This window comes from Ureibacillus endophyticus, from assembly GCF_003628435.1.
GTDB classification, from domain to species: domain Bacteria; phylum Bacillota; class Bacilli; order Bacillales_A; family Planococcaceae; genus Ureibacillus; species Ureibacillus endophyticus.
Window position 1 is genome coordinate 1 of record NZ_RBZN01000018.1, and the last position, 57,671, is coordinate 57,671.

A 57,671-nucleotide genomic window follows, 5' to 3' on the forward strand; every position below is an offset into this window, starting at 1 on the left:
GTTGTGTGGTGTGGTAACCTCAACTAACATCAAAATTCAGGGGGTGGCAAGTTTTTTTGCATAAAAGACTGTAAAACCAACGATTATTAGCGATTTATATATATAAGTTTTGACAATACGACATATTGAAAGGGGGGGGAAGAGATGTCATTTGCTTCCGAAACAAAAAAAGAATTAACTCAAATAGAAGCTGATGATTCCAGTTTAAAATCTGAAGTTTCTGCACTCATTCGAATGAATGGTACATTATCATTTACTAATCGACAACTGAGTTTAGACGTTCAAACGGAAAATGCTGCGATTGCAAGACGTTTATATACAATCGTTAAAAAGTTATATCCTTATAATGTCGAGCTATTGGTTCGTAAAAAGATGCGATTAAAGAAAAATAATGTATACATTTGTCGTATCCGTGAAGGTGCTCGTGAAATCCTATCTGATTTAGATATCTTGTCAATAGATTTTCAATTGAATCATACAATATCAAAATCGATATTAGGGAATAAAAACCAGAAACGTGCTTATTTGCGCGGAGCATTTTTGGCAGGTGGCTCTGTTAACAACCCTGAAACATCATCATATCATTTAGAGATATACTCTTTATATAAAGAACATGGTGAAGCATTAGCTGACTTAATGAATCAATTTAATCTTAATGCTAAGACAATCGAGCGGAAAAAAGGATTTGTGACCTATTTAAAGGAAGCAGAAAAGATATCCGATTTCTTAGGGATTGTTGGCGCTACAACAGCAATGTTAAAGTTTGAAGATGTTCGAATTGTCCGTGATATGCGTAACAGCGTAAATCGTATTGTAAACTGTGAAACAGCGAACCTGAACAAAACAATAGGTGCAGCAATACGACAAGTTGAAAATATCCGTTTTATTGACAATGCTATTGGATTAGATCAACTCCCAGAAAAATTGCGTGAAATTGCAAGATTACGAGTGGAATATCAGGACGTAACATTAAAAGAACTTGGTGAGATGGTATCAACTGGTACAGTAAGTAAGTCAGGTGTAAATCATCGCTTACGAAAAATTGATGAAATTGCTGATGCACTAAGACGTGGAGAAATGATAAAATAATATATTTCAAATTTGTAGGAATCTAAGATTGTTCTTTTCATACATTTTAGATAAGATTATATTATACAGATGATCGGTATGAAAGGGAGTATCGTAAATGGTTGAGACCACAGTGGAAGTAAAATTAAAAACTGGTTTACAGGCACGTCAAGCAGCCTTATTCGTGCAAGAGGCAAATCGCTATAAATCAGAAGTGTATTTACAAAAAGAAGAGAAAAAAGTAAATGCAAAATCCATTATGGGTATTATGAGTTTAGCTATCGCTAGAGGCACAGCTGTCACTTTAATTGCTGATGGCAAAGATGAGTCAGAAGCCATTAAAGGCCTAGCAACTCTAATCGAAAAAGAAGAATAATGTATTTTATTTTGAAAACGCTCGCAAAAAAAGTGGTGTCTAATACAGACACCACTTTTTTCTGCGCCGAAAGCATAGCGACAGGCGCAAAAAAGGTAAGAACAACCCTAATGTACGGAGATGTCTTGCAATGATACAGACACCTCCTTTTTCTGCGCCGAAAGCATAGCGACAGGCGCAAAAAGTCGTAAGGGATATGTCTTGCACTGAAAGAGACACCACCTTTTTCTGCGCCGAAACAAAAAATTGGTGAAGAAAAATTCATTTCTTCACCAATTGATAGGATATTATTCTTTTTTATCAGAGCTGCGTTCAATGATATGGTCAATTAAACCATATTCTTTTGCGTTTTGTGCAGTCATGAAGTTATCGCGGTCAGTATCTTGAGCGATTTTTTCTAATGGTTGACCAGTACGTTCAGCTAAAATTCCGTTTAACTTGTCGCGTAAGAATAAAATACGTTTAGCTGCGATTTCGATTTCTGTAGCTTGACCTTGAGCTCCACCAAGAGGTTGGTGAATCATTACTTCAGCGTTTGGTAAAGCAAAACGTTTACCTGGTTCACCAGCAGCAAGTAAGAATGCTCCCATCGATGCTGCCATACCGATACAAATTGTAGAAACTTGTGGCTTAATATATTGCATTGTATCATAGATCGCCATACCTGCAGTGATAGAACCACCTGGTGAGTTAATATATAATGAGATATCCTTCTCTGGATCTTCTGCTGCTAAGAAAAGTAATTGGGCAACAATTGAGTTTGCAACATTGTCATCAATTGCACTACCTAAAAGAATGATGCGGTCCTTTAAAAGTCTAGAGTAAATATCGTATGCACGTTCACCGCGGTTTGTTTGTTCAATAACTGTAGGAATTAAATTCATTGTTATATCCTCCTTAATAAAGGTGTTTTATAAAATTGCTACGTGCTGAAATGTATCAGCTGTAACATAATCATACACAGAATAGTCAATAAAGGTCAAATATAAACTCCTTAATTTACATGTTTTATGATTAAGAGTTCGTAAAGTTGAATAGTCTAATTAAATGTATATTCCATAAACTTTATAGTTGAATTGTCGTGTAGGTGCTTGTATAATAGAAAAGTCGTAATTTTATGGTTTTGACCTTCGTATGGGTACATGTTTTTTCTTAGCGTTACGAGTAAGACTTATTTTATTTTTGTCCTCGTGGTGTAATGGATAACACAGAAGATTCCGGTTCTTCCGCTGGGGGTTCGATTCCCTCCGAGGGCGCCATTTTACTGTTTCAAAATATATATTATAATAGCAAACCTTTTATGAATTTATTAGTTTAGCAGCCTAATAAATTTTAAAAGGGAATGAAGATAAAGGATAAAATGTATTACTGTACCAATTCATTTTATCCTTATTTCATTCATTTAAACATTTTTTTCCTAATTTTTTAAAAAAATAAATACTATTACATAGTACAACCGTATTTTTATACGGTTGTTTTTTTATTTATGCAAAATTTTTTTTATTTGTAGAATATATGAAATTTTTTCGAAATATATATTTTCTTCTCGAATAAGTATAATTTTTATCGTATAAGTAGGAATTATTTTCAATAATAGTACATATATTTCGAAAATTTTTTGTTGTATAATAATTCCGATGTTTATATAATTGTTATATATATTACTAGGTTTGAAACTAAGAATATTGCAAACATTATAACAACTTTAGGGGGACTAACTATGTTAAAGAAAAAAGGAATGTTTAAATTAGGAATGCTTCTAACTGCATCTTCACTTATGTTAGCTGCATGTGGATCTAGTGACTCAGACTCATCAACTGGTAGTGCAGGTGAAGGTGAAAAAATTACTAAACTAGTAGCAGGAACAGAAGCTACTTTTGCACCATTTGAATATATGGATGATAAAGGTAATGTAGTAGGAATTGATGTAGATATACTAGATGCAATGACAGAAGAACTAGGTATTGAATATGAAATTCGTAATGTTGGTTGGGAGCCAGTATTCCAACAAGTAAAAAATGGTGAACTAGATTTAGGAGCTTCAGGTATTACAATTACTGATGAACGTAAAGAAACTTTTGATTTTACTGAACCATATTTTGAAGCAACACAAGTGCTAGTTGTAAAAGAAGATTCTCCAATTACTTCTGCTGAAGATGTAAAAGGTAAAAAAGTATCAGTTCAAATTAACTCTACTGGTCACATCGCAGCCAAAGATTTACTTGGTGAAACTAACCCAGATATTATGGCATATGAAAATTTACCAATCGCTATTCAAGAAGTGATTAACGGAACTTCAGAAGCAGCTATTGGTGACAACGCAGTAGTATTTGAGTACTTAAAAAATAACCCAGATGCAAAACTTAAAGTGATCGAAGACGATGCATTTGCTAAAGAATACTATGGTTTCATGGTGAAAAAAGGAAATACTGAAGTGTTAGATCTATTAAATGAAGGTCTACAAAAAATTAAAGAAAATGGTAAATTAGCAGAAATTACTGGTCAAGAATTAGAATAGAAAATTTGGAGGTGTTTCAGATGGACTTCTTAGAGTTGCGCTGGGACATAATCTGGAACTACCGTGAGCTTTTTTTACGTGGGATATGGATTACAATTTTACTTACAATTAGTGGTTATGTAGGTGGTATTATTCTTGGGGTTTTAATCGGATTAGGTGAAACTTCAAAGAAAAAATGGATTTATTGGCCATCTAAGTTGTACGTAGACCTGTTTCGCGGAACTCCAATGTTGGTACAGATTTTAATTATTCACTTAGCGTTTATCCCAGCAATTTTTGGACAATCGTATGGATTTATGGTTTCAGGTATTACAGCATTGATTTTAAACTGTGCAGCATATAACGCAGAGATTATCCGTGCTGGTATTCAATCAATCGATAAAGGACAAATGGAAGCTGCACGCTCACTTGGTTTAACTCATTCTCAAGCGATGCGAAAAATCATCTTACCACAAGCCTTCCGTCGAATGATTCCACCATTAGGAAACGAATTTATTGCATTATTAAAAGATTCATCATTAGTAACAGTTATTGCGGCAAACGATATTTTATATGCAGCAAAGGTTGTAGCAGGGGCGTATAACCGTTTCTGGGAACCTTATTTAGTCGCTGCACTTTTATACTTAATCTTAACGTACCTAGTAACTAAAGTTGTTGCTTATGTCGAACGAAGATTTAGTAATAGTTACAATCCGCGTAAGAAAAAAGAAGGGCGGGTTGCATCATGATTAAAGTAGAAAATTTACACAAACATTTTGATAAGCTAGAAGTATTAAAAGGCATAGACTACGAAATTAAAGAAAAAGAAGTAGTTTGTGTAATTGGTCCCTCTGGTTCAGGTAAAAGTACTTTTTTAAGATGTATTAATCTTTTAGAAGAAATCACAAATGGTGCTATTTATATTGATGGGGTAAAGGTAAACGATCCGAAAACAAATATTAACGATATTCGTACAGAAGTAGGAATGGTTTTCCAACAGTTTAATTTATTCCCACATATGACCGTATTAGATAATATTACGATGGCACCGATGCTGATTCGTAAATTGTCAAAACCGGAAGCTGAGAAATTAGCTTTGGAATTATTAGATAAAGTTGGACTACGTGCAAAAGCTGATAATTATCCACAGCAATTATCAGGTGGTCAACAACAACGTGTAGCAATTGCACGTGCCTTAGCAATGAAGCCAAAAGTCATGCTGTTTGACGAACCAACTTCAGCACTTGATCCAGAAATGGTAAATGAAGTATTGGACGTTATGAAGCAGTTAGCACTTGAAGGGATGACGATGGTTGTCGTAACACACGAAATGGGCTTCGCACGAGAAGTTGCAGATCGCGTGGTATTCATGGATGGCGGTTTCATCGTTGAACAAGGCGATCCTGAACAACTATTCGGAAACCCACAAAATGAACGAACAAAAGCCTTTTTAGGAAAAGTTTTATAAAAGTAGAATCCATTTGATGGTTGTGAATAACAACCGTTGAATGGATTTTTTATTTTGTAATGGTCTGATTGGGGGTGAATGGACGAAACGATATGTTATCTGGACGAAAATTAAGTGTATGCGGACGAAAATTAGAATTAAGCGGTCGAATTTAGAATGAGTGGACGAAACGGTAAGTTATCCGGACGAAAACTAAGCATATGTGGACGAAACATTAGAATAAGTGGACGAATCTAGAATGAACGGACTAAACGATGGGTTATCCGGACGAAAACTAAGCATATGGACGAAACATTAGATTAAGTGGACGAATCTAGGTTGAATGGACTAAACGATGGATTATCTGGACGAAAACTAAATGTATGTGGACAAAACCGTGAACTCTTGTGCATTTATATTTGCTTCTTGTGCACTTGGCAATATAACTAGTGCATTTATCTATGCTCTTGTGCGCTTAGCATCACATTTTGTGCGGATATAACTGTGACTTGTGCACAAAAAAACCGAGCAAAAATTTGCCCGGTTTTTGTTCTCAACATTGTCTAGCTACGAACGCTAGCTCTTCGACAACTTCAGAAACTCCTCCTCTTGTCGTTTCCTCCAGTTGTCTTCAGAGCTGAACGAGCGTTCTTCGCTTTTCTAAATTAGTTCGGCATATCTTTCGCTTTTTGTGCCATGCCGTACATGTTAAGCATAGTTTGCATATCTTGTGGAGCTAGTTGAGGGATTTGGTATAGGCCTTGTTTGTTTTGCCATAGTGATAGCTCGTATGCCATTTCGATACAGTTTGGAATGGAATCTTGTAAAACACGGCGTACTACCGGGTTTGTTGCTTCAAGGGCAGCTTGCGTTTTACCTGCTGCACCCATTTTGTGGCAGCTTAACAAGAAGCCTGAAATAATGCCGTCGTTAATTTCGTTTGCTGATTGCATCGGTTGTTTTGGTTGACCTGGTGATAAGCCGTATTTTGAATCATTGCCCATTTGCATTTTATAAGAACGAGTTGGGTGGCTTGGATCTTGGCCAGTTTTGAAGCACTCAGCCGTAATATTGTATTCATCTAGCATAAATGCGTATTGTCTATCCAAAATATTTAAAAGCTCTGGATCTTGAACATGGGGACGGAAAAAGATAAATGTGTTCATTGCGCCAATTGCTGCACTTAGTACCTCATGAACGTCTAACACTTCATGTGCACCATGATTCATCGACATTGGCATGTTTCCTTGCATTCCCTGAGATTGATTCATAAATTGGTTTTCCATTATTTATTCCTCCAAATTCAATAGTCGTACAAACGTACACGATATAGTTTGTGTAGATTTTATTTGATTATTCAATGGAAATTTGTCATTCTTAAAAAAGGAGGAATTTAAGATGAAAGTTACATTTTATAGTCGACCGAACTGTCCATTATGTACTGACGGTTTAATGATGTTAAAATTGGTGCAAGAAGATGTAGAATTTGAAATCGAAATGGTTAATATTGAAGATGATGATGAAATCCATGAAAAATACATGCTCATGATTCCTGTTGTCGAAAAAGATGGAGAAATTGTGCAATATGGAAATTTAGATTATGTAACATTACTCGAATCACTTCAATAATATAGATAGAAGTTGTATAATATTGGTATCGGGTATTTTTTTACCCTTTCTGGGACATTTTTATATATGTGGGGCAAAAAAGTCCTGATAAGAAAAGAAGGTAATACATTTGAACAAATATTTTTCCCAAAAGGCGTTCGAAATATTAGTTCCTGAAGTGATTTCAACATTTCAACTTCGATATCGCGTTTTGCAAATGATTTCGATGTCAGGTCCAATAGGAAGAAGGGCGATTGTTGATTCATTAAAGATGACTGAAAGATTTATCAGGAACGAAATAGAAAATCTGAAAAATCAACAATTGATTGAAATCACTTCAAAGGGAATGATTTGTACTTCCCTTGGAAATGAAATGTTAGATCAATTAAAAGACGTATTCCAAGAACTTTCAGGGTTATTACAAAAGGAAAAATTATTAGCAAAAGTTCTAGGGATTCAAAAAGTTATTATTGTACCAGGCAACTTAGATGAGGATGCAAATATTAAACACCTCATTGGAAAAGAAGCAGCCTCATTATTAACAGAACATGCAAAAAAAGATGATTATGTTGCGATAACAGGTGGCAGTACCGTTGCAGCATTAACTCATTTTTTAGAACCAGTAAAATCTTTAGACAGCTTAACATTCATTGCAGCCCGAGGAAGTATTGGGGATGAATTAGATTTTCAAGCAAATACGTTGGTATCACAATTTGCATCAAAATGTCATGCCAACAGTAAAACGCTCTATTTGCCAGAACATTTAAGTCAAACAGCCTATGAAACGATGATGAAAGAACCGATTATTAAGGAAATTATCGACTTATACGATGAAGTTCGAATTGTCATCCATGGTATTGGGAATGCGAAAGAAATGGCTGAAAGAAGACAATCAAATCCTGAAATTATTTCACTATTGCGTGACAAACAAGCGGTAGGAGAGGCATTTGGATACTACTTTGATGAAAACGGTCAAATCATTCATCGAATTAATACAATCGGCATTCAATTGGAGCAAGTAAAGCAAAGTCGTAACATCATTGCTGTTGCAGGTGGGGCGAATAAAGCGAAAGCGATTCAAGCTTACTTTAATATTGCAGCAAAACATACTGTATTAATTACAGATGAAGGTGCTGCAAATGCAATTCTAAATGGTTAATAAAGTTTTCATCAGGCTAAACTGTATTGGGTGGTCTTTTGAAATCTTAAATATATAAATTGGAGGAAATAACTATGGCTATTAAAATCGCAATTAACGGATTTGGACGTATCGGAAGACTTGTATTTCGCGAGGCAATCAATCACAGTGAGTTTGAAGTTGTGGCTGTTAATGATTTAACAGATGCACATCAATTAGCTCATTTATTAAAATACGATTCAATTCACGGTATTTTTGATGGAGAAGTACAATCAGAAGATAATGCATTTATCGTAAATGGCAAACGCGTTCAAGTATTATCCGAAAAAGACCCTGCAAACTTACCATGGGGAGAACTTGATATTGATATAGTGATCGAATCTACTGGTCGTTTTAGATCGATGGAAGATGTATCAAAACATGTTCAAGCAGGTGCGAAAAAAGCGATTTTATCTGCACCAGCTAAAGGTGAGATGCCTACATACGTAATGGGGGTAAACCATACAGAATACAATCCATCTGAAACAGTTATTTCAAATGCATCTTGTACTACAAACTGTTTAGCACCAGTAGCGAAAGTACTTGATGAAAAGTTCGGTATTAAACGTGGATTAATGACAACAATCCATTCCTATACAAATGACCAACGAATCTTAGACTTCCCGCATAGTGACCCAAGACGTGCACGTGCAGGAGCAGTTTCAATGATTCCTACAACAACAGGGGCTGCCGTTGCTGTTGCGAAAGTATTACCACATTTAAAAGGTAAACTGGATGGCTTCTCTATGCGTGTTCCAACACCAAACGTATCATGTGTTGACTTAGTAGCGGAATTAAATACAACAGTAACAGTAGAAGAAGTAAACAATGCTTTAAAAGAAGCGGCAAACGGTTCGCTAGAAGGAATTCTTGGTTATAACGAATTACCATTAGTATCGATCGATTATAATGGTGATAAACATTCATCTACAGTTGATGGTTTATCAACAATGGTATTAGATAATAACATGATCAAAGTATTAGCTTGGTACGATAATGAAATCGGTTATTCTAATCGATTAATGGATCTTGCTCTATATATTACACAACGTTCGAAATAAGAGAATAATGTGACATACTTATTAAGAATATGCCACATTAATCATTAATTTAGCATAAAAAGTATAGCCTTTATATTTATTACCATTTATAATGGTTAAGGGTAAAAGAAGCGTGGGATAAAAATACCCATCGCTTCTTTCTTTTTAATCAGCTAGAATGTGCGAGCGTAATTGAATTCTAAAGTGAACGAACGCGCTTCGCTTTTCGATTGTCCAGCTATGGTGGCTAGGCTCTCGCGTCGCTTCAACTCCTCCTACGAAGGCAAAAAGCGCCTTCTTGTTCGGAGTCTCCAGCGCGTGTCGAGCCTGAACGAGCCACCTTCGCTTTTCGATGGTCTAGCTTCGTGCGTTAGCTCCTCGACAACTTCAGAATCGTCTGCAAGGGCAAAAAGCGCCCTTTTGCCGATTCTTCCAGTTGTTTTCGGAACTAAACGAACGCGCTTCGCTTTTCTAATATTGTAAGAATAAAAGGAGACGCTTTAAGCTTACAATAAACTATTGCATAAATGAGAAAATAATATAAACTCGCAAATTTTGAAGGAGGGTTTTCTTCAATGTTTTTAAAGAAGACGATGAAAGATGTAGATGTAAAAGGTAAACGTGTATTTGTTCGTGTGGACTTCAACGTACCAATGGAAAACGGGGAGATTACAGACGATACGCGTATCCGTGCTGCACTTCCAACAATTAAAGAACTAGTAAATGCAGGAGCGAAAGTTATTTTAGCTTCCCATTTAGGTCGTCCAAAAGGCGAAGTAAAAGAAGAAATGCGTTTAACGGCAGTTGGTGTTCGTTTAAGTGAATTAATTGGACAACCAGTTACAAAGCTAGATGAATCAATTGGTGAAACAGTTGAAGCAACAGTTGCCGAAATGAAAGATGGCGACATCGTATTATTAGAAAATGTCCGTTTCCATAAAGGCGAAGAAAAAAATGACGAAGAACTCGCAAAAGCTTTCGCGAAATTAGCAGATATCTATGTAAACGATGCATTTGGTGCAGCTCACCGTGCTCATGCTACTACAGAAGGTATTGCAAAATATGTTCCAGCCGTTTCTGGTCTTTTAATGGAAAGAGAGCTAGATGTATTAGGGAAAGCTTTATCAAATCCTGAACGTCCATTTACAGCGATTATCGGTGGTGCAAAAGTTAAAGATAAAATCGGTGTTATCGAAAGCTTGCTAGATAAAGTAGATCATCTCATTATCGGCGGCGGCCTTTCCTTCACATTTGTAAAAGCGCAAGGACATTCAATAGGAAAATCTTTATTAGAAGAAGATAAAATTGAATTAGCGCGCGGCTTTATTGAAAGAGCAAAAGAAAAAGGCGTTCAATTACATATGCCAGTGGATGCGGTTGTAGCGAACGAATTTTCAAAAGATGCACAAACAAAAGTTGTAGATATTAATGAAATCCCAGAAGAGTGGATGGGTCTAGACATTGGTCCAAAAACTGCTGAAAAATATGCAGACATCATAAAACAATCCAAATTAATTATTTGGAATGGTCCGATGGGTGTGTTCGAAATGGAACCATTTGCAAATGGTACGAAGACTGTTGCAAATGCCATGGCAGAAACAGAAGGCTACACAGTAATCGGTGGTGGCGACTCAGCGGCAGCAGTAGAAAAATTTGATGTAGCAGATAAAATGGACCACATCTCAACAGGTGGAGGAGCTTCTCTAGAGCTTATGGAAGGTAAAGAACTTCCTGGTATTGTAGCGTTAAACGATAAATAAGGAGGCAAATTCATGCGTAAACCAATTATTGCAGGAAACTGGAAAATGTATAAAAACTTTGATGAGGCAGTGGAGTTTGCAGAAGAAGTACGCGACAAAATTCCTTCTGCTGATAAAGTAGATTCAGTTATTTGTGCTCCAGCTATTTATTTACCAACATTAGTTGATATTGCTACTGAAACAGATTTAGCGATTGGTGCACAAAACATGCACTATGAAAATGAAGGCGCCTTTACTGGAGAAGTGAGCCCATCACAATTAGCCTCCATTTATGTGGATTATGTCATACTAGGTCATTCTGAACGCCGTGAATATTTCAATGAAACGGATGAAGCTATTAACAAAAAAGTAGGAGCAGCCCTTTCTCATGGAATCGTTCCAATTATTTGTTGTGGTGAAACGTTAGAAGAAAAAGAAGCGGGGAAAACAGAAGCAAAAGTTGTATACCAAGTAACAAAAGCTTTAGAAGGTTTCAAATCTGAAGAAGTAAAACATATGGTCATTGCCTATGAACCAATTTGGGCGATTGGCACAGGAAAAACAGCTACAGCAGAAGATGCAAATCACGTTTGTGGATTTATCCGTAAAACAGTCGGTCAATTATTTGGACATGATGCTGCAAACGAAATCCGTATACAATATGGTGGTAGCGTAAAACCTGAAAATATTGAAGAATTGTTATCGAAAGAACATATCGATGGTGCCCTTGTAGGCGGTGCAAGCTTAGAAGTGTCATCGTATTTAAAATTACTGGAGGCGGCAAGTCAAAATGCCTAAACAACCTGTTGCATTAATTATTTTAGACGGCTTTGCATTTCGCGATGAAGTATTCGGAAATGCAGTAGCGCAAAGTAAAAAGCCAAACTTTGATCGTTACTGGGCGCAATACCCTCACTCTACATTAACTGCATGTGGAGAAGCGGTAGGTCTTCCAGATGGTCAAATGGGTAACTCTGAAGTAGGTCACTTAAACATTGGTGCTGGCCGAATTGTGTACCAAAGTTTAACGCGAATTCACAAATCCATTCGTGATGGCGAATTCTTTAAAATCGATAAGTTTTTACAAGCGGTTGAACATGTAAAAGCAAATAATTCTAAATTGCACTTAATGGGGTTACTATCTGACGGTGGTGTTCATAGTCATTACGAGCACCTTTTTGCCCTATTACGATTAGCCAAAGAAAATGGCCTTGACGATGTATTCGTACACGGTTTCTTAGATGGCCGTGATGTTGGACCATCAACAGCAGTTGGCTATATTGAAGAAACAGAAAAGAAAATGAATGAAATCGGCGTAGGGAAATTTGCATCGATTCATGGCCGTTATTATGCAATGGACCGTGACAAACGTTGGGAACGTGTTGAATTAACATATAAAGCGTTAGTGGATGGAATTGGACATACTGCAGCATCAGCGAAAATGGGTGTTGAAACTTCATATGCAAATGAAGTGTATGATGAATTCGTAAAACCATTTGTAATTACAGAAGAAGGAAAACCAGTAGCTACAATTGATACGAATGATGCAGTAATCTTCTTCAACTTCCGTCCAGACCGTGCAATTCAACTTTCAACGGTATTTACAAATGACCAATTTATTGGTTTTAAACTTTCAGAAAAGCATCCTAAAAACTTAAAATTTGTATCATTTACTCACTATAGTGTAGATGTTCATGCAGATGTTGCTTTTGAAAATGTAGATTTAGTAAATACTGTTGGTGAAGTCATTGCAAGAAATGGTTTAACTCAACTGCGAATTGCTGAAACTGAAAAATACCCTCATGTAACGTTCTTTATGAGTGGTGGCCGTGAAGCAAAATTCCCAGGTGAAGAGCGTATTTTAATCGCTTCACCAAAAGTAGCTACATATGATTTAAAACCTGAAATGAGTGCATATGAGGTAACGGATGCACTGCTAAAAGAAATTGAAGCAGATAAGTTTGACGCCATCATCTTAAATTTCGCTAACCCAGATATGGTTGGTCACAGTGGTATGCTTGAACCGACAATTAAAGCGATTGAAACAGTAGATGAATGTTTAGGAAAAGTTGTAGACGCTATACTAGCTAAGGGTGGGGCTGCAATTATTACAGCCGATCACGGAAATTCCGATGAGGTTGTCACAATTGAAGGTGAACCAATGACAGCCCATACAACAAATCCAGTTCCGGTAATTGTGACAAAAAATGATATTGTTGTCAGAGATGGTGGAATTTTGGCAGATTTAGCGCCAACTATGTTAAAATTACTAAATGTAAAACAACCCGAAGAAATGACAGGTAAGCCATTATTTTAAGGTTGAAAAATAGATTAGGGGAGATTATTTATGCCATTTATTACTCAAGTATATGCTCGCGAAGTGTTAGACTCTCGTGGTAACCCAACAGTAGAAGTAGAAGTATTCACAGAATCAGGTGCGTTTGGTCGCGCGATCGTGCCATCTGGTGCATCAACTGGTGAATATGAAGCAGTTGAATTACGTGATGGAGACAAAACTCGTTACGTAGGTAAAGGTGTTTTAAAAGCTGTAGAAAACGTAAACACAATTATCGCTGAAGAATTAGAAGGCAACTACTCAGTTCTTGACCAAGTAGTAATTGATAATGCATTAATCGAACTTGATGGTACAGAAAACAAAGGTAAATTAGGTGCTAACGCAATCCTAGGTGTATCTTTAGCAGTAGCTCATGCAGCAGCTGATTATTTAGATATTCCTTTATACCAATACCTTGGTGGCGTAAACGCAAAACAATTACCAGTACCAATGATGAACATCTTAAACGGTGGTGCTCACGCTGATAACAACGTAGACATCCAAGAATTCATGGTAATGCCAGTTGGCGCAGAATCTTTCCGTCATGCATTACGCATCGGTGCTGAAATCTTCCATACATTAAAAGCTGTATTAAAAGAAAAAGGATACAACACTGCAGTAGGTGACGAAGGTGGTTTCGCACCAAACTTAGGTTCAAACGAAGAAGCAATTACAGTTATCTTAGAAGCAATTGAACGCGCTGGTTACAAACCAGGTGAAGAAGTTCGCTTAGCTCTAGACGTAGCATCTTCTGAACTTTACGATGATGCAAAAGGTAAATACGTATTAGCTGGTGAAGGTGTAGAAAAAACTTCTGCTGAAATGGTTGACTGGTACGAAGAGTTAACTTCTAAATACCCAATCATCTCAATCGAAGACGGTTTAGATGAAAACGACTGGGAAGGTCACAAACTTCTTACAGAACGTATCGGAAACCGCGTTCAATTAGTAGGTGACGATTTATTCGTTACAAATACATCTAAACTTTCTCAAGGTATCGAGCAAGGTGTAGGTAACGCAATCCTTATCAAAGTTAACCAAATCGGTACATTAACTGAAACATTTGATGCAATCGAAATGGCAAAACGCGCTGGTTATACAGCTGTCATCTCTCACCGTTCTGGTGAATCAGAAGACGCTACAATCGCAGACATCGCAGTTGCAACGAACGCTGGTCAAATTAAAACAGGTGCTCCATCTCGTACAGACCGCGTTGCGAAATACAACCAACTTCTTCGTATCGAAGACCAACTTGGTGCTACTAGCCAATACTTAGGCTTAAAATCATTCTATAACCTACGATAAGATAATTAATGGGCTCTCAGGGAAACTTGAGGGCCTTTTTTTATTGGGGGTTTTGGGGGATTATTAGAAGAAAACAGGGCAATAATAGAAAATTTTTCTTCGATAATAGAAAATTTCCTCTTGATAATAGAAACTCTTCAGATTATAGAAAAATTAGAGTGATTAATAGAAGAAATAGACCTAATAATAGAAAAAACTGGATACATAATAGAAAAATCCACCCTAATAATAGAAAATAGAAATCCCCCACAAACACATAAAGAACCATCCCAAACTAGAATGGTCCTTTATTAACAATATCTTCAGGAATCAGGTATCGTCTCCCACGCTTTTCACCTTCAGAAGTGAGTCCAAGTCGAGCTAGAAGTTTGGAAGCTACATGCATTGAGTCGATGCCGAAAAACTCTCGAAATTCTTGATTTGTAATATAGTTATTTACTAATAACCGATAGTCGTCCAAGGCTTGTAGGATGGCCTTCTTATTTCGAACTCTGCATTTTGGACAGCACCATGTTCCCGCTTTATAGTGCATTTGAAACTCATAATTACATATTTCACACAAAACGCCCTTTTTAATATGGCAAAGTTCGATATGATTTTTTGCTTCGGAACGTTTTAAGTTCGAATTTAGATAGTTTGCGAGTTCCACTAACTGTTCGTTAGTAACAACTGGTTTGTATTTTGCCTCCAATTTATTTAAATAAAATTGTAAGCCACTCGCATGAAAAAATGGAGGATGTTTTGGTATTTTTCCAATAATCGTTGATGGATTGGAACTAACAATTGCATACTCAATTGGCAATGGAATCTTTAATCTTTTTAAGAGACGAAAAAAATATTGTCCATGTCTTCTAATTTGAGCAAAGGGATTTGTAAAACTTTCTATAGTGTTCTCTAATGTCCGTGTTAACTGATGTTTGTCCTCTTCATAGTCAACTCGTCCAGAGATATTTTTAATTTCAATAATGAGCAGAAATTCCGGAGAGAGTAAAAGTGTATCGATTTGGTGGGGAAAGCCAAATTCATTGATACACTCGTAGTTAAAAATAAAAAAATGCTTCTCAGGTTTAGTCAATTCAACTAATAGGCGATCAACAAACAATTCGCCTTTGTACCCAGCCTGTAATCGATTTGCTAGTTTTACATAATAGTCAAAATGTTCATGTTTGTTGTTCAATCGCCTGACAAGCGCATTAGCAAATGATAATTTATTGGGCATTTTTCGTTCAAGTAGAATCAAATTTTCACCTCCTCAACCTGTATTTTAATGGAAATACTTTACAATTTGAAGAGGTGAAATAAAAAGCTGATATTTATCTTATTTCGCAAATTTTATAACTTCTTTCAATTAGAGAGTTATAAAGTAGAAGTAAAAGAGATGAAAATATATGGTAAATATTTATTACAACTATACAACCATATTATTGTAACTTCAGGTTATATTTGATATACTGTACTTTGTTGTGAAGTTTCTAATCAGGAGGTGGAGTAATTGCATACAGTATTATTGACATTACTGATTATTGTAAGCATCGGTTTAATCGTTGTTGTTTTACTACAATCAGGTAAAAGTGCGGGTCTATCAGGTGCCATCTCAGGTGGAGCTGAACAACTTTTCGGTAAACAGAAAGCAAGAGGTATGGAGTTAGTTTTACATAGAATAACTATTGTTCTTGCAGTTTTGTTCTTTCTTTTAGCGTTAGCAATCGTTAAATTTTAACAACATAACAAGATTCCAACGCCTAACCAAGTACAGGTTAGGTGTTTTATTTTAACCTTATAGTACCATAATTTTCTTGTATAACTAATTAATGGTCAGCATAAATATTCACGAATCAAAACATATTATGTGCCAATGAGATGAACGAAAGATAATGGAGGGAACTATGCGAAATGCAGAATTAAAACCATTCTTTTTCGAAGCTGGAGAACGCGCGGTATTGTTATTGCATGGATTTACTGGCAGTTCATCAGATGTTCGGATGCTTGGGCGTTTCCTTGAAAAGAATGGCTACACAAGTCATGCGCCACACTATAAAGGTCATGGTGTACCACCTGAAAATTTAATTGTGACGTCACCAGATGATTGGTGGAAAGATGTATTACAAGGATATGAAACATTAAAAAATGCGGGGTACGAGAAAATCGCCGTTGCTGGATTATCCCTTGGTGGTGTGTTTGCATTAAAGCTGGCGCTACACAAACCTTTAAAAGGGATTGTTACGATGTGTTCACCTATGACGATGAGAACTACTGATAAAATGTTCGAAGGCGTTATTAAATATGCATATGATTACAAACGATTTGAAGGAAAAAAAGAGGATCAAATCGAACAAGAAATAGAAGAGATTCGAGCAAAGGGAATGCCTTCTTTGCCGGAATTACAACAACTGATTGTCGATGTGCGCAGTGAACTGGATATGATTTACGCGCCGATTCTAGTCGTGCAATCAAAAAATGATGAAATTATTGATCCCAATTCTGCTCATACTATATACACAGAAGTGGAATCCTTACAAAAAGAAATTAAATGGTTTGAAGAATCTAGCCATGTTATTACGCTAGATAAAGAAAAGCAACAACTTCACGAATTGATTCTAAACTTTTTAGAATCATTAGATTGGGAGTAGAAGGAGGGAAATTATATGTCTCAAGATTTACAACAACGGTTATTAAACTTAATGAAACTTGATGAATATAAACCGTTAAAAGTTGATGAAATAGAACAAGAATTACAGCTTGAAGATGCAGAAGAGTTTAAAGAGCTCATTAAAACGTTAGTACGCATGGAAGATCAGGGGTTAGTAGTTCGTTCTCGGGCGAATCGTTATGGTCTACCAGAGCGCATGAATTTACTGAGAGGTAAATTTATTGGTCACCCAAAAGGATTCGGATTTGTAACACCAGATGAAGAGGGAATGGATGACATATTTATCCCGCCACATGAAATTAACGGTGCTCTGAATGGGGATATCGTATTAATTCGTGTGTTAAAAGAAACATCCGGTGACCGCAGAGAAGGTACAGTAATTAAGATTATTGAACGTGGCAAGTCTACTTTTGTTGGTACATACCAAGCAAATAGAGGATTTGGATTTGTTGTACCTGATGATAAAAAAATGAATATGGATATCTTCGTAACGAAAGAGGATTCATTAGGTGCAGTAGACGGTCATAAAGTTGTGGTTGAAATTGTGAACTGGCCGGATGATATTAAATCGGCAACAGGGGTTATTACAAAAATCCTTGGCCACAAGAATGACCCAGGTGTTGATATTTTATCAATCCTTTATAAATACGACATTCCACCTGAGTTTCCACCAGAAGTCGTACAAGCTGCTGCGGAAGTACCAGATGAAATTACAGAGCAAGATTTAATTGGTCGCCGTGATTTACGAAATGAAGTCATCGTGACAATTGACGGTGCCGATGCGAAAGACTTGGACGATGCTGTAACAGTTACGAAAAATGAGGATGGCACCTATAAACTAGGTGTTCACATTGCTGACGTTAGTTACTATGTAAAAGAAGGCTCAATCATTGATACTGAAGCATATGAACGTGCAACGAGTGTGTATTTAACAGACCGAGTAATTCCAATGATTCCTCATCGTTTATCAAACGGAATTTGTTCATTAAATCCTCAAGTCGATCGTTTAACGTTATCTTGTGAAATGACAATTGACCAAAATGGACAAGTCGTTGAACATGAAATCTTCCAAAGTGTCATTAAAACAACAGAGCGAATGACTTATAGCGATGTATATAAAATTTTGGAAGAACAAGATGAAGAATTAATGAAGCGTTATGAGCCGCTTGTTCCAATGTTTAAGGATATGGCGGATTTAGCTGCGATTTTACGTAAAAAGCGTATGGAGCGCGGTGCTATTGACTTTGACTTTAAAGAATCAAAAGTGCTAGTAGATGAAGATGGCTGGCCAACAGATATCGTGCTTCGTGAACGTACAGTTTCAGAGCGTTTAATTGAAGAGTTCATGTTAGTGGCCAACGAAACAGTGGCAGAACATTTCCACTGGATGCAAGTGCCGTTCATTTACCGTATTCACGAAGATCCAAAACCAGAAAAGCTACAACGCTTCTTTGAATTTGTTACAAACTTTGGATTAGTGGTAAAAGGAACAGGCAACTCGGTACATCCGAAAGCATTGCAAGAGATTATTCAAGCCATTGAAGGGATGCCAGAAGAGCCGGTGATTTCAACGATGTTACTTCGCTCGATGCAACAAGCGAAATACTATCCTGAATCCATTGGTCACTTTGGTTTATCAACGGATTACTATACGCACTTCACATCACCAATCCGTCGTTACCCAGACTTAATCGTACACCGTTTAATTCGTACGTATTTAATTGAAGGGGATGTGTCGAAGGAAACAACTTTCAAATGGGGACAAGTGATGGATGAAATTGCAGACCATACTTCTGAGCGTGAACGCCGAGCAGTCGATGCAGAACGTGATACTGATGCACTGAAAAAGGCACAGTACATGTCTGATAAAATCGGTGAAGAGTTTGAAGGGATTGTTTCTTCGATTACGAACTTCGGTATTTTCGTGGAATTACCGAATACCGTTGAAGGGCTAGTTCACATTACGAACATGACGGATGATTACTACAACTTCGATGAACGCCAAATGATTATGATTGGTGAACATACGAACCGTCAATTCCGAATTGGGGATGAAGTACGAGTTCGTGTTGCCAATGTCGTAATTGAAGAGTCTTCCATTGATTTTGAAATCGTGGGTATGGTTCAATCTTATGGTAGAACTCGTAAAGCGGCTCCGAAAGTTATTCATGCTGGACGAAAAGGTGAAGGTGGCGGTAGCAGACGTCGAGATCGCGAAAATGGTCGTGACCGTGATCGTAAAAAAGGTGGCGGCAGTGGCAAAGGATCTAGTTCAGGTACTGGCGGTCGCAAAGTAAAACAAAAGCAAAAGTTTTATGAAGGCATTGCGAAAAAATCGAAAAAGAAGAAGAAAAAACGCTAACATATAGCCGAGTGTGAGTGGTATCTCGCACTTGGCAATTTCTTTGTTTAAATGTATTATTTTCTAATAGAGAGTGTGAAAGTGAGCACACGTGCTGACTTTTTTAGAATGGTGAGGTGTTGGCTGTGGCAAAAGGACAAGGCAAAGTATTAGCCCAAAATAAAAAAGCAAGCCATGATTATTTTATTGAAGAAACATACGAAGCAGGAATGGTCCTACAAGGTACTGAAATTAAATCCATTCGTGCCGGCAAAGTACAATTAAAAGATTCGTACGTACAAATTCGTCATGGGGAAGCATGGATTTACAACATGCACATTAGTCCGTATGATCAAGGAAATCGTTTTAACCATGACCCATTACGAGTTCGTAAGTTACTTTTGCACAAAAAGCAAATTAGCGAATTGCTAGGAAAAACAAAACAAGAGGGATACACAATTGTCCCATTAAAAATGTACATTAAAGATGGCTACGCAAAACTATTAATAGGTTTAGGTAAGGGTAAGAAAAACTACGACAAACGCGATGACTTGAAGAAAAAAGAAGCGAAGCGTGAGATGGAACGTGCGTTTAAGGCGAAAAACCAATATTAAAGTGCGATTGGTTAAAAACGGTCAGACAGGAAGAAAGTGATCGGTTGCAGTTTGAATGATTTTGTCCTATAATAAGTGTACAAGTTGCCAGAGTAGTAAAGGCTTAAACAACCTTTTCCGTATGTGTTTAATTACACATCCTTCTTATTTATAGGGGGACGTTACGGATTCGACAGGGATGGTTCAAGCTTGAACTGCGCGTCGGAGGTCTCGGCTCCGTCATCAACGGAAGTTATATAATAACTGGCAAACAACAAAATTTAGCTTACGCAGCTTAGTCTCGTAGCGCTCAACCTGTCCATCGCCCATGTGGACAACGTTGGGCTCAACTTTAGTGGGATACGATCAGTGGTGCCGCTTGAGTCACTGATAAGAGATTTCCAAGCTAGTGTGCAGGACGCCTGTTTGTCGGCATAATGACACACGAAATGCAAGTAGGCAAACTACACGCGTAGAAGTTTGAGTATTGGAGTTTCTGGACGCGGGTTCGACTCCCGCCGTCTCCATAATATTTTAACGTAAAACGTTGATATATCAGCGTTTCTAAGACTAGGGATATTGAACGGGAGTTTAACTCTTGTGCAATATCCCTTTTCTTATCCCTATGGAAATGTTCTATATTTGAACACGCTCAAAGACCTTCTTAATTCACTTTAGGAGGTTTTTTCTATGTCTAGTAGGAAACGTAAGCATGGAATCTTTTCCTTCTTTAGCGAAGCTGTAGAGATGATTCAAGCAGAGGAAATATAACAAGAGATGTCAACAGGTAAACCAATAGCAGAAGCACTTGAGACGGTATTTATGCAGATGAAAATAGCAGGCAATAGACGCGCACGATTGAGAGCTATGAGTACATCTTTAAGCAGTTTGTACTCTTAATAGGTTGAAAACTTGTTCTTTTTGTTGTAATTATGCAAAGCTTCTTAAAAGGGTGGAATCAGCTTTCTGACGGGGCAAAGCTAGTAATTTGAACCATTGAGCCATTATAATTGATCCAATTAGGAAGTCCATTATTTGTGAAGTTGAAAATTCAGGGTGTTTTAAGCCACGACTTCGTAAATAGCGATGCTTTTCATTGTTTAGGCGAGGGTCATAAACTCCTTTTCATGTAGCTCTCAACTTTTAGGACAGATAAGGGATCCTTTTTGGAATGTTTAAAATCTAAAGTAACCATGTTGCCACTTCTTTTTTAATAGACTGCAAGTTTATGGGGAATATGACAAAGTATATGAAAGTGAATAGAGCCATCTTGATAAAATTCGATGACACCTAAAAATACTAGGCTGACATGTTCATCCAAACATTCTTCTATTTTTGTAACACGTTTTAAGTTCTTCCAAAAGTTTGTGAACTTAGTACGGCAAGTAGCTATGTCTGAAGTATCAAAATCACATTACGTTTAGACATTTTAAACGCTTGTTATACTCAAACTTTTCACATGGCTTTACGATTTTGACATTAACATTTTATAAAAACAAAATTCTTAATAGAACGTGAATGTATTTCTTCTGCGTTCTGTATTTCCTCGTTTGTTAAGCTTGTGTGCAACTTGAGTGAAGAACTTTTACGTCCAGCATTTCTATTATAATTTTTAGAACTAGCGCTTCGTACAATTACTTCAGCTAAATGCCACTTAGTAGAATCTTAATAGCATTTTGTTGTATTAATTGTTTGTACTTGGTGCATATCAAAACCTGCTCTCTATGTAAAGTTTTCATCTTTTTTTCTTAATAAAGTTGTCCGTAATTAATTACTAAATATCAAGTCAACTGCAAGGAATTCCTGATTAAATCTGTTGGTAGAGGATATTACCTTTTGTCGTTCGAATAGTTATAATTGTAAATATTGATAAAGTATTTTATGAAGTTGATATGTAGTGATAGGTGATTACTAGAGAACATTAAGCTCAAAAAACCTACATTTATCTCCAGCGCACATAGAATTTGAATAATTATAAAGTGAGGTATATAAAATGATTAACTTCCAAGATAAAGTAAGCTTCATATGGTCAATTGCGGAGATTTTGCGTGGGCCATATAAGCCAGAAGATTACGGTAAAATTGTTTTACCATTAGCAGTTTTACGTCGTTTTGACTGTGTATTAGAAAGCACAAAAGAAGAAGTGTTAGCGAAGGCGGAACAATTTGCTTCCATGTCAGAGGAAGCACGTGAGCCGATTTTAAATCGTGTATCGAAACAGAACTTCCACAATATCAGTAAATATGATTTCAACAAGCTATTAACGGATTCAGACAACATTGCAGATAACTTGCGTGACTACATAAACGGTTTTTCTAAAGTGGCTCGTGATATTATGGATCACTTTGATTTCGACCGCCAAATTGATAAGCTGGATCAAAACAACTTATTATACTTAACGATTAAACGCTTCAGCGAAATCGACTTACATCCAGAAACTGTGTCGAACATTGAAATGGGTTATGTATTTGAGGAATTAATCCGTCGTTTTAATGAAAATGCAGAAGCAGGGGATCACTACACACCACGTGAAGTGATTCGTTTAATGACGCATTTATTATTCTTACATGATGATGCGAGCATTTTAACGAAACCAGGTTTAACCCAAACATTATATGACTGTGCAGCAGGAACTGGTGGTATGGGATCAGTAGCACAAGAATATTTAGCACAAGTAAATCCAACAGCTCATTTAGAATTTTTCGGACAAGAAATCAACCCTGAATCATATGCCATCTGTAAATCGGATTTATTGATTAAAGGGGAAGATGCACGTAACATTCGTTTAGGTAATACGTTATCAAACGACCAATTTCCAAATGAAAAATTCGATTATTTAATTTCGAATCCGCCATACGGAGTAGACTGGAAATCGTATGAAAAACCGATTAAAGAAGAGCATGAAAAACAAGGCTTTGACGGTCGTTTCGGTCCTGGTACACCTCGTACAAGTGATGGACAGCTATTATTCTTAATGCACTTAATTTCAAAAATGAAACCAGTAACAGCAGAAAATCCACAAGGCTCTCGTTTAGCCATCATTATGAACGGTTCACCATTATTTACAGGAGATGCAGGCTCTGGTGAAAGTGAAATTCGTAAATATGTACTGGAAAATGATTTAGTAGAAGGTATAGTAGCGTTACCAAATGATTTATTCTACAACACAGGTATTGCAACATATATATGGATTTTAACGAACAATAAAGCACCTCTTCATAAAGGTAAGGTACGTTTAGTGAATGCGGTAGACTTCTCGAAAAAGATGAAAAAGTCTATGGGTAGCAAGCGTAATGAAATTACAGAAGAGCAAATTAATGAAATCGTTCGTTTATACGGTGAAGCACAGCCACATGAAAACGTAAAGATTTTCGATAACGAAGACTTCGGCTATGCGAAAATTACTGTAGAACGTCCATTACGTTTAAACTTCAAAGTGAACGAAGAGCGTTTAGCACGAGTTGTTGAAGAAAAAGGATTTGCAAACTTAGCAACGTCGAAGAAAAAAGGTGATGCAGGTCACGCTGAAATCGAAGCTGGAAAAGAATTGCAAACACAAATTTTAGCTGCATTACGCACGTTAGAAAGCGATACGTTGTATAAAAATCGTGAGGAATTCACAAAAGTTGTAAAGGCAGCGTTAAAAGAAGCAAACGTTACAATTGGCGCACCTGTATTAAAAGCGATTTTAGCTGGTCTTTCTGAAAAAGATGAAACAGCGGATGTATGTATGAAAAATAAAACAGACATCGAGCCAGATTCTGATTTACGTGATACAGAGAACGTGCCGTTAAAAGAAAATATTCATGATTACTTTACACGTGAAGTATTACCACATGTACCTGATGCATGGATAGATGAATCAAAAACAAAAATCGGCTACGAAATTCCATTCACTCGCCAATTCTACAAATACACAGCACTACGTAGCTCAGCGGAAATTATGGACGAGATTCGTGCGTTGGAAGTAGAGATTGCTGAGCAGTTGAAGAAGGTGATGGGATGAGTATATTAAAATATTTAGATTTAATTATTCCGTCAGAATGGAATAAAGTACGATTAGCTACAATAGCTAATATAATTGACCCAGAGCCTAGTCATAGAGCGCCTGCTTTAGCTGATGGGGAAGGGTTTCCTTATATAGGTATAAGAGATGTAAACAATGATGGTACCGTTAATACAGTTACAGCAAGACCTATAAAAGAGGAATCTTTAATAGAGCAAGAAAAAAGATTTAAGATTGATGATGGTGACTTGATTTTTTGTAGAGTAGCTACTTTAGGTAATCCTAAAATTATTAAAATTGATAAGAGAGTAGCTTTATCAGCAACCTTAGCCTTGATAAAGCCTAAAAGAGAAAAAGTAAATAATATTTTCTTATTGTATCTATTGGACTCAGATTATATAAAACTTCAAACTGAATTATATTCAACAGGCTCTACTAGAAAATCTCTAGGTATGGAAACAATAAGAAAGTTTGAAGTTCTGGTTCCGCCATTAGACATTCAAAATGCTATTGCTGAATATTTATTTGAAAAGATGACGGTATTAGATAATATTATTGAGGGTAAAAAGCGTTCTATCGAATTGTTAGAACAACAACGTCAATCAATCATAACAGAAGCTGTTACAAAAGGTTTAAATCCGAATGTGAAAATGAAAGATTCAGGAGTTGAGTGGATTGGGGAGATTCCAGAGCATTGGAACGTAACTAAAATTAAATACAACACTTATGTTAAAGGAAGAATTGGATGGCAAGGGCTAAAATCAGATGAATTCGTTGATGAAGGTCCATATTTAGTTACAGGTACGGATTTTAAAAATGGCTATGTTGAATGGAGCACTTGTTATCACATTAGTGAAGAACGTTACAATGAAGCACCACCAATTCAATTAAAAGAGAATGATTTATTAATTACTAAGGACGGAACAATAGGGAAGTTAGCGATTGTAAAAGATATGCCATCTAAAGCAATATTAAATAGTGGAGTTTTTGTTACACGACCAGTTAATGAAAAATATTTATCTGAATATATGTATTGGTTATTAAGTTCAAATGTTTTTGATAAATACATTTCTTTAATGGAAACCGGTTCGACAATTAAACATTTGTATCAAGAAACATTTGTTAATTTTTCTTATCCATTACCTTCTCTGAAAGAACAAGAAGAAATAGTGAAGTGTTTAAACATGAAAATTAACGATATTGATAATATTGCTCATCTTGTAAAAGAGCAAATTTTAAAATTAAAAGAATACCGTCAATCCCTGATTTACGAAGCAGTAACAGGTAAAATTGATGTACGTGAAATGGAACTTGATTAAGTGAGGTGAGCTGAAATGGCGATGGATACTTCGGAAAAAGGTTTTGAAATGAATATTGAAGCAGAGTTAATTACACGTGGCTATAAAAAGCGTGAGCTTGAAGGTGAGGCAAGTATTGCTTTTAAAAAACATGCCATCGATGTAGAGGAGCTGTTTGCTTTCTTAGAGGATACGCAAGAAAAACGTATGCGTACGCTAGAGAAGTCGTATGGTCCTTCCTATAAAGAAGAAGTGCTAAAGCGTATTAAAGATCAATTGCATAAGCAAGGGTTAGTTGAATGTTTACGTAAAGGGATTAAAGATCGTGGTGTGACGTTAAACCTTGCCTATAATAAGCCACCAACGGATATGAATAAGACATTAAATGAGCAGTATGCCAAGAACCGTTTTAATGTTGCACGCCAAGTGTATTATAGCGACAAGCATAATAATAGTTTGGATATGGTGTTGTTTTTAAATGGCTTACCTCTTGTTGTTATGGAACTAAAAAATCCGTTAACGAATCAAACGGTAGAGCATGCGATGAAGCAGCTAAAGTTTGACCGTGATCCACGTGAGCAACTATTTAAATTCAATGAACGTGTAGCGGTTTATTTTGCAGTGGATACAGATGAAGTGTTTATGACGACAAAGCTTGATAAAGGAAAAACGTACTTCCTGCCATTCAACAAAGGCAATAATGGTGGAAAGGGTAATCCGTTAGCTTATGGTAATACGTATCGTACACATTATTTATGGGAAGATATTTTAACACCAGATAGCTTACTTGATATAGTTTATCGCTTCATCTTTATTAAGAAGGACGAGATTAAAGATTCAAATGGTGAAACAATTGGTGAACGTCAAATGTTGATTTTCCCACGTTATCATCAATTGGATGTTGTACGTAAACTAGAAGCAGATGTTGCTAAAAATCTTGTTGGTCATAACTACTTGATTCAACACTCAGCTGGTTCAGGTAAAACAAATTCGATTTCATGGCTAGCACATCGCTTAGCGAAGCAACATGATGAAAATAATGAACCTATTTTTAGTAGTGTAATTGTTATTACCGACCGCCGTGTATTAGATAAGCAATTACAAGATGCAGTGTATCAGCTAGAGCATAAAGCTGGTATGGTAGAACCAATTGACAAAGATTCAGAGCAACTAGCACGTGCTATTAATAATGAAACACGTATTATTATTACAACGCTTCAAAAGTTCCCATTCATTTTAGAAAAGGTAGCTGGATTAGAGCGAAAAAAATATGCGGTTATTATTGATGAAGCACACTCTTCACAAGGTGGTAAAGCATCTACAGCATTAACGAATGTGTTATCAGATAAGACGTTAGAAGCTGCGTATGAAGAAGATCGTATTGCAGAAGAAAACTTAGATGATGTAGATGAAAAAATTGTTGAAGCTATTATGAAAAGTGGTAAGCAAGACAATGTTTCGTTCTTTGCATTTACGGCGACACCAAAACCTAAGACTTTAGAAAAGTTCGGTACAAAGGGCGTTGATGGGAAGCCAGTTGCATTCCATCAGTACACTATGCGCCAAGCAATTGAAGAAGGATTTATTTTAGATGTATTGCAAAATTACACGACTTATAAAACATTCTGGAAAATTGCCAGAACGGTAGAGGATGATCCAGAAGTATCGAAAAAGCAAGCAACGAAAAAGTTGGCACAATATGTGTCACTACATCCTCATAGCATTGCTCAAAAAACGGAAATCATCATCGAGCATTATCGTAATTTCGTGCAACGCAAAATTGGTGGTCGTGCAAAAGCGATGGTCGTTACGGCAAGTCGTTTACACGCAGTCCGATACAAAATTGCATTCGACAAGTACATTAATGAGATGGGCTATGATGATTTAAAAACAGTTGTTGCTTTTTCAGGTACTGTAAAAGACGGAGAAATTAATTATACAGAACCGGATATGAACAATTTTTCTGAAAAGGAATTACCTGAAAAGTTCCATTCGGACGAATATAAGGTTTTACTTGTTGCTGAAAAATATCAAACAGGATTTGATGAGCCACTTCTACACACAATGTATGTAGATAAGCCTTTAAGCGGCATTAAAGCAGTACAAACTTTATCTCGATTAAATCGTACATGCCCTGGTAAAGATGATACATTTGTGCTCGATTTTATTAATGACCCAGAGGATATAAAAGCTTCATTCCAACCATATTACGAATCAACAAGCTTATCTGAAGTTACGGATCCGAATATTCTTTATGATATGCAAGCTGAAATTGAGCCGTATCAAGTGTTTACAGAGGATGAAGTACAACGAGTAAATGAGCTTGAAGTGACAGGTGGCGTAAAGAAATCAACGAAAGCCCAGACGGAATTGAATGCACTTCTTGATAAAGGTGTGGAACGCTATAAAAAATTATCAGAAGAAGAGCAGCAAGCCTTTAAACAAGCAGCCACAAAATTCACTCGTACGTATAGTTTCGTCCTACAGGTGGTTACATTTATCGATTTAGAGCTACACAAGCTGTACATTTATTTTACATACTTGTTACGTAAATTACCTCGTGATGCGGGGGATAAAGATGTGTATTTAGCTGATGATGTTGCTCTTGAATACTACCGTAACCAAAAAGTATTTGAAGGAAGCATTGAGCTAGAGAAAACAGGTGGTCATGAACTTGATCCACAAAAACATGGTGCGGGTGGACCTGTTGAAGATGAAAAAGTTCGTTTATCTAGTATTTTAGACAAGTTAAATGAACGTTTTGGTACAGATTTCACAGAAACAGACTTCCTTTCACGAGAACAAGTGAAAGAGGATATGTTAAATAGTGAAGATATTCGTCAAAAAGCTAAAAATAATACTAAGGAAAACTTTAAATTCGCTTTTGAAAAAACATTCATGGATTTCGTTATTGATCGTATGAGCAGCAACCAAAAGTTCTTTATGAAGATATTAGAGAATGAAGAGTTTAAGCAAGCAATTATGGAAGATATGATGCAAGAGGTTTATGTAGAAGTAAATGGATAAAAAATAAATAAATTTCTTAGTTCTATGCAATTGACGGTAGATATCTGCATATAATATAATGATCTTAACGATCAAGCCCGTGTTCCTTCCGAGGACCGGGCTATTTTTTTTATAATGGGTGGTGTTAGAGATGAAACCGTTTAAAACACATAGACAACAATTATCTATCTTACGTGGAAGAAAAATGGTTATTAATGATGGATCAAAAGCAATGAGAATTTTAGAAAATGAGGGTTATTATAATGTAATTAATGGTTATAAAGATCCTTTTTTAGCTAGAAATGCTTCAGGTCAATTAATTAATCCTGAAGAATACATAACAAACACAACCTTTGAAGAAGTACATTCCCTTTATATTTTTGACCGAGAATTAAGAAATATTTTATTGAAGTATCTTTTAATTTTTGAAAAGGATATTAAATCAAAATTATCATATAGATTTTCAGAGAAATTTAGTAGTGCAAATGCGTATTTAGATATTAGGAGTTTTACTAATAATCCAGATCAACTTAAACAAGTTGTCGAATTGATTTCTATAATTACAAACACTATTTCTAAACATGCTAAACGTAAAGAAACTAATCCAATCAAGCATTATTTAGATAATCATCAGGAAGTGCCATTATGGGTACTAACAAATCAGTTAACAATTGGGAATATAAATAACTTCTATAAATGTCTTGATGATAGTTTGAAAGATAAAATAGCTAAAGACTATTCAGATAATTACAAAAGAAATTATAACATTTCTGTTCATATAACGAAAGAAAGCTTAATGGATATTTTAAAAACTGTAAATATGTTTAGAAATGTATGTGCTCATGAAGAAAGATTATATTGCTATAAATTAAGTAGACCAGCAAGAAGTTCCAATATATCTAATTTACTGAATATTCCTACTACTTATCTTATTGGAAATTTATTTACGGTTGTAGCTCAAATGAAATTAGTCTTATCTAAGAAAAATTTTAATGAATTGTTAAGGGCTATAAAAGATTTATTCTCGAAATTCGACAATAAATTCTTAACAGTTACTTTCAGTGATATCAAATTGGTGATGGGTTTTCATCCTAATTGGGAGTCTTTATTTTAAAGAAAAAGTATAATCGTAGTTAAAAACGTAGTTAACCTTTTTTACAACAAGCCAAAAACCCTTATAAAGATTGATATTAGAAGGATTTGATGGGATAATAAAAGAAGCCCCGCCGTCTCCCTAAGATAAATATTAAAGGTTAGTAATAGTGTTAATTACTGGAATAATGAATAGTAATCTCTTATGGAAGAAGTAATCCATTTTTATCTATCATGCCTAATATATTTATTCCATTTTATCGAAAGCTTTACAGCACGTCATTGTGACACAAATCACAGCAGATGATAAAAATTATTTTCTATAATATTCATATCCAAACTAAAGGAGCTGTTAATTATGCAAAAACTACAAATTGCGAGCGTTTTAGCAGAACAAGCTAAAAAAATGGGGAAAGTGTTAGAACATGACCAATTTGATTTATTAAATGTACAATTGCGTGCAGGAGAGGAAATTCCAGCTCACAGTGTCAACAATACGTCGATTATCATCGTTCGAAAAGGGGATGTGGTCTTCACCGTAGAAGGTGAGGACGTGGCATTAACAGCCGAGGATGTTCTGTTATTTGACCCCAATGAAAAGCATAGCTTAAAAGCGATAACTGAAGTCGATATTCTCATTGTAAAATTAAAATAATGAAAAGAGGATGCTCCTTAATGGGTAGCCTCTTTGGCTGATGAAAGTGAAAGACAATTATCTTGAAATAGAAATAAATAATATCTTTATATAATTTAGTTACGCTTTAGCTAGCGTAACTTTTTTATTTTGAAATAATAAATTCTCCATGTCTCTTAATTTTGAAAAAATGGATATATAGAAAATAAAAAGTATAAAAAATTAAAGAGGTGGAGTACATGGCAATTATTCGTGTTGAAAAAAATCAAAATTACGTGGTGTTAGATCGAGGTTTACTAAATGATGCTCGATTGAGTTGGAAGGCAAAAGGCATTCTTGCGTACATGCTGTCCATGCCGGATGATTGGGTTTTTTATGTGGAGGAATTGATGAAGCATGGAGCAGACGGGGAAAAATCATTCCGTTCTGGGTTTAACGAGCTAAAGAAAATTGGTTATCTTGAACGATTCCCAGTCTATGAAAATCATCAAATCGTGAAATGGGAGACAATTGTCTATGAAGTACCCCAAAATTTACTTGCACAAAACGTCCAAGAAGGTAACTCAAATCCACCTTCAATAAATCAAAAAAAAGAAGCGCTACTAAATACTGATTTTAAACTAAATACTGAATTACTAAATACTGATATAAAAGATATTGTCTAGTTTGCCATTTAGTCTTTGAATGTAGTGGAGATAGCGCTGTATTTTAAACATGTCTTCACACCAAGACCAGTTGCAAATTCTACTACGTAATCGTCATTTGTAATATGCAGCTGTTGTAGCATTTTTTTGTTAAATAAATACCACTGAGTGTCTTACGTTTTACCAAGACTTGCAGGTAGCCAATGCCTAGGAAATTTTAAGTATGCGTTTTAGCGGAACAAGCTAAAAAATGCGAGTAATGTTCAAGCATGACCAATAGCTACATGCAGATAGGAGATTCAGGCTCACAGCGATAACAATACGCAATGGGATTTATGTAAAGGAGATAGATCAATTGAATCACATGGTTGAGATTGATGACCTCAGCAATTTAATCATGTGGGGAGTTTCTAGGAATGAAACAAGTCAGTTTGCTATTCTAATAGCTTATTTTGTAACTAATGTAATGGTTGATCGCCCTCGAGAACATTACAGAATAAAACGAGTTATTGTTTCATATACATACCTAGGAATTAAAACCACTACTCCTTGAATTGCTACCGAGGTCTCAATCGGTAGTTTTTTACGTTTTAAATTAAAAACTACTTATTTCCAATAAAATACATAATTATGTAAATATATTAACAATTTACCAAATATCCATTTACAACCAAATACCTATTGTTAAAATTACTGGGATAGGAAATTTTTCTATGAATTTGAAACTTCAATATAAAGAAGATTGTAAAGTGAAGATTTTTGGGAAGATGCTCGTCTCTTTTGGCATTGTGATAGTGTTGTTTGTAGCCTTGAATATTTACAACATTACGCAATCGAGCAAATTGAAAAGTAACGGAGATACCCTTAATACTGAAGGTGTAGAGCCTTCTATTGAATTAACAGACATTGCGAATCTAACTGAAAATACACGCGTACAAATGCTGTCTGCGCTAACGTTCAAAAATATTGATGCTACAGCTACTGCATTAAAGAACTTAGATGAGATACAAACGAAAGTTTCAAAATTAAACGAAATAATCTTATCCCCTGATGTTAATAAGGCGATTGCCCATTTCAATGAGAAATGGCTACTATTTGATGAACGTGTTCGAAAAAATGAGCAATTAATGAAAGCAGGAAAATGGGAAGAAGCAGCAGAAGGATTAAAGCTTGGTGGTACTTTATTTAATGATGCGATGGAGGCTTTTGATGCCCTTGAAACAACCCAAATTAAAGAAATACATACCATCGTTGAGAATAATGAAAAGGTATATTCTGAAATTTTATTCGTATCAAATAGTTTAATTGTTATTACTACCATTATCGCAATTGCCATTGCTTATTTCTTTAGTCGTCAAATTGTCCAACGTCTTTCCCTTGTTGCGAACCGTGCAAAAGTAATTGCTGAAGGCGACTTATCGATGACACATATTGAAACAAAAGGAAAAGATGAAATTAATACTTTAGCTAAAAACTTAAATCATATGCAAGATGCGTTAATTGCCATCGTATCGGAAGCGCGGGATACAAGTCAGCAAGTGGCTGCTAGTGCAGAACAACTATCTGCAACAACAGAAGAAAACATGGCTGCCGCTGATTCCATTGCGAATATTTCACACTCACATGTGGATAGTGCGAATACACAGCTTGAAAAATTAACTCAAATTACCACATCTATAACGGATATGGATTCAGCTGTACAATCAATTGCTCAAAATGGTGTGGAGATGGACACATTATCACGTTCAACATTTGAAAAGACTCAATATGGCTCACTAGTAGTGAATTCCATCAATGAACAAATTGAGTCAATTTCAACATCTTCTAAAGAGACAGAAGCTGCTGTTAATACTTTACATGATAAATCACAAGAAATTGGTAATATCATTAGCATGATTACGCAAATTGCTGATCAAACCAATTTACTTGCATTAAACGCAGCCATTGAAGCTGCTCGTGCAGGAGATGCAGGTAAAGGCTTTGCTGTTGTAGCAGAGGAAGTAAGAAAGCTAGCCGAACAATCTCGTATTTCTGCAGATCAAATATTTAATATGATTAGTGATATCCAACAAGACATTCAAGACGTTATTGAATCAATCCATGCAGAATCTGAATGTGTAAAAACGGGATTAGTCAAATCCAATGAAGTTAATATGGTGTTTAGTGAAATTGAAGAGATGGTAGGTTCTGTTACTACAAATGCAGAGTCATTAAATGAGTCCATTAAATCTATAGCAAGCATAAGCCATAGTATTTTACAAAATACGCAAGAAGTCCATACACTGGCCAATGAAACTTTAAAAGATGCAAAATCTAGCAATGAAGCTTCGGAAATGCAACTAAGCGCAATTGAAGAAATTACAGCCGCGAGTGTATCCTTAGCAAATCTGTCAGAACAGCTACAATCAGTCATTTTACATTTTAAAATTGCAAAATAACAAACAACCGTACATAGGGGAAAGTATCCCAAATGTACGGTTTTATTCTATATAAAAATGACTTCCGATTAACCTGAAGTCACTACTTCCTATGACTTTTTTCAATTAATTTATAAGTAAGAAAATTTGTAAAAGAGGCGAGTGTAGATGAATGAATTTGTTGCTAATCGTCAGTTGTGGTGGAAGTGGTTTGTGGTCCTATTTATCAGCATCTTTTGTTTTAGTTCATTTATGGATAACGCATCACCAAGTATTTCTGAAGAGAATTTAAAAAATGTAAAGACATATGTTGAAGAGCAATTTGAACGGGCTGGAATTGTTGGTGGTTCCTATGCAATTGTTGCAAATGGTGAAGTGATTGATGCGAGCGGGATAGGATACAGTGATAGTAAAGCTCAAAAAAAGGCAACTGCTGAAACGATTTATGCCATTGCATCTGTCACGAAATCCTTTACGGCAACAGCGATTTTAAAATTACAAGAAGAAGGAAAATTGAGTTTTCAAGACCCTGTACAAAAGTATTTACCATGGTTCACATATAAGGATAAAGAGAAATCAAAAGAGGTAACAATCGAACATTTATTAACCCATTCTGCTGGTGTGGATCGTTTCAAAGCAGATGGGGTGATTTTTGAAGATGAGAAGAATTATCGTAATTCATTAGAAGATTCCATTAGAGCGTTAAGTACCGTTGAAATGACATCAAATCCCGGTGAAAAAGGTCAATACTGTAATACTTGCTATAACATCTTGGGCTTAATAATCGAGAAAGTATCCGGTATGACTTATACCGATTATATGAAAACGAATGTATTCCAACCATTAGATTTGGAGAGTACGAGTTTTGGGCATGAACTAAAATCTTCTCAAGACATCGCAAAAGAATATAGCTGGTTTTTTGGTTTTCGTAATACGAGATTATTAAATTACGAAGCATTTGGAACGAGTCAGGATCCAGAAGGTGGCATTTATACAAATAGCGTAGACCTTGCCAAATATGTAGCGGCTACGGTAGGTGATTCGTCATTACTAAGTGAAGACACTTTAAAAATGTCCTACAAAGGTGTTGTACCAACGGATGAAGAAGGTTGGGAATATAGTCTAGGTGGATTTGAAGTAGGTAAACTTGAAAATCGAACACTTCTTTATAAAGGTGGAGATGGCATCGGGTCATCTAGTGCGATAATGATGCTTCCAGAGGAAAATATCGGTGTTGTTTTGATTATGGGTGAGTCGAATTCAGAACCGAAAAAGCCAATCGCCATGGGGATGCTTCAAATCTTAATGGGGAATGAGCCGGTAGAAGAAGCGTTTGCACCACCTTTATTTAAAGTAGCAGGTTTAGTAATGTTATTCATCCTATTAGGCAGTATCATAGTGTCAGCATTAACATTAAGAACTATCATGAAAAAAAGAGCTATCAAATATCGCTGGGTGCGGATCTTCTATAGTTTCATATGTTTACTACTTTTCGGATTCGTCGGATTTTTATTATTGAACGTAAGACCAACTCAAATCGGTTTCTACGGGTATCCTTATGACCTTGCCATTGGTTTAATTAGCCTTGAAATACTATTATTATTGATTGTGATTTGCAACGGTTATTTATTCTTTAGAAAAAAGTGAGTGGCTAGAATTCATTTCAGGTCACTTTTTTTATTAAAATATTAGAATTTTCAATATTATACAAATTTTGGGTTTATGTTAAATCTTGAATAGTATATAGTTTAATTAAATACGAAGCTGAGGTGATAATTATGGGACGACTATTAAATAAAGTTGCAGTTATTACAGGTGGAACAGGCGGAATAGGGAAAGTAACAGCAGAAACATTCCTAAAAGAAGGAGCAAAAGTAGTTTTAGTTGATTTGTTCCAAGAGGCACTTGATCAAGCAAAGGCGGATTTATCTGAGTTGGGTGAAGTAATTACAGTTCAAGCTGACGTAACAAAAGAATCGGATGTACAAAATTATGTAAATAAAGCAGTTGAGCAGTTTGGTAGAATTGATGTGTTCTTTAATAATGCAGGTATCGAAGGAAAAGTAGCGCCGATTGTGGAGCAAAAGGTGGAAGACTTCGATATGGTGATGAACGTAAATGTGCGCGGAGTATTTTTAGGTTTAAAACATGTTCTTCCAGTGATGATTAAACAAAAATCTGGTAGTGTCATTAACACATCTTCTGTCGCTGGTTTAGGTGGTTCACCAAATGTCTCTCCATATATTGCTTCTAAACATGCGGTAGTTGGACTAACAAAGACAGCAGCACTAGAAGTAGCAAACTCAAACATTCGCGTGAACTCAATCCATCCATCACCAGTGAATACGAGAATGATGCGTTCCTTAGAGGAAGGGTTAAACGTTACGCAAGAAGCATTAGCTCAAAGTATTCCATTAGGTCGATATGGCGAGCCAAATGACATTGCGAATTTAGTCGTTTTCCTTGCGAGTGATGATAGCGCCTTCATTACCGGCGTGCAATACCGCATTGACGGAGGAATGGGTGCAATATAATAGGTTAAAACAGGTGCCTTAATATTTAAAGGGTAAAAAGAAAGGATAGATAAACAGGTTATACCTGCTTACATCTATCCTTTTTGTACAACATATGACCTCATTTACAACATTAACTACCATAAATACCACACAACAAGTAATCATTTGATTCTTTCACAAGCGCTCGATTGTTGAAGATATTATTCAACTAAAACCCCGTTAGCATCCTCTTTTTAGATTATTAGATTTGAATAAGCTTTTTGTCTTTTCGGCCGTGTAGCACAATGTATAGTGCTAGCGAGAATATTGTAATGAAGCCAAGTGTGATAAATAAGTTTCCATAGCCAATTGCAGGCTCAATTGCACCTAAAATCGAAGGACCGAAGCCAAGACCAGCGTCTAATGCGATAAAGAAAGTAGAAGTGGCTAAGCCTGATCGTTCAGGTGGCGTAAGTTTAATCGCAATTGCTTGTGCACCAGATTGTAGGTTACCGTACCCAGCACCGACAATCGCAGCGGCAACCAATAAGAGACCGCCTGTATGTGCCGCACTGACTAAAAATAAACCAATGGCAAATAAAATAAAGCAAGGAATCATAACAAAGTTTGAGCCTTTTGTATCCATGAAACGCCCACTAAATGGTCGTGTTAGTAAAACGGCAATGGCATATACAAGAAAGAAGAAGCTTGCAGCCGTAATTAAATGACGTTCCTCTGCAAAGAATGTAAGGAATGATAATAATGCTGCATAGCCAAATGACATAAAGAAGGTTACGATTGCGATTGCTATTGCATTTGGTTCGATATAGTTTTTAAAACTGAATGATTGTTTTGTTTGTTCTTTTCCTTTTGCCACTGGTTTTACGGCTGATGGTTTTAGTGTAAAGCTAATAATAAGAGCTAATGCTGCTAAAATAACGCAAATAAAGAAAATCATATTGTAAGAAACAAAACGTGCTAAGAAAATACCTAGGAAAGGTCCAATGGCAGTACCTAGTGTTGTACTCATACTGAAGTAGCCAATCCCTTCACCTTTACGACTCATTGGAACGATTTGAGCAACCAATGTCCCCGTTGCAGTTGAAGTGATCCCTGCAGCCATCCCGTTTATTAAACGGCTAATTAGCAAAAATGTAATGCCTGCATGTACAAAATAAAGGCCAGTCGTACAAGTAAAGGCGATTAACCCTAGAACTACGATTTTTTTAACCCCAACTGTGGCGATATAACGGCCAGTAAATAAACGACCGATTAATGTCCCAACAATATAAATACCCGTTGCTAAACCTGCTTGACTAGCTGTTGCATGATATTCATTGACTGCAAATGATGAGGTTGTCACCATTAATAAATAGAAAATTAATAGGACGATGAAGTTTGTAATGGATACCATGATGAAATCCTTCGTCCATAGCTTTTCATTTGTGTTACTCATTAATATAATCCAGTTTTCTTATTTAAATTTGTGTGTATTTGCTCCAGGGTACGAAGCAAATGTATTTGATCCTCCGCAGATATACCCTCTAAAATTTCTTTTTCAAAAGCGTCGATTTCAACGCGTGCCTCTAAATATTTTTCTTTTCCTAAAGGTGTTATGCGTAAATTCTTTCTTCGTTTGTCTCCTGATGAAGTTTCCACTTCGATATAACCTGCATTCGTTAAAACTTTAATGATGCGTGTCATATTTGGTTTTTCAAAAGTTAACCTTTTAGCTAACTCTGCTGCTGTAATATCAGGCTCATGCACAACGGAATAAAGCACTGACCATTCCGAACGTTGAATGCCATGATTACGTAAAATTTCACTTAACTGTGTATCAAATGGACGCAATGTGAATACAAGATTATGAAACACTTGTTGATGTTGATTCATGGTTAACCTCTTCTTATTAATAGTTATAAATGATAATTATATTTGATAACTATAATAGTATAGAACTGAGAAAGTTGTATGTCAAACATAAAATAAAGATTGCGAAGATAAAATTTAAGATTACAAATACTTATGGCAAGTGTTCTTTTGAATAAGGGTGTTTAACGGAAAAAAACGCTATCCTTATTCAAGGAAAGCGCCTGATTGTTAAAGATTGATTATTTTTTATGGTGTTCTCTATACTTCATTCTTCAAATACTGATCTTTTATATTTTTTTTATCCGCATACATACGTGAATCGCAAGTATGATAGAGATGCTCATAATTTATACCATCCTCTTCAACAAAAGCAATGCCGATACTTGGTATAACTTTAATTTCTATGCCGTCTCGCTTATACAAGTTCTTCTGAAATACATTCCGCACCTCATTGATTTTCTTTATAAACTTTTCCTTTGATTCTATTTGCTCAAAAAACATAATAAATTCATCGCCACCTAAACGTGCTATTATGTTTGGATTTGGTAAATTTTTATGCCAACAATTTGCTGTGAATATTAGTACATTATCTCCTGTTAGATGGCCGTATTCATCATTGATTTCTTTAAAAAAGTTTAAATCACAAATCACAAATCATTAATGCAGCATCTTTTTTGGGGGACTGTGCCAACTTTTGTTTTACTACTTCCTCAAAATAAGTACGATTATATAGTCCTGTCAGTACGTCGTGATGTGCTAAATATTCATATTGTTTAGATTGTTGAAGTAAACTTTCTTCATACTTTATCGATTCTGTAATGTCATGTAATATGAACATTTTACCAATTGGCTTATTATTACTTCCATTTACAAATGAAAAATGAACATTATAATACGTTGCTCTTAATTGCATGGATTGTGTTGTTAAGTGATTAATTTCTGACGTACGTTCAATAAATTGTACTAGCGGTGGAAAATGTGATAGTACTTCTGCTGCCGAGTTGCCAATCAACTTTTTATTAGGTAAATATCCAAATAATTTTATGGCAGACTTATTATAGATTTTTAAATTATTATCTATATCAAAAATAATTACAGCATCCTTTATGGATTCAAAAACTTTTTTCATAGCTAGAGGAGATAATTTTAGCAGATTAAATCGGTAAATTCCCCATAAGTAAAATAAAGATGAAAATACAAGCCCAAAAGGTGATATATCAATGGGTACTTTTATAGCACCGATTGAATGGATAAATGGAAACCCAAATACAAATAAAGAGCCAATTATCATGAGGGCTACTTGTTTTTTTCTCTCTCTATTTGACTTAAGATATAAGTGGATTAATAAACCTATACCAATTAAATAGTAACTATAGACGTAAACAATATGTAAGTAAAACAGAGGGCCTCTATCTAAAACAATGAGTGGAAATCCTTGAGAAAAGTCTAAAGCTGTACTTTTGTAAAATAAATGGTGCCATTCATTTGTAAAATGGGCACTTAACGTATAAATTGGACCGATTGATAATAAAGCGATTGTTCTTTTTGTTAAAAATCTTTGGTTACCTGTGAATTGTAATGTCATGATTACCCAAATAATCGGTGCAAAAGGAATTCCAATATACTGAATGTGTATTCAAAACATCATTTGGTCGACTGTCGTACTTAAAAGTTGAAAAGCATATCCAAATGTGTAAAAAAAGGCGGATAATACACCTAAGCCATAACTAATCGTAATAGGAGTTTCTCTATTTTGCCAAGCATAATTTAGTAATATCATATAGCAAAAAATAAAAAGAATTAAAATGGATGAAAGTATAAAGTTGTAGCTCAATGTGCATTCCTCCGATAGTATCTACCAGTAAATACTAATTCATATAATAGATTGTAAAATAATGTAATCGGAAAATCCATTTTTTAATTATGTGTCTTCGTATGTTATCATGTGTTTTTTATATTATTTTCATAATAATTTCCAAGAAATCTAAAGGGCGCATCCTTATTCAAGGAAAGCGCCTAATTTTAGAATATCATTAATCTAAAAATAAAAAGGTTTTTTATCCCTTTTCTAAAAGTGGAATAAATCTTTTATGGTTATAAATACTTTGAGATTCTGCAACAGTTTGAGAGAGTACATCATCAATTGAATTTAGTAATGTTTCTAATGCACGTTTAGCTAATCCATTTTCAAACTCTTCTAATACTACAGGCAATTCGTCTTCATCCAAAATAAAATACTCTCCATTTGGAAGAACTAGTACATCAATAATTAAATCTTCAAATGAGACTATACTCTCTAGAAATTTTGTATTCTTTACAATGTTAAAATACGAAGCTAAATAATTTCCCTCCTTATCTCTCCAAAAATATAAATTATATGGACGATCTAACCAATAATAAGCAATAGTATAACTCCCTAATGGAATTGTTATATGTAAATCGTTAACCTTCATTGTAAAAGGTTCTTTTATAAGATGGAACAAACTGATACAGTGATTTTGAGAACTTAATAATCTACATTTATATTCTACAATTTTAGAATCATACCTTATTTTTCTCTCGGTAATTTCCTTCCATTTACTATTTAAATTAATCAAATCTAACCGTTCCTTTCAAAGATATCTATTATGCCTATCATTTTATCATTTAAAGAATTATCTCAGTCTTAACATATATATCCAATAACTTTTCTAGGAAAGACTTGTACTTAATCTTACATAGCAAATAAGAAGGCATTTTATTTATGAAAAAAAGCTCCCAAAATAATTGGAAGCTAAGATAAAACTCTCTCATTATTTACAATAATAGACGTCTCATTTTTTCCATAGAAAATCTTCGTTAAAACAAGAGTCGTCATCATAAATAAACCAATCACAATCAAATTCAATAAACCGATATCTCCATCAAATTTCAATATTGCAATATCGCTACTTCCAACCAGATGAGATGTCGAGAAGTTATAAATTAAATGTGCGAAAATACATGGAAGCAACGAACCGCTTTTTAAATAAACATTTAAAAATACACAGCTCATCAACATTAATACTACAATACTAATTGGGTCTAACCCTTTGAATATATGGAAAATCATAAATAGAAAACTCGTCATCAAGTACAACTTCTTCTTTGAAAGGAACTTCAAGTTTGCCACAAAATATCCTCGAAATAATACTTCTTCATAAAATGCAGCAACAAACCAAGACACAAATACCATAATGAATAAAACGTAAAAACTTGGTTCAACAAATACTCCCAAATACCACTGTGCATCTACAACTCCTAAATTAGATGCCACCATGCTAACGATGAACACAAATAATACCGTAAGCACAATCGAACTGATTGAGAATAATAAATCCTTTCTTTTAAATTGAAAACCAAGTGTTCGAATTTGCTTACCATCCACCAATTTATAAAATAGTAATGTTGCAAGGGCAGTAGTACCACTCACGATTAATCCAACTAAGGAAAACATTTTTAAGTCTGGTGTTGTAATGTACTGAAATAAATCGAGGGGGAATAGCAACAAATAATTTAATAAAAAGTTAACGACACAAATGCTCACAATATGCAATAATCCAACTTTCATTTTCAACCATCCTTTATCCATTTGTTAGTTCTCAGTTTAAAGATGAAAAGTCAGAGTAATAAGTGCCGTCAGGATAAAGGGAAGTCATATTTTTATGTATTTTTTTCCAAAAGTCACTTTAACATATGACTTTTTTTGTGTAGATTGAAGATAGATTATTTGAAAGAAGTGAAAGAATGCAGGTTGCTTTAGATAAGAGAAACTGGAATTGGTTAGATACGTTTTTATTTTTCATGCGAACGTTATGGATTTACTATAATGCCAGTTATGTAATCGAAAACACGGCCAATTATCAAAATAAATGGCTAATCTTTCTTTGGTTTATGGCGATTTATTTAGTTCCATTGCTATTTTATCGCCCAAAATACATGAAACTTATAAGCTTTTACATAGCAGAAACCCTTATTACGGCGAGTATGTTTTTTTATATGATGATTCAATTTCAAATGGCGGGCGTCTATGATTTCTTATATTTGCCTCTCATTATGATTGGCTACGTTTGCCAAGTTCGTCCCTATTTATGGATTGGGATGATTACAAGTGTTATGGTCTTCTTGACTGGAACAGCGTTGGGCGATCAATTCACCGAGCATTTTATTTCAGCATTTATCAATACCGCACTCTTTTATATGATTGGGTTCAGCCTAGGACGAATTACCGTTATCAATAACAAAAATAAAGCGTTAATACTATCGATTCAAGAAAAGAATAAAGCGTTAGAACAATATTCTAGAAGAATAGAAGAGCTAACGATAATGGAAGAGCGAAATCGGGTGTCACAAGACCTTCATGATACAGTGGGGCATATTTTCACTTCCGTTATCACCAGTTTAGATGCTTTGCCGTTTGTCATGAGAGCAAACCAGCAAGTAGCTGAGGAACATATAAAAGAAATAGCCGACCTTGCAAGAAATGGTTTGAATGATGTACGAAAAACCATTCATCAAATCTCACCAACCGAAAGTCACTTACCCTTATCTCAAACTTTCCAAGAAGTAGTAACAGAGTTTATGAAACATACGGGGACAACTGTAGATTTTAAAATTGAAGGTAATGAAAGAGAAATCGGAGAAAGAATTAAGTTTGCCTATACTCGCTGTTTACAAGAAGGGTTAACGAATGCCATTAAACATGGGAGGGCAACTCAAATCAACGTAAGGTTATCTTTTAAAGAAGAGTCTCTATTAATGGAAATAAAAGATAATGGAATCGGTTTTGAATCTATCAGTCTAGGGTTTGGTTTACAAGGAATGAAGGACCGAATGACTGCATTAAATGGTATGGTGAACATTAATTCAAAACCGAATGAAGGTACAGAACTACGCTGTTCAATCCCTCTAGCAAAGGAAGTCATGTTGAATGATTAAGACAATCATCGTTGAAGACCAAGAATTAATAAGAAAAAGTTTGAAAATCGTTTTGGAAAGCATGTCGGAAATTCGTATTATCGGAATGGCTTCAAATGGAGAAGAAGCGATTCAACTTTGTGAACGTGAAAAACCAGACATTGTATTAATGGATATTCAAATGCCGGTCATGGATGGAGTAAAAGCTACAGAAATCATTAAGACCCAAATGCCAGAAACCAAAGTGATCATCTTAACCACTTTCCAAGATATTACTTATGTAATGAATGCATTAAATGCGGGGGCTGAAGGATATATTTTAAAAGCGGTTGATCCGCAGTTTTTAGTGGATGGCATTAAGATGGTGTATCATGGCGGTTCATTAATTCCACAGGAGCTTGCGAAAGAGGTGTTCCAATCCATCCATAGTAGTCCGGTAGAACAGGATTCAACGGTTAGTTCGAATCCTTATGAACTTAGTCAACAAGAATTAAAGGTTTTAAAATATTTAGCACAAGGGCTCTCCAATAAGGCGATTTCAGAAAGAATGTTTTTATCATTAGGTACTGTTAAAAATTATATTTCTAATATTTATTCCAAGTTGAATGTGAAAAATCGTTCAGCAGCAATAACGAAAGCCATTGAAGAAAGTATTATTAAAGAAAAATAAATACTGGGGTGGATCAAATGAAGACAATTCAAAGGATGTATGACCATTTACATTGGGCAAATGAACGTATTCTAGAAGCATTGAAAAGTAGCGAAAATGAAGAAGCGATTCGTTTGTTTTCCCATATATTATTTGCTGAAAAAGTTTGGTTTACTAGATTACAAGGGTTGGATAGTTCACATTTGCCGATTTGGTCGGATATTGATTTAGACAGTTGCGCGGAATTAATAAAAGAAAATCAAAAAACCATTACGAAATTTCTTCAAAGTGCAGACCGTGATAGTATTATTTCCTACAAAAATAGTAAAGGTATCGAGTTCAAAAATTCAGTACGCGATGTTTTAACCCATGTTGCTTTACATGGTCAGTATCATCGAGGGCAAATTAACACTCGACTTCGCATAAGTGGATTTGAACCAGTGAATGTTGACTATATTACATTTGTGAGATAATTATTGGAGGTTCTTACATGAAACCACGTATTTCCGTACTAACTTTAGGTGTAGATGATTTAGAAAAGTCGGTAGCATTTTATCGAGATGGGCTTGGATTACAAACAGAAGGAATCATCGGGCAGGAATTTGAGCATGGTGCTGTTGCCTTTTTTGATCTTCAATCAGGAGTAAAACTTGCCCTTTGGAAACGGGCAGATATTGCACATGACACGGGACTGAATGTGACACCCAAAAGCCCTACTGAATTTACAATCGGGCATAATCTTGGAAGTAAAGAAGAAGTTGATAGCGTATTAGAGCAGGCAGAGAAGGCTGGTGCCACGATTACAGTGCGTGGACATGAGACGTTCTGGGGCGGATATTCAGGCTATTTCCAAGACCCAGACGGCCATCTGTGGGAAGTCGTGTGGAATCCAGCTTGGGAAATAACGGAATAACTTGAGGAAAAGTGCGATATCTAAATGGTTATCGCATTTTTACTTTTTCCCTTCGCTGTATTGATTAAATTGGGGGATAAAATAATGAATAAACTAACATCTCCTTTGGGGATTACGATTTTAATAGCTTTATTAATAGGATTATTTAACTTTACAAACTTTGCAGAGACGGTAAATTATTTTGGATTGGCGTTCTGCCTTTTATTTTTTACATTGTTCATTCATGAGCTAGGACATGCGTTATTTGGGATATGGTCTGGCTATCGATTTAATTACTTAACAGTTGGTCCTATAACAATCGAAAAGATGGAACGTTTACGATTAAAAATTAACAATAGTTGGTTTTTAGTAGGTGGGATAGCGAATTGTTCCCCTTTATCCAACGATTTAACAACGATTGCGAAACAACATAAACGGTTTGCTGCGGGTGGACCTATCTTTTCTTTTATTGCAGCAATCATTAGTTTAATAGCAGGGAGTTTATTGAATATAAACTGGGTTACATATTTTGGAATATTTAATTTGTTTATTTTTATCGTAACGATTTTGCCTTATAAAGGAACGCTAAAATCGGATGGACGAGTGTTACTTGAGTTATCGAAAAAGGGGAAAGAGCAGGAAGAGTACTTAATTTCTCTATCATTGTTCAAAGAAATGAACTCGCCATTTCATCCAACAAAGTGGTCAATTGATTTAATAGAGCGAGCCAAAACAATGCAACCTACTGTGGATAATGTGATGGTATGTTATATTCTTTTTTACTACACACTTATTCAAGAAGGCTATGAAAATGCTTCTAGATTGCTTGAACCCTTTAAGCAAATACCTGTTACGAAGGAAAATAAAATGGCTTTACAATTTATTAATCATATCAAACAGGTCGATCTTATTGTTGAAGGAAATTTTGATAAAGCAACAATCCATCATTTACATCAACAATTAAGTCCAATTGATCCGTTTAGTTATAAAAGAAGCCAAGCGATACTTGCTAATTTAGAAGGAAATGATAAGTTAGTGTTGCAAAAAATAGGTGAAGTCGAAAAAGAAATCAAGAAGGGCAAACATCTTTTTGGATTCTACGCTGCAGAAGAACAACTAACTCAATTATTAAAATCGAAATTAATGACGCTTACATGAACTGTAGGCGTTTTTTTTTTAATAAATCCTCGATGAATCTCTATCATATAAATTTATATTCTTTCCATGTTTACTGCAAAAAATCTTTCACAATTGGATATTTGTTACTTTAAATGTATAGATTGCAAGAAAAATTTCATAGTTCTTTTTACTTATATTCGTGTCAGGAAGAAAGAAATGTGACAATAGTTTAGAAATGATAAAAGGTATATTTATTATCCAATTTTTGTGCGATATTATGTATTTGTAATAAGTAGTACTAAAGTTTAACTAGTTGAGGGGATGTGTATGAAGGAGTTCGATAAAGACCAACTCTTTGGTCAATATGTCGTGTTTGCGATAGAGAAACAATTATGTGCCCTTTCAATAAAGGAAGTTGTAGAAATTATTCGGATTCAGCCCATTACAGAAGTTGTAAACGATCGGGATTACATTAATGGTGTGATTAATTTAAGAGGTAGTATTATACCGGTTGTTCAGTTGCGTATGCGCTATAAATTACCTATAGTACCATTCAACAAAAAAACACGTATTATCATTATTCGAAATGAGGATGAAGGCATAGGTCTAATTGTAGATGAAGTATTAATGGTCACTCATATTGAAGACGAACAGTTGGAACCGCCATTAGAAATGTTTAACACTATCGAAAAAGATTGCTTCAAAGGATTTGCAAAAGTAAATGACCAATTAGTTGGCATATTGAATTTACAAAAAGTGCTCTATCCTGAGGAGGTAAAGGAGGGATAAAACCATGGAGATGGATATGTCCGTCTATCTAGGTGCCTTTTTAGATGAAGTAGATGAACAGCTTCAAATCTTGGAAGAGGAAGTCCTAGTATTAGAGCAAGATGGTGAAAACCAAGAAACAATCCAAAAAATCTTCCGTGCTGCTCACACATTAAAAGGGTCTTCTGCTGCAATGGGAATGACTACGATGAAAGAGTTAACCCATAAAGTAGAAAATGTGTTTGATGCAATCCGAAATCAACAATTAAAAGTAAATACCCAAATTATTAATCTTATTTTTGATTCAATCGATACAATCAAATTATTTAAAGAAGCGATTTTAGAAGGCACTGTTGATTCTGTAGATGTTTCCCAGCTGATTGAAAAGTTAGAAGCGTGTAAAAATAGTGCCACTGCGGGTGAGCCAACAGCAAAAACGGATGTGAAACAAGAAGAAAAGACATCATCCGATGAAATTATTTTCCCGGAAGTTATTTTTGATGAATACCAAAAGGATATGGTAGAAAAAGCATTTGAAATGAAGATGAACGTTATTGCGGTTTATGTCGCATTAAATCCAAATGCAATGTTGAAATCTGTCCGTGCCTTTTTAATTAATAATAATTTAAAAGAAATTGGGGAAATCCTTGCATCTTTCCCGTCAACAGAAGTGATTGAAGATGAAGAAAAGTTTGAAGGCAGTTTAGTATACATAGTTGTAACCGATTCCAAAAATCACGAAGTACTGTCCACAATTAATAGTATTTCAGATATTAAGAGTGTTCATTTAAGTGAAATCAAGCCTGAAAACTTAGAGAGTTTTACAAAAGGGAAAAAGGTAGGCATTGTTGAGCAAAAGCCACCTCAAGCTCCACCACCTGCACCTAAAAAAGATGCAAAACTAAAAGTACAACAAACAGTACGGGTTGATGTAGAGCGTTTAGAATATTTACTTAATCTTGTAGGGGAATTAGTGATTAGTCAAACCCGCCTAAAAGATGTTGGAAATCGCTTATCAGAACGTTATCCAAATGAATCGATAATAGAAGACTTCCATGAAGTAGACAATCAGCTAGGACAAATTGTCAGCGAACTACATGAAGGAATGATGAAAACGAGAATGTTGCCGATTGAACAGTTGTTTAATCGTTTCCCTCGTATGGTTCGTGACCTTGCTCAAACAGCAGGGAAGGAAGTTAATTTTATTATTGAAGGTAAAGAAACCGAATTAGATCGCAACTTAATCGATGAGATTGGCGATCCAATCATTCATCTTTTACGAAATGCACTGGACCATGGAATTGAATCCCCTGCAGAACGTGAGAAAAAAGGGAAGTCTCCACAAGGTACCGTGATTTTAAAAGCTGCTCATAAAGAAAATCATATCGTCATTACGATTTCCGATGATGGTAATGGGATTGATACGGAAAAGCTAAAACAATCCGCTATCAAAAAACAACAGATTACACCGGCTGAAGCGGAACGAATGTCTGAAAAGGATATCCTATTCCTTATTTTTAAATCGGGCGTATCAACAGCAGCAAAGGTAACTGAAATCTCTGGTCGTGGTGTGGGAATGGATATTGTGCGTACCCATATCGAAAAGCTAAATGGGCTTATTGATATTGAAACAAAACAAGGTGAAGGAACAACATTCACCATTAAATTGCCGTTAACGTTGGCCATTATCCGTTCGTTGCTTGTGAAATTGGGTGATAAACAATTCGCCGTTCCACTTGTAAACGTCCAAGAGATTATAAGACTAGGAAAACATGAAATTAAAACAATTCAAAACCAAGAAGTAGGAATCGTTCGAGATCAAGTACTTCCATTAGTACGATTACATAAACGTTTTAATGCTTCAGAAGATCAAATCAATAAAAGCAAACGACTTTTAGTAGTAATTGTCGGATTAGCAGAAAAACGAATTGGACTTGTAATCGATCAAACCCTTGGAAATCAAGAGATCGTTATCAAACCCCTTGGCAAATATATGGGCTCACCAAAATATATTGCTGGTGCAACGATTATGGGCGATGGGAAAGTAGCTTTAATACTTGATGTTGCTTCGATTGTCCTTGAGGAAGGCGTAAAAGATTCCATTCCGTACAATCAAAGTCTAGCTACGAATCAACATGAAAAAGTAATTGGTGTGACTTCATTCTATTTAGGTGAAGAAGAGTACGGCATTGAAATCGACAAAGTAAAAGATATCATTACGGTACCTTCGATTTCACCAATTATTAATTCGCCGTATTCCATTATTGGTATGAGTAATTTTAGAGGAAAGCTTATTTCAGTGATGGACTTACGAAAACGACTTGGGCTACCAATACAACCACTCACAAGAAAGTCGCGAATTATCATCGTCGAAATTAATAACGAGTTACTTGGATTATTAGTTGACCGAGTAACACAAGTATTAAAGGTCGATGAGAACAAGATGGAAGAAGCACCAAATTACGAAAGTTTAGTTGAACAAGAATATATTCAAGGCATGTACCATTTCGATGATCGCCTGATGATTCTATTAAATATCAATCGAATCATTGAAATTGATACGTTACTTCAATTAAATCAGAAAATCAATTCTGAACAGGAGGCAGTAAGATGACTTGGCTCAATAATATAAAAATCTCCAATAAGTTAAAAATGTTAAGTGGTTTAACCATCGTTTTCCTATTAATTGTAGGCATATTTGGCATGTTCTATATGGAAAAAATGTCTGACCAAACGACTGACATATATGAAAATGAATTACTACCAATCAAATGGTTGAATGATATTCGTGCACAAAGCCGTGCAAACGAAGCGCTTGTAAAAGAAATTATATTAACAAAAGATGAAATGGAAAGAGCTAACTTAATTAATCAAGTGAAGGAACGTGCTCAACATATCCAAGAATATTTTGCGATGTACAAAGAAGTAAAGTTAACGGATTATGAAAAAGAACGTATTGGAACGATTGGCGATGCTATTACAGAAATCGGTACAAAACGTGAACAGTTATACAAAATTGTAGAAACAGGGACAAGTGAAGATGCCTTTGCTTATTACAAAGCTAATTTAGAAACACCTCTTGCAACTTTAAATACAACGTTACAAGATGTTGCAGAATATTTATCAGATCGTGCAGATGAAACATTAGAATTAACAATTAGCGAGAAAAATTTTGCAAGAACAGTGATGATTACTGTTATGGTGCTAGCTAGTATTATTTTCATCGTATTAAGTACAGTAATCTCGAAAGCAATTGTAAACCCACTAAAAGATGTAGTGGATGTGATGAAAGAAGCAGAAAAAGGCGACTTAACGGTTCGTGTGAACTATGAGTCGAATGATGAAATTGGAAAAATGGTCTCTTCATTTAACCAATTGACTGAAGCAACACGTACTGCAATGGAAAAAGTAATACACTCAGCGAATGAATTAGCAGCATGTTCTCAACAAATTTCTGCAAGTACAGAAGAAATTGCTTCTGGTAGCCAACAACAATCTCATGATGCGGGTGCTTCTGCTGCAATGATGAGAGAAATGACAAACGTTGTGGAAGATGTGGCACAAAATGCTGAACAGGCTGCAGAATTAGCAGAAAATACAATGACTGAAGCGAAACAAGGTGGCATCGTCATCAATGACGCAATCCAAGGTATGAGAGCAATTCGTGATAGCATTTATGAGTTATCGAATAAGTCTGAGCAAATTGGTGAAATTGTTGAAGTAATTGACGATATTGCAGAACAAACAAATTTACTTGCATTGAATGCTGCAATTGAAGCAGCACGAGCTGGAGAAGCTGGAAAAGGATTTGCGGTTGTAGCAGATGAAGTACGCAAATTAGCAGAACGTAGCTCGAAAGCAACAAAGGAAATTTCAGAGCTAGTTAATATTATTCAAGAAAATACAAAAGAATCTGTGCACACGGTTGAAGTGGGTAGTGAAAAAGCAGAAAAAGTCGAAAGTACATTTAATGATATCTTACAACTAGTAGGAGATTCTTCTGCTAAAGTGACAGAAATTGCAGCAGCTAATGAACAACAAACGGCTCAAGCAGAAGAAGTTCAACAAGCTGTAACGAGCATTGCCGCAGTAACTGAAGAAATTAGTGCTGGCCTTGAAGAAACAGCAGCAACAGCCGAAACACTAGCCGAAATGGCCGAAGCATTAAACCAACTAACAGCACAATTTAAAATTAAATAATTTTTGATAGAGATTGGGACAAAATGGTTCTTCAAATTTATTTAGAATATTAGTGTTGAAAATTTGCTATTTAGAAAAAAAGTTGATTGGAATGTAGTGTGGCAGACTCCTGCGGGAATGGCATGAGCCGAAAATCCATTTTTGCCGGCCATAGTCGGCAAAAATTAGTTGAGGCCATGCCCGCGGAAAGCGTCCACACGGAATGGAAATCAACTTTCACTACATCGAAAAATCAACACTTTTTTGTCCCAGCCTCTTATTACAATAAAGGAGGTTTAGAAGTGTTAAAAACAGTAAATAACGTCATTCAAGTACTTGAATGGAAGGAAAATATTACTTTAAAAAATATAGAATTGTTTCGTCAAGAAATGAACAATCTTTTAAACCAAGATTCTCAAAACCTAATTTTAAATTTAGCCGAAACAACCTACATTAACAGTGCGGGTTTAGGCATTATTGCCGAAAGCGTTGTACAAGCAAAACGCAATAACAAAGAATTAGTCATTTCGAATATGGAAGACTCGATTAAAGAAATCTTTTCAATTGTGAAGTTTTCTAGCTTTATGAAATTATTCGAAATAGAAAAAGAAGCAATTGAATATTTCCAGGCGATTGATCATGACTAAAGAACTTGATGATATTATTATCGAACATCAATTTTTTTCATCTGATGAAGCAGAACGAAATATAGAAGGCCGACTTCTTGTAGCAGACCGCCTTTTTCAAAATATGTTAGAAGGCGTGTTTATTACTGATACAAAGGGAATTATTCGCTTTATTAACCCTGCATTTTCCATGATTACAGGTTTTGGTGAAGAAGTGATTGGAAAAACACCAGGCATTTTCCAATCTGGCAAACATGATGAGGCCTTTTACCGAAATATGTGGGAATCCATCGAGCAAAATGGGAAATGGATGGGTGAAATTTGGAATATAAAAGAAGATGGGGAGCTGTTTCTCCAACAGACTACCATTACAAAAATAAATGATGATCACGGACAACCCCTTTATTATGCTGCTGTTATTACGGACATTACAGCACGAAAAAAAGCGGAACAACGATTAAAAGATGATTTATTATTAGCGAAAGAAGTGCAAAAAAGCGCACTTTCTCATCCGATTCAAAACGATTCCTTTCATATAGAGGGAATTTATCTCCCATCAGATATTTTAGGTGGCGATACATATGCTTGGTATCAAATCGATTCCCATCGTTATGGCGTGATTATGCTGGATGTTATGGGACATGGTGTAGCATCAGCCCTTGTTTGTATGAGTGTGCGTTCGTTATTGCGCGGAATCGTAAATAAATGTGTAGAGCCTGAAATTGTTTTAAAAGAATTAAACAAACATGTCTATACTTTATTTCAAGATAAAGAATCGTTACAAATGAAAAATTATTATCTAACATGTGTCTATGCAATGATCGATACTAATACGCATACGATTCAATTTGCTTCAGCTGGTCATCCGCCTGCCTTACTTCTATGTGCTAACGGTTCTATTAGAGAGCTTGCTGATGGTACGGTTCCTTTAGGGATGTTAGCAGAAATAGAAGTTGAAACAGGGTTTTATACATATGAAAATGAGCAAACATGGATGGTTTTTTATACAGATGGACTCATCGAAAGTGAAGAAAATCAAATTCGAAAAAATATTGATAAATTAAAAGGCAATTTGTTAAAGCATCGAACAAATGACTTGAGTAAAATGTTGTCCCTTGTCATTGAGCAACAATGTAAGGATCTTAATACTCCTGCATTTTATGATGATGTTACGATGTTAATCGCAAAGTTGTAGAGTCTATAAAAGCTGTTCAAAACAACTCTAGTATAAACAAAGGAGCGAAAATGAATTTAGAAACGGGTAATGTAAATTCAATGGAAATCGTATCAGAACATGATGTTTTAAAAGCGATGGATTATACAAGCGATTTGGCACAACAGTTAGGCTACTTAGAAAAAGAACAGCTATTTCTTTGTCTTGTGACGGAAGAAACATTAGTGAATGCCCTAGAATATGGAGAAGGTAATTCGATAGAAATTTTGTGGAATACATCTGAGGAAGAATTAGAAATCTGTATTAAACAAAAGGGTAAGCTGTTTCATTTTGAAAAAAGTGACAAGTTGAATTATGGGTCACGGGGCCGCGGTATGCAATTAATCCTCAATATAATGGACGATGTTTGGCTTGAAGAAGTGGGAGAAATGATTATTTTGCATATGAAAAAAGTTTTGAATCATAATGGAATGAAAGTTAGTTAATATTTTCGATGCTGTCTATTTTATGGACAGTATTTATTATTTTCTCACATAAGAAAAGGGGTGCCCAATTTTGGACACCCTAACTTTTCGTATTCTCCGCTTTTTTACGAGGTTTTGGTTTATGGTATAGCCCAAGCTCTTTTTTATCTTTTGCTAAAGAACGATAAAGGGATATCATCATTAAAATAATGATAAATGAAAATGGAAATGCTGCGATTATCAATGCATTTTGAAGTGCTTGTAATCCACCGCTAAATAATAGAACTAATGCTACTATTGATTGTGCGATACCCCAAGTGATTTTCACTGCATTTGGGGGAGTAAGTGAACCGTTCGTCGTTTGCATTCCTAGTACAAAGGTTGCTGAATCGGCTGAAGTAATAAAAAATGTACTAACAAGTGCAATTGCTACAATCGACAAAATAGTAGACCAAGGTAACTCGTTGAAAATAGCAAAAAGTACTTCTTCCGTTGCTAAACTAGAAATATCAGTAGGTACAGCTTTTTGAATTTCAATTGCGGATGTACCGAATACAGCAAACCATATAAAGCTGACCAATGTTGGAAGTAATAAAACACCTATAACAAACTCACGTATTGTTCGTCCTTTAGATACTCGCGCGATAAAGATTCCTACAAATGGCGCCCATGAAATCCACCATGCCCAATAAAATATTGTCCAACTATTAATCCATGAACGATGCTCGTCATTTAGTGGTGCAATCCGGAAGCTCATTTGAACGATATTTTGTATATAGCCACCAATAGAATCTGTGAACATATTTAAGATGAGAATTGTAGGTCCAACAATAAACATTAAAATTAGTAAAGCAATAGCAAGAAACATATTTGCGTTACTTAAGATTTGGATCCCTTTTCCTAAACCAGATGCCGCAGAAATAATAAACAAAACCGTAACAATCGCTACAATGATTAATTGAATTGTAAAATTGCTTGGTATGCCAAATAGAAATGACAATCCGCCATTAATTTGTGTTGCACCAAAACCTAGAGTAGTTGCTACACCGACAACTGTTGCCACAACTGCTAATACATCCACAATGGTTCCAAGAATACCATCCATTGCTTTCTTTCCTAAAACAGGCTTCAATGTTGCGGAGATGAGGCCAGGTTCTCCCTTACGAAAATTAAAGTACGCTAATACTAATGCTACGATTGCATAAATTCCCCATGCATGAATGCCCCAGTGGAAAAATGTATAACGCATCGCCTCTTTATATGCTGCATCCGTACTTGGTTCAGCTAGAGGAGGATCTACGAAATGAGAGAGGGGTTCCGCAGCTCCCCAAAACACAAGACCAATTCCCATTCCAGCACTAAACAACATTGCAAACCAGGAAGCTCTTGAAAACTCGGGTTTTTCATCTTGTTTACCTAATCTGATTACGCCAACTGGGCTGAAAATAAGGAAAATACAAAAGAGCGCAATGACGGTAACGAGTATTAAATAATACCAGCCAAATGATGAAGTTAAAAATTCTTGTATGTTTCCTGTTGTTTTTTCAAAACTCTCAGGTGCAGCAACCCCAAATATTGCTGCAATGAAAACAACTATAACTGAAATCCAAAAAACGTTTGAAATATTTTTCATTATAAATACCTTCCTACCTAATCAATCTAAAAAGAGAGCCTTGATTGTGAATTTCCATGATATTTTTTATATTTCCCCTTAGTGCATTTGTTTATAACATCCGAAATTTTAAAGGTAGTTTGTATTTAAAATAAAAATTAACTTAAACTTCATAAAAAGTAGTTTCAAAAATAGTATATTTTGCTAATTGCAACCATAGATTTGTTTATATTAATAATCCATTTTAATAGGACACCAAAAGAGAATTCACTCTATTACACAAGGTCATTTGGATAGAACTATGGGGAGGATAGCAGTTATGACAGAATATTACCAAGCGTCTGTAAAAGAGGTAATGAAAGAATTGGACGTTCCACAACACGGATTAACAGACTTTGAGGTACGATATAGGCAAAAGAGGTTTGGATATAACGAACTAAAAGAAGGTAAACCGAAAAGTGCTTTGCAAGTATTCCTTGAGCAGTTTCAAGATTTTTTGGTCATCATTTTAATCTTCGCAGCGATTATTTCTATGTTTTTAGGAGATTTTGAAAGTTCCAGTGTCATTATTGTGGTGATTGTGTTAAATGCAATACTTGGGACAATTCAACATATTAAAGCTGAGAAATCGCTAAATAGTTTAAAAGCAATGGCAGCTCCTATTTCTAAAGTGTTAAGGGATGGACAAGTTATTGAAATCCCATCAAGAGAAGTCATTGTTGGAGATATTTTGATTTTGGAAGCTGGAGATTATATTAGTGCAGATGGTCGGGTCATTGAAAGTTATAGTTTACAAGTAAACGAGAGTTCTTTAACAGGTGAATCCTTAGCAATCGATAAGACAGCACAAAAAATCAATGAACCAGACGTATCACTTGGCGATAAGAAAAATATGGTGTTTTCCGGAAGTTTCGTCACAAATGGACGTGGACAAGCCATCGTGACAGCCATTGGAATGGATACGGAAATTGGTAAGATTGCTAGTTTACTAGATAGCGCGAAAGAAAAGAAAACACCACTGCAAGTAAGCCTTGACCAATTTGGGAAACGACTTGCACTTGGTATTATCATCATTTGTCTAATCATCTTTGGATTAGATATTTTGCGTGGTCGCGAGTTAATTGATTCATTTATGTTTGCCGTATCATTAGCGGTTGCAGCCATTCCTGAAGCATTAAGTTCGATTGTTACGATTGTACTTGCATTAGGAACACAAAACATGGCAAAACAAAATGCGATTATCCGTAAATTACCTGCTGTCGAAAGTTTAGGTAGTGTTTCAATCATCTGCTCAGATAAGACAGGAACACTGACTCAAAATAAAATGACGGTTCAAAAGGTTTATACTGGACATCAATTTGTTGAGCATGATCAATTACAAATGACAAATATGCTTCATAAAAAATTAGTGGATATGGCTGTATTATGTAATGATTCCGTTACTCAGGAAGACAAACAAATTGGAGACCCAACAGAATTAGCTTTAGTGAATTTGGGGCATGAATATCAGCTAAATGAACATATTGTACGAGGACTTCATCAGCGAGTAGGGGAAATTCCATTTGATTCAACTCGAAAATTAATGAGTACTGTGCATCGAATGGGTAATCATTACGTTATGATTACAAAAGGTGCATTAGATGTTCTTCTTCCGCGCATTAAGCGGATTGAAACAGCTAATGGAGTATCTGTCTTTACGAAGCAACATTTTGAAAAGGTGAGACAAGCTAATACTGACCTTTCCAATGAGGGGTTAAGGGTACTAGCAATTGCATATAGGGTTGTCTCCTTACCTCAAATTCGAGTAGAAGACGAAAAAGATTATACGTTTGTAGGATTAATTGCTATCATGGATCCACCTAGAGAAGAGTCAGCTCCAGCAGTGGCAGATTGTATTCAAGCTGGTATTAAGCCTATCATGATAACAGGTGACCATAAAATTACAGCTGCGGCGATTGCAAAGAAGATTGGTATTTTAAAAGATCCATCTGAAGCAATTGAGGGTATTGAAATTGAAAAACTATCAGATAAAGAATTGCGAGATAAAGTTGAACAATTTTCTGTTTATGCGCGGGTATCACCTGAACATAAAATTCGAATTGTGAAGGCGTGGCAAGATAAGGGACATGTGGTTGCCATGACAGGAGATGGGGTTAATGATGCCCTTGCGTTAAAACAAGCAGATATCGGTGTCGCAATGGGCGTAACAGGAACAGAAGTTGCAAAAGATGCTTCATCGATGATTTTAACGGACGATAATTTCTTAACGATTGTAAAAGCCATTTCAAACGGGCGAAGTATTTATGCCAATATAAAAAATGCAATTAAGTTTTTATTATCAGGAAATGCTGGTGCGATATTTGTTGTTCTGTATGCAACGCTATTAGCATTACCAGTTCCATTCCTTCCAGTACATTTGTTATTTATCAATTTATTAACGGATAGCTTGCCTGCCATTGCCATTGGGTTGGAACCGCACAATAAGAAATTGATGAAGGAAAAGCCACGTAACATAAATGAACCGCTATTAAATAGAAAGTTCGCAACACAAGTAGGGTTAGAAGGTCTTGTCATTGGAGCAGTAACCATTATCGCATTTCAACTTGGATTATCAACTGGAGACACAGCAGTAGGTACTACAATGGCATTTGCGACATTATGTTTATCCCGTTTGTTCCATGGATTCAATTGTCGCTCAGACCAATCACTATTTAAAATTGGCTTATTCTCAAATTTAACTGTGTGGATTGCATTTTTAGTTGGGTTTGTACTACTAAATTTAGTTCTTATCTTCGGATGGTTTGAAGTGGCAACATTAGAATCTACTCAAATCTTGACGATTTATGGATTGGCATTTGTTCCATTAATTATTATTCAAACTTATAAACTACTTTTTGCGAAAGAGAATTAGAATAAGGGGAAATGGTGTATGCAAATAAATGAACTAGCACGGGATGAATTATTGAAGGAAGTAGAGTCATTGTCAGATGAAGTGTTGAATCAAAAACCTTCTACAGATCAGTGGTCTATTAAACAAATACTAGAACATCTATTTTTAATGGAAATTGCCATTGCAAATATCATTAAAGAACAATTAGAAAATGGTGAAGTACAAACGGCTAAACCAAAGCCAATTGAAGCAACGGTTAATCGAAAGTATAAGGTATCAGCACCTGAGTTTTCAGTTCCTACTAATGATTTTGCTACATTAGAAGAATTGAAAGAAAAACTGGCGATGTCTCGTCAAGAGCTAAAAACAGTAGTCGAAAAGGCAGATCAAATTGATTTGGAAAATAAAGCTTATCCCCATCCAGCATTTGGACTAATTAGTTTAAGTCAATGGATTCCCTTTGTGGGCTATCACGAAAGACGCCATATACTGCAGATTAAAGAAGTTAAAGAGAGTTTCGGTATATAAACTTTAATTCAAAGGGTTGCTACGGCAATCCTTTTTTATTGATTACAATCATTTTACCTTACATATTTTGTATAATTAAACTACTTAAATCTAGTTTGGGGGGAAGGTATGATTCAAGGGAGTTGGCGAGCGTTAATATGGATTGGATTAGCAGAGCTATGTGCGTTAAGTCTGTGGTTTAGCGCATCTGTGATT

At 35.5% G+C, this 57,671-nt stretch carries 49 protein-coding genes, 1 tRNA gene, 1 other RNA gene and 1 pseudogene (1 of these 52 running past the window's edge); 41 read left to right on the forward strand and 11 right to left on the reverse strand.

The annotated features are described in order from the left end of the window. The first annotated feature begins 144 nt into the window (after positions 1-144). Complete coding sequence (gene whiA / locus D8M03_RS08865; protein ID WP_121214414.1) at positions 145-1,089, forward strand: DNA-binding protein WhiA; 945 nt, start codon at positions 145-147, stop codon at positions 1,087-1,089. Between the two features lie 97 nt (positions 1,090-1,186). Further along, complete coding sequence (locus D8M03_RS08870; RefSeq protein ID WP_121214415.1) at positions 1,187-1,444, forward strand: HPr family phosphocarrier protein; 258 nt, start codon at positions 1,187-1,189, stop codon at positions 1,442-1,444. Between the two features lie 287 nt (positions 1,445-1,731). Here the strand turns inward: D8M03_RS08870 and clpP are convergent, their stop codons facing one another. Continuing rightward, on the reverse strand, positions 1,732-2,328 hold the full coding sequence (gene clpP / locus D8M03_RS08875; RefSeq protein WP_121214416.1) for an ATP-dependent Clp endopeptidase proteolytic subunit ClpP: 597 nt from the start codon (positions 2,326-2,328) through the stop codon (positions 1,732-1,734). Between the two features lie 300 nt (positions 2,329-2,628). Between clpP and D8M03_RS08880 the strand changes: the two genes are divergently transcribed. The 4 genes from D8M03_RS08880 to D8M03_RS08895 all read left to right on the forward strand — a co-directional run bounded on the left by D8M03_RS08880 (position 2,629) and on the right by D8M03_RS08895 (position 5,409). After that, positions 2,629-2,703: transfer RNA gene (locus D8M03_RS08880), tRNA-Arg, on the forward strand. Positions 2,704-3,164: 461 nt separating this feature from the next. Then, on the forward strand, positions 3,165-3,962 hold the full coding sequence (locus D8M03_RS08885; RefSeq protein WP_121214417.1) for a basic amino acid ABC transporter substrate-binding protein: 798 nt from the start codon (positions 3,165-3,167) through the stop codon (positions 3,960-3,962). A 20-nt stretch (positions 3,963-3,982) separates the two neighbouring features. Continuing rightward, positions 3,983-4,690 carry an amino acid ABC transporter permease gene (locus D8M03_RS08890; protein WP_121214418.1) on the forward strand — a complete coding sequence of 236 codons (708 nt, stop codon included), beginning with the start codon at positions 3,983-3,985 and terminating at the stop codon, positions 4,688-4,690. Continuing rightward, positions 4,687-5,409, forward strand: a complete 723-nt coding sequence (locus tag D8M03_RS08895) for an amino acid ABC transporter ATP-binding protein (protein ID WP_121214419.1) — start codon at positions 4,687-4,689, stop codon at positions 5,407-5,409. The genes D8M03_RS08890 and D8M03_RS08895 overlap by 4 nt, the downstream gene beginning before the upstream one ends. A 644-nt stretch (positions 5,410-6,053) precedes the next feature. On the opposite strand, the gene D8M03_RS08900 is transcribed toward D8M03_RS08895, so the two are convergent. Continuing rightward, the gene (locus tag D8M03_RS08900; protein ID WP_121214420.1) at positions 6,054-6,674 is read right to left on the reverse strand and encodes a spore coat protein; all 621 of its coding nucleotides are present in this window, start codon (positions 6,672-6,674) and stop codon (positions 6,054-6,056) included. A gap of 112 nt (positions 6,675-6,786) precedes the next feature. Here D8M03_RS08900 and D8M03_RS08905 point away from each other — a divergent pair, with 112 nt between their 5' ends. From D8M03_RS08905 to eno, 7 genes are all read left to right on the forward strand, one after another. Then, positions 6,787-7,017 carry a glutaredoxin family protein gene (locus tag D8M03_RS08905; RefSeq protein WP_121214421.1) on the forward strand — a complete coding sequence of 77 codons (231 nt, stop codon included), beginning with the start codon at positions 6,787-6,789 and terminating at the stop codon, positions 7,015-7,017. A 109-nt stretch (positions 7,018-7,126) separates the two neighbouring features. Beyond that, positions 7,127-8,155: a sugar-binding transcriptional regulator gene (locus D8M03_RS08910; RefSeq protein ID WP_245987519.1), complete on the forward strand. Its 1,029-nt coding sequence runs from the start codon at positions 7,127-7,129 to the stop codon at positions 8,153-8,155. Positions 8,156-8,229: 74 nt separating this feature from the next. After that, the gene (gene gap, locus D8M03_RS08915; RefSeq protein WP_121214422.1) at positions 8,230-9,234 is read left to right on the forward strand and encodes a type I glyceraldehyde-3-phosphate dehydrogenase; all 1,005 of its coding nucleotides are present in this window, start codon (positions 8,230-8,232) and stop codon (positions 9,232-9,234) included. 554 nt (positions 9,235-9,788) lie between these two features. Beyond that, positions 9,789-10,973: a phosphoglycerate kinase gene (locus tag D8M03_RS08920; RefSeq protein WP_121214423.1), complete on the forward strand. Its 1,185-nt coding sequence runs from the start codon at positions 9,789-9,791 to the stop codon at positions 10,971-10,973. Between the two features lie 12 nt (positions 10,974-10,985). Further along, positions 10,986-11,750 carry a triose-phosphate isomerase gene (gene tpiA, locus D8M03_RS08925; RefSeq protein WP_121214424.1) on the forward strand — a complete coding sequence of 255 codons (765 nt, stop codon included), beginning with the start codon at positions 10,986-10,988 and terminating at the stop codon, positions 11,748-11,750. Next, entirely contained in the window at positions 11,743-13,269 is a 1,527-nt protein-coding gene (gene gpmI / locus D8M03_RS08930) for a 2,3-bisphosphoglycerate-independent phosphoglycerate mutase (protein ID WP_121214425.1), read from the forward strand. The genes tpiA and gpmI overlap by 8 nt, the downstream gene beginning before the upstream one ends. Positions 13,270-13,299: 30 nt before the next feature. After that, positions 13,300-14,592 (forward strand): phosphopyruvate hydratase, encoded by a 1,293-nt coding sequence (gene eno, locus D8M03_RS08935; RefSeq protein ID WP_121214426.1) that lies wholly within the window; start codon positions 13,300-13,302, stop codon positions 14,590-14,592. A 274-nt stretch (positions 14,593-14,866) separates the two neighbouring features. Here eno and D8M03_RS08940 read toward each other — a convergent pair whose 3' ends face one another. Beyond that, positions 14,867-15,832, reverse strand: coding sequence for a nuclease-related domain-containing protein (locus tag D8M03_RS08940; protein WP_121214427.1), 966 nt, complete (start codon positions 15,830-15,832; stop codon positions 14,867-14,869). A 252-nt stretch (positions 15,833-16,084) separates the two neighbouring features. Here D8M03_RS08940 and secG point away from each other — a divergent pair, with 252 nt between their 5' ends. The 14 genes from secG to D8M03_RS09015 all read left to right on the forward strand — a co-directional run bounded on the left by secG (position 16,085) and on the right by D8M03_RS09015 (position 35,807). Beyond that, the gene (secG, locus tag D8M03_RS08945; RefSeq protein WP_121214428.1) at positions 16,085-16,312 is read left to right on the forward strand and encodes a preprotein translocase subunit SecG; all 228 of its coding nucleotides are present in this window, start codon (positions 16,085-16,087) and stop codon (positions 16,310-16,312) included. 166 nt (positions 16,313-16,478) lie between these two features. Next, positions 16,479-17,222 (forward strand): alpha/beta hydrolase, encoded by a 744-nt coding sequence (locus tag D8M03_RS08950; RefSeq protein WP_121214429.1) that lies wholly within the window; start codon positions 16,479-16,481, stop codon positions 17,220-17,222. A 15-nt stretch (positions 17,223-17,237) separates the two neighbouring features. Next, a complete protein-coding gene (gene rnr, locus D8M03_RS08955) occupies positions 17,238-19,604 on the forward strand; it encodes a ribonuclease R (protein WP_121214430.1) in 2,367 nt (788 codons plus the stop codon). A 125-nt stretch (positions 19,605-19,729) separates the two neighbouring features. Then, positions 19,730-20,197, forward strand: a complete 468-nt coding sequence (smpB, locus tag D8M03_RS08960; protein ID WP_121214431.1) for an SsrA-binding protein SmpB — start codon at positions 19,730-19,732, stop codon at positions 20,195-20,197. 154 nt (positions 20,198-20,351) lie between these two features. Beyond that, positions 20,352-20,706, forward strand: a transfer-messenger RNA (tmRNA) gene (ssrA, locus tag D8M03_RS08965). A 1,463-nt stretch (positions 20,707-22,169) separates the two neighbouring features. Then, complete coding sequence (locus tag D8M03_RS08970) at positions 22,170-24,182, forward strand: type I restriction-modification system subunit M (RefSeq protein WP_121214432.1); 2,013 nt, start codon at positions 22,170-22,172, stop codon at positions 24,180-24,182. Next, the gene (locus D8M03_RS08975; protein WP_121214433.1) at positions 24,179-25,501 is read left to right on the forward strand and encodes a restriction endonuclease subunit S; all 1,323 of its coding nucleotides are present in this window, start codon (positions 24,179-24,181) and stop codon (positions 25,499-25,501) included. The genes D8M03_RS08970 and D8M03_RS08975 overlap by 4 nt, the downstream gene beginning before the upstream one ends. Positions 25,502-25,516: 15 nt before the next feature. Next, on the forward strand, positions 25,517-28,507 hold the full coding sequence (locus D8M03_RS08980; protein WP_121214434.1) for a type I restriction endonuclease subunit R: 2,991 nt from the start codon (positions 25,517-25,519) through the stop codon (positions 28,505-28,507). 130 nt (positions 28,508-28,637) lie between these two features. After that, positions 28,638-29,600, forward strand: coding sequence for an Abi family protein (locus D8M03_RS08985; protein ID WP_121214435.1), 963 nt, complete (start codon positions 28,638-28,640; stop codon positions 29,598-29,600). Positions 29,601-29,936: 336 nt separating this feature from the next. Beyond that, positions 29,937-30,233: a cupin domain-containing protein gene (locus D8M03_RS08990; protein ID WP_121214436.1), complete on the forward strand. Its 297-nt coding sequence runs from the start codon at positions 29,937-29,939 to the stop codon at positions 30,231-30,233. A gap of 218 nt (positions 30,234-30,451) precedes the next feature. Then, positions 30,452-30,877, forward strand: a complete 426-nt coding sequence (locus tag D8M03_RS08995; protein ID WP_121214437.1) for a helix-turn-helix domain-containing protein — start codon at positions 30,452-30,454, stop codon at positions 30,875-30,877. A gap of 692 nt (positions 30,878-31,569) precedes the next feature. After that, complete coding sequence (locus D8M03_RS09005) at positions 31,570-33,294, forward strand: methyl-accepting chemotaxis protein (RefSeq protein ID WP_121214439.1); 1,725 nt, start codon at positions 31,570-31,572, stop codon at positions 33,292-33,294. Positions 33,295-33,441: 147 nt separating this feature from the next. Next, complete coding sequence (locus D8M03_RS09010) at positions 33,442-34,920, forward strand: serine hydrolase domain-containing protein (protein WP_121214440.1); 1,479 nt, start codon at positions 33,442-33,444, stop codon at positions 34,918-34,920. A 131-nt stretch (positions 34,921-35,051) separates the two neighbouring features. Then, positions 35,052-35,807, forward strand: coding sequence for an SDR family NAD(P)-dependent oxidoreductase (locus D8M03_RS09015; protein ID WP_121214441.1), 756 nt, complete (start codon positions 35,052-35,054; stop codon positions 35,805-35,807). Positions 35,808-36,030: 223 nt separating this feature from the next. Here D8M03_RS09015 and D8M03_RS09020 read toward each other — a convergent pair whose 3' ends face one another. The 7 genes and pseudogenes from D8M03_RS09020 to D8M03_RS09050 all read right to left on the reverse strand — a co-directional run bounded on the left by D8M03_RS09020 (position 36,031) and on the right by D8M03_RS09050 (position 41,229). Then, on the reverse strand, positions 36,031-37,224 hold the full coding sequence (locus D8M03_RS09020) for an MFS transporter (protein ID WP_121214442.1): 1,194 nt from the start codon (positions 37,222-37,224) through the stop codon (positions 36,031-36,033). Further along, positions 37,224-37,661, reverse strand: a complete 438-nt coding sequence (locus tag D8M03_RS09025; protein WP_121214443.1) for a MarR family winged helix-turn-helix transcriptional regulator — start codon at positions 37,659-37,661, stop codon at positions 37,224-37,226. The genes D8M03_RS09020 and D8M03_RS09025 overlap by 1 nt, the downstream gene beginning before the upstream one ends. Positions 37,662-37,898: 237 nt before the next feature. Next, positions 37,899-38,291, reverse strand: a complete 393-nt coding sequence (locus tag D8M03_RS09030; RefSeq protein ID WP_121214444.1) for a GGDEF domain-containing protein — start codon at positions 38,289-38,291, stop codon at positions 37,899-37,901. Continuing rightward, entirely contained in the window at positions 38,281-38,769 is a 489-nt protein-coding gene (locus D8M03_RS18160; protein ID WP_342768802.1) for a PAS domain S-box protein, read from the reverse strand. Before D8M03_RS18160 ends, D8M03_RS09030 begins: the two co-directional genes overlap by 11 nt. 18 nt (positions 38,770-38,787) lie before the next feature. Continuing rightward, a pseudogene (locus tag D8M03_RS18165) lies at positions 38,788-39,474 on the reverse strand (histidine kinase N-terminal 7TM domain-containing protein); the annotation flags it as partial. A gap of 223 nt (positions 39,475-39,697) precedes the next feature. Further along, positions 39,698-40,237: a ribonuclease FAU-1 family protein gene (locus D8M03_RS09045; protein ID WP_211330882.1), complete on the reverse strand. Its 540-nt coding sequence runs from the start codon at positions 40,235-40,237 to the stop codon at positions 39,698-39,700. Positions 40,238-40,413: 176 nt separating this feature from the next. Next, complete coding sequence (locus D8M03_RS09050; protein ID WP_170148418.1) at positions 40,414-41,229, reverse strand: CPBP family intramembrane glutamic endopeptidase; 816 nt, start codon at positions 41,227-41,229, stop codon at positions 40,414-40,416. 176 nt (positions 41,230-41,405) lie between these two features. Here D8M03_RS09050 and D8M03_RS09055 point away from each other — a divergent pair, with 176 nt between their 5' ends. The 11 genes from D8M03_RS09055 (at position 41,406) to D8M03_RS09105 (ending at position 52,467) form a co-directional block, all read left to right on the forward strand. Beyond that, positions 41,406-42,596 carry a sensor histidine kinase gene (locus tag D8M03_RS09055; RefSeq protein WP_121214449.1) on the forward strand — a complete coding sequence of 397 codons (1,191 nt, stop codon included), beginning with the start codon at positions 41,406-41,408 and terminating at the stop codon, positions 42,594-42,596. Next, complete coding sequence (locus D8M03_RS09060) at positions 42,589-43,245, forward strand: response regulator transcription factor (protein ID WP_121214450.1); 657 nt, start codon at positions 42,589-42,591, stop codon at positions 43,243-43,245. Before D8M03_RS09055 ends, D8M03_RS09060 begins: the two co-directional genes overlap by 8 nt. Before the next feature lie 17 nt (positions 43,246-43,262). Continuing rightward, positions 43,263-43,697, forward strand: a complete 435-nt coding sequence (locus D8M03_RS09065) for a DinB family protein (RefSeq protein ID WP_121214451.1) — start codon at positions 43,263-43,265, stop codon at positions 43,695-43,697. A 17-nt stretch (positions 43,698-43,714) separates the two neighbouring features. Then, complete coding sequence (locus D8M03_RS09070; RefSeq protein ID WP_121214452.1) at positions 43,715-44,137, forward strand: VOC family protein; 423 nt, start codon at positions 43,715-43,717, stop codon at positions 44,135-44,137. Positions 44,138-44,221: 84 nt separating this feature from the next. Next, positions 44,222-45,274 (forward strand): site-2 protease family protein, encoded by a 1,053-nt coding sequence (locus D8M03_RS09075; protein WP_170148419.1) that lies wholly within the window; start codon positions 44,222-44,224, stop codon positions 45,272-45,274. Between the two features lie 288 nt (positions 45,275-45,562). After that, a complete protein-coding gene (locus tag D8M03_RS09080; RefSeq protein ID WP_121214454.1) occupies positions 45,563-46,024 on the forward strand; it encodes a chemotaxis protein CheW in 462 nt (153 codons plus the stop codon). 4 nt (positions 46,025-46,028) lie between these two features. Beyond that, positions 46,029-48,617 carry a chemotaxis protein CheA gene (locus D8M03_RS09085; protein WP_121214455.1) on the forward strand — a complete coding sequence of 863 codons (2,589 nt, stop codon included), beginning with the start codon at positions 46,029-46,031 and terminating at the stop codon, positions 48,615-48,617. Then, the gene (locus D8M03_RS09090) at positions 48,614-50,203 is read left to right on the forward strand and encodes a methyl-accepting chemotaxis protein (RefSeq protein WP_121214456.1); all 1,590 of its coding nucleotides are present in this window, start codon (positions 48,614-48,616) and stop codon (positions 50,201-50,203) included. The genes D8M03_RS09085 and D8M03_RS09090 overlap by 4 nt, the downstream gene beginning before the upstream one ends. Positions 50,204-50,484: 281 nt before the next feature. Continuing rightward, complete coding sequence (locus tag D8M03_RS09095; protein WP_245987521.1) at positions 50,485-50,829, forward strand: STAS domain-containing protein; 345 nt, start codon at positions 50,485-50,487, stop codon at positions 50,827-50,829. Then, entirely contained in the window at positions 50,822-52,003 is a 1,182-nt protein-coding gene (locus D8M03_RS09100; RefSeq protein ID WP_121214457.1) for a PP2C family protein-serine/threonine phosphatase, read from the forward strand. Before D8M03_RS09095 ends, D8M03_RS09100 begins: the two co-directional genes overlap by 8 nt. A gap of 50 nt (positions 52,004-52,053) precedes the next feature. After that, positions 52,054-52,467 (forward strand): ATP-binding protein, encoded by a 414-nt coding sequence (locus D8M03_RS09105; protein WP_121214458.1) that lies wholly within the window; start codon positions 52,054-52,056, stop codon positions 52,465-52,467. A gap of 79 nt (positions 52,468-52,546) precedes the next feature. Here the strand turns inward: D8M03_RS09105 and D8M03_RS09110 are convergent, their stop codons facing one another. Then, the gene (locus tag D8M03_RS09110) at positions 52,547-54,079 is read right to left on the reverse strand and encodes a glycine betaine uptake BCCT transporter (protein ID WP_121214459.1); all 1,533 of its coding nucleotides are present in this window, start codon (positions 54,077-54,079) and stop codon (positions 52,547-52,549) included. Between the two features lie 298 nt (positions 54,080-54,377). On the opposite strand from D8M03_RS09110, the gene D8M03_RS09115 reads away from it, so the two are divergent. From D8M03_RS09115 to D8M03_RS09125, 3 genes are all read left to right on the forward strand, one after another. Beyond that, positions 54,378-56,969, forward strand: coding sequence for a cation-translocating P-type ATPase (locus D8M03_RS09115; protein ID WP_121214460.1), 2,592 nt, complete (start codon positions 54,378-54,380; stop codon positions 56,967-56,969). Between the two features lie 18 nt (positions 56,970-56,987). After that, positions 56,988-57,476, forward strand: coding sequence for a DinB family protein (locus D8M03_RS09120; protein ID WP_121214461.1), 489 nt, complete (start codon positions 56,988-56,990; stop codon positions 57,474-57,476). A 108-nt stretch (positions 57,477-57,584) separates the two neighbouring features. Then, positions 57,585-57,671 carry the start of an MFS transporter gene (locus D8M03_RS09125; protein WP_121214462.1) on the forward strand. 1,101 nt of this gene lie beyond the right edge of the window, so the window shows 87 of its 1,188 coding nt (coding positions 1-87); its start codon is at positions 57,585-57,587; its stop codon lies off the right edge, out of view.

Excerpts from the sequence above, each read along its gene's own strand:
- whiA (WP_121214414.1), top strand. The coding sequence starts at position 145 with ATGTCATTTGCTTCCGAAACAAAAAAAGAATTAACTCAAATAGAAGCT.
- D8M03_RS08870 (WP_121214415.1), top strand. The coding sequence starts at position 1,187 with ATGGTTGAGACCACAGTGGAAGTAAAATTAAAAACTGGTTTACAGGCA.
- clpP (WP_121214416.1), bottom strand. The coding sequence starts at position 2,328 with ATGAATTTAATTCCTACAGTTATTGAACAAACAAACCGCGGTGAACGT.
- D8M03_RS08885 (WP_121214417.1), top strand. The coding sequence starts at position 3,165 with ATGTTAAAGAAAAAAGGAATGTTTAAATTAGGAATGCTTCTAACTGCA.
- D8M03_RS08890 (WP_121214418.1), top strand. The coding sequence starts at position 3,983 with ATGGACTTCTTAGAGTTGCGCTGGGACATAATCTGGAACTACCGTGAG.
- D8M03_RS08895 (WP_121214419.1), top strand. The coding sequence starts at position 4,687 with ATGATTAAAGTAGAAAATTTACACAAACATTTTGATAAGCTAGAAGTA.
- D8M03_RS08900 (WP_121214420.1), bottom strand. The coding sequence starts at position 6,674 with ATGGAAAACCAATTTATGAATCAATCTCAGGGAATGCAAGGAAACATG.
- D8M03_RS08905 (WP_121214421.1), top strand. The coding sequence starts at position 6,787 with ATGAAAGTTACATTTTATAGTCGACCGAACTGTCCATTATGTACTGAC.
- gap (WP_121214422.1), top strand. The coding sequence starts at position 8,230 with ATGGCTATTAAAATCGCAATTAACGGATTTGGACGTATCGGAAGACTT.
- D8M03_RS08920 (WP_121214423.1), top strand. The coding sequence starts at position 9,789 with ATGTTTTTAAAGAAGACGATGAAAGATGTAGATGTAAAAGGTAAACGT.
- tpiA (WP_121214424.1), top strand. The coding sequence starts at position 10,986 with ATGCGTAAACCAATTATTGCAGGAAACTGGAAAATGTATAAAAACTTT.
- gpmI (WP_121214425.1), top strand. The coding sequence starts at position 11,743 with ATGCCTAAACAACCTGTTGCATTAATTATTTTAGACGGCTTTGCATTT.
- eno (WP_121214426.1), top strand. The coding sequence starts at position 13,300 with ATGCCATTTATTACTCAAGTATATGCTCGCGAAGTGTTAGACTCTCGT.
- D8M03_RS08950 (WP_121214429.1), top strand. The coding sequence starts at position 16,479 with ATGCGAAATGCAGAATTAAAACCATTCTTTTTCGAAGCTGGAGAACGC.
- rnr (WP_121214430.1), top strand. The coding sequence starts at position 17,238 with ATGTCTCAAGATTTACAACAACGGTTATTAAACTTAATGAAACTTGAT.
- D8M03_RS08970 (WP_121214432.1), top strand. The coding sequence starts at position 22,170 with ATGATTAACTTCCAAGATAAAGTAAGCTTCATATGGTCAATTGCGGAG.
- D8M03_RS08975 (WP_121214433.1), top strand. The coding sequence starts at position 24,179 with ATGAGTATATTAAAATATTTAGATTTAATTATTCCGTCAGAATGGAAT.
- D8M03_RS08980 (WP_121214434.1), top strand. The coding sequence starts at position 25,517 with ATGGCGATGGATACTTCGGAAAAAGGTTTTGAAATGAATATTGAAGCA.
- D8M03_RS08985 (WP_121214435.1), top strand. The coding sequence starts at position 28,638 with ATGAAACCGTTTAAAACACATAGACAACAATTATCTATCTTACGTGGA.
- D8M03_RS08990 (WP_121214436.1), top strand. The coding sequence starts at position 29,937 with ATGCAAAAACTACAAATTGCGAGCGTTTTAGCAGAACAAGCTAAAAAA.
- D8M03_RS08995 (WP_121214437.1), top strand. The coding sequence starts at position 30,452 with ATGGCAATTATTCGTGTTGAAAAAAATCAAAATTACGTGGTGTTAGAT.
- D8M03_RS09005 (WP_121214439.1), top strand. The coding sequence starts at position 31,570 with ATGAATTTGAAACTTCAATATAAAGAAGATTGTAAAGTGAAGATTTTT.
- D8M03_RS09010 (WP_121214440.1), top strand. The coding sequence starts at position 33,442 with ATGAATGAATTTGTTGCTAATCGTCAGTTGTGGTGGAAGTGGTTTGTG.
- D8M03_RS09015 (WP_121214441.1), top strand. The coding sequence starts at position 35,052 with ATGGGACGACTATTAAATAAAGTTGCAGTTATTACAGGTGGAACAGGC.
- D8M03_RS09020 (WP_121214442.1), bottom strand. The coding sequence starts at position 37,224 with ATGAGTAACACAAATGAAAAGCTATGGACGAAGGATTTCATCATGGTA.
- D8M03_RS09025 (WP_121214443.1), bottom strand. The coding sequence starts at position 37,661 with ATGAATCAACATCAACAAGTGTTTCATAATCTTGTATTCACATTGCGT.
- D8M03_RS18160 (WP_342768802.1), bottom strand. The coding sequence starts at position 38,769 with ATGAAAAAAGTTTTTGAATCCATAAAGGATGCTGTAATTATTTTTGAT.
- D8M03_RS09050 (WP_170148418.1), bottom strand. The coding sequence starts at position 41,229 with ATGAAAGTTGGATTATTGCATATTGTGAGCATTTGTGTCGTTAACTTT.
- D8M03_RS09055 (WP_121214449.1), top strand. The coding sequence starts at position 41,406 with ATGCAGGTTGCTTTAGATAAGAGAAACTGGAATTGGTTAGATACGTTT.
- D8M03_RS09060 (WP_121214450.1), top strand. The coding sequence starts at position 42,589 with ATGATTAAGACAATCATCGTTGAAGACCAAGAATTAATAAGAAAAAGT.
- D8M03_RS09065 (WP_121214451.1), top strand. The coding sequence starts at position 43,263 with ATGAAGACAATTCAAAGGATGTATGACCATTTACATTGGGCAAATGAA.
- D8M03_RS09070 (WP_121214452.1), top strand. The coding sequence starts at position 43,715 with ATGAAACCACGTATTTCCGTACTAACTTTAGGTGTAGATGATTTAGAA.
- D8M03_RS09075 (WP_170148419.1), top strand. The coding sequence starts at position 44,222 with ATGAATAAACTAACATCTCCTTTGGGGATTACGATTTTAATAGCTTTA.
- D8M03_RS09080 (WP_121214454.1), top strand. The coding sequence starts at position 45,563 with ATGAAGGAGTTCGATAAAGACCAACTCTTTGGTCAATATGTCGTGTTT.
- D8M03_RS09085 (WP_121214455.1), top strand. The coding sequence starts at position 46,029 with ATGGAGATGGATATGTCCGTCTATCTAGGTGCCTTTTTAGATGAAGTA.
- D8M03_RS09090 (WP_121214456.1), top strand. The coding sequence starts at position 48,614 with ATGACTTGGCTCAATAATATAAAAATCTCCAATAAGTTAAAAATGTTA.
- D8M03_RS09100 (WP_121214457.1), top strand. The coding sequence starts at position 50,822 with ATGACTAAAGAACTTGATGATATTATTATCGAACATCAATTTTTTTCA.
- D8M03_RS09105 (WP_121214458.1), top strand. The coding sequence starts at position 52,054 with ATGAATTTAGAAACGGGTAATGTAAATTCAATGGAAATCGTATCAGAA.
- D8M03_RS09110 (WP_121214459.1), bottom strand. The coding sequence starts at position 54,079 with ATGAAAAATATTTCAAACGTTTTTTGGATTTCAGTTATAGTTGTTTTC.
- D8M03_RS09115 (WP_121214460.1), top strand. The coding sequence starts at position 54,378 with ATGACAGAATATTACCAAGCGTCTGTAAAAGAGGTAATGAAAGAATTG.
- D8M03_RS09120 (WP_121214461.1), top strand. The coding sequence starts at position 56,988 with ATGCAAATAAATGAACTAGCACGGGATGAATTATTGAAGGAAGTAGAG.